We start from the raw sequence: 46,312 nt of genomic DNA, 5'->3' as shown, positions 1-46,312 counted from the left end.
GGGGCATTAGCTCAGCTGGCTAGAGCGCTACGCTGGCAGCGTAGAGGTCATCGGTTCGACTCCGATATGCTCCACCAAAAAGCTTCACAGTGATGTGAGGCTTTTTTGTTTTTATGGTGGTGTCCTTTTAATAAATTTATAGGTCTTTACGAACTAAAGCTATAATATGGGTTCTTCTATTTGTAATAACCCTATGAGTTCCTTTTCAACACCTTCACATATGTCCACACTATTATGGGTGCAATTAGATATCCTCACGGGATCAAAGCTTTTTACTTTGATGTTGTGTAATTCGAATTCTTTATCTAAAATAGTAGTGAGCATATTTAAGGATGACTTTGCCGTGGAATAGGCGGTCATCTTATAATCCTTGTAGCAAAAGTTTTTATCACTCATTTTGTCAATATTACCCATTGCACTTGTGATATTTACAATGGTAGCACTTTCGCTTTTGTTGAGTAAGCCAAATAAAATTTTTATTGTGTTTATGACTGAAAAGAAATTATTGTCATAAAGAGTTTTCACATCATTAATATTCAATTCGGTAATTTTTTGACCAAAACCATTGGCAATCTCGGCATTGTTAATTAAAACATCTAGTTTGCCATATTGTGTCTTTAAGTATGAATAGAGTTTGATAAGCTCAGAACTATTAGTTAAATCAACATTTAAGAGTTTAATATCCCCTAGGTTGGTTCTATTTAACTTGTTATAAGATTCACCTTTTGCCGCAATGATGACGGAGTAATTCTGATAGCTTAAAATTTCCGCGAATTTTTGGGATAAGCCATTTCCTGCTTCAGTAATTAATGCAATTTTATCTGTTTTCATAATCCATATCTTTTTAATTACGCTACAAAGTTCGGGTGACTTTGGTTAAAAAAATAACCAGTATTTAATGGAAAATGGCAAAAAACTAATCTATAAGGTTTGGCGAAATTTATTGGGTGTAGTCCCACTATATTTTTTGAAGAAACGTGTAAAATGTGTGGGTTCTTGGAAATTGAGTTGATAAGCGATTTCAGCAATATCTAATGTGGTAAAGGATAACATGGTCTTACTTTCTAAAAACAAGCGTTGTTGAATAACATCTTTTGCTGTTTTTCCTGTTACTTCTTTAATAACTGTAGTGAGATAATTAGGTGTAACATTGAGTTGTGAGGCATAGTCGCTGACATTTTTAGAGTCAATGTACAGTTTATCCACTAGTTGCTGAAACTGTTGCGATAATGCTTGCTTACGCGAAAGGTGACTCTCTTTAGTTTTAAAACGCTCGTAAACGGATTTGCAGTTGTAAAGCAAAGACACTAACATGCCTTCCAACATTTTTTCTTGATAAGGGTGTGGGTTTTGAAACACTGAAAGCATACGGTTCATATCGGTTTCTAAGGATTTTTGTTCCTCTTGTGTCATCAAAAACACACTATTTTCGGTAATCTTTAAAAAGGGAAATGTTTCTGTTAAATTCGGTATCGATTGAGAAATAAATTCTTTTCGAAACTGAATATGAATGCCTTTAGTTTCTGGGTCACGAACCCAAGAAAACACTTGACCAGGCACCACAAACCACAAAGGAAATTGCCCTAAATCAACTTCGTTGGTGTTTAAGTTGATTTTTGCACCAGCAGATTCACTTAAAATCCCTATTTGATAGTACCCTTGACGGTATGGTGGCATGCATCGTCTTGCCGAAGGCTCAAGAGATTGCATCGTAAAAATGTCAAACCCAGGTATGTGACTGCGATGGTCAAAGCCAGTAGCTTCGTGAATATCGTTACTAGTCTCAAAAACAGGGATTTCTTTTTTGGTCATAGCCTAAAGTTAAACAAAATATTTGGAGACTGACCAAAATGTAATGATTTTATTGCTTCTAGTTATCAATAAATCATCACCAACTTATAGGCTATTAATAATATTAAAGTAGATGCAGCCATGAAGCCACTAAGCATTAAAGAAGCTTCTACCCAAACGTTTTTTAATAAGTTTACATACGCTGTTTTTATTCTGCTGTAAAAACGCTGAAGTCGATTTGCTAAATAATCTGTTAACCTTAGCGCCTCATGCAAAAAGACCATTTCCGATATGATGATATACAGCAATGAATGGTTTTTGAATTGGTTATAGTCACGTTTCATGATTTCTATGGTTTTAAGTTCACTACAAAGCTACTTTCATAACCGACCATTGAGTTAACCAGAATGCTTATGAAAATGACCATTTTCTAATATGCCAGCTCAGTAATTGATTATAATGACATCTTTTAAATCACGATTTCATATACCAACCTGTTTCTTTGCTTCATTTCATTAGTCATCATTCAAGGAAATAAATCTTCTACCAATTATTATATTCTCATCTCTATCTTGGTTAAATCATTTGTGAGAAACAACTTTTTGTTTAATTTTTGTTAAAATTTAATAAACAAAACAAAAAATTGAACTACCTTTGTTTAAAATGACCAATAGTCAATTTATGTCATCTCAAGAAAAGAATACAAAAACCTTATTTCGAAAAGAGCAAATCATAAATGCTTCTGACGCTGTATTGCAAGATGTTGGTGTTAATGATTTTACCATTGATAAGGTTGTTGAGTACTTAGACATAGCCAAAGGAACGGTTTATAAATATTTTGAAAGTAAAGATGACGTTCTAGCCGAAGTTGCCACCAAAGCACTAAATATGCTACTCAACTATTTTAAAATGAGTGAACGCAATAGTCCTAAGGGTCCTGAGCAAACCAAAGCCATTATAATGTCAAGCTACCACTACAGCATTGACTATTCAAAATATTTTGAATTAATTGTTTATCTAGAACGTCCAGAGTTTAAAACTAATTCGGAGTCTCATAAAAAGGCTAGTAAAGCTGTTTCAGAATTTTTTATTGAACATATTGAGCGCCAGAAATCTGAAGGCTTTTTTAAAAAAGATTTGAACGCCTTATTGATGAATTACATATGTTGGGGAACATGTATGGGAGTAATGCAGTTCTTAGAGTCCAAAAGGGCATTTCTGGCATATGAACACAACCTGTCAAGAGAAGAGTTAATGCATTCTTATGTTGATGTTTTTGTAGACGGAATGGCTATATAATTTTTTTAACAATAAATGACTATTAGTCATTTTTAAAGAATTAATAATGAATAGAAAAATATACATTCTAAATTTTTTAGAAAATCTTACTAAGAATAACTCAAAGGAATGGATGGATGCCAACAAGTCATCTTACAACAAAGCTAAAAACTATTGGTTGGAAGAAGTGTCTCTTATCTTAGAGCGTTTATCCAAGCATGACAAGCATTTTGAGCAATTCGAACCCAAAAATGTCATAATGCGTATTAACAACAATCGTATGTTCCATCCAGATTTACCCATTTACAAAGACCATTTTGCGTTTTCACCAATGACCAAAAATGACGGCTATGCAAGAATATTCTTTTCTTTCGGCCCTTTTGAATCATTTTTGGGCGGTGGATTATGGCATCCTCAAAAAGATGTACTAGATGAGGTCAGAGCTACTATTCACTATGAAGGATCTGAATTACATGATGCCATTAATTCAAAAGATTTCATAGACTTTTTTGGTGGCCTTTCTGAAGACAATCAAAAATTAAAGAACGTACCACGAGGCTATGATAAATCGCACAAGTATGCGGAATTATTGAAATATAAGAATATCACAGCCAGCACTATACCAAATAAGGAAACACTTATAAATAATGACTTGGCCGATATCATTGAAGAAGCATACTTAAAACTTCAACCAATGAATGCTTTTTTTCATAAAGCATTGTTTGAATAACAGATGAAGGCTATCCGTAACCATATTATTTTGTCCATAATAGCCATTGTTGCTACCAACATCTATTATATCTTGTGGTTACTGATTGATGCATCCGTGACTACCCGTCAAATAATTAATGGACTTAGTTTTTATGAATTTGTGGTAATTACGAATGGTGCACTTCTTATTATATGTATCCTAAGTATAACCTATAAAAGACTTGGCGACCGTTTATTAAAATGGGGCTACTCTAATATATTAAGATTCATTATGATAACCATGGTATCCTTACTTTTCTTTATAAGTGGTAGCATAATATTATTTAGTCTACATTTCAAGCTAAAAAATGCAGAAGACATCTATGCATCGACAGTGGCGAGCATTGATAATTCATATTTTATTCCTCTTGTTTTCTTTTTCGGATTAACAAGTATTTTAATGTTTTTTATATCAAACCTAGAGCGTCGTTCAGGAAATGTCTTTCGATTAATAGCACAATCAATGGGCAATTCTTTACAACCGAAACTTATTGAGCGCGGTTTTATGTTCATTGACCTGAATGACGCTACTAGTCTAGCAGAAGACTTGGGTGAGCGGAAGTATGCCAATTTGTTACGTGATTGCTTTCGTATGCTTAACGAATTGGTTGAGCGCTCATCCTTTGAGATATATCAATATGTTGGCGATGAGGTGGTCATTACCTGGCAATCCAACTATAAAAATGCCGATTTAAAAGCTTTGCAACTTTTTGCAGACTATAAGGCGTATTTAATTGAAAACAAAAATGCTTTTTTAAAAGCATATGGCATTCAGCCCAAGTTTAAATGTGCTATCCACTATGGGGAAGTTGTAGTGAGTGAAATTGGTAAAGAAGTAAAACATTTGGTGTATCATGGTGATGTTTTAAATACCACGTCCAGATTACTTTCCAAGTGCCATTTCTACCATACGGACTGTATCATAAGCACAACAGCTATTAATAACGCAAAAAAAATAAAAGAACACTTCGCACTAGAGCTATTGGCCATTAATAAACTAAAAGGTAAGGAATATCCAGTAGAAGCATATAAGGTAAAATCCGTGAAGGATATAGAAAGCCGTAGTTCAAATGACACACCCTTTTTTTTAAACCCAAAAGTGACTATTAGTCATTATTAATATAAACTATTAAAAAAATGAAAGACGAACACAAAACATCAAAAATCGACCGGTTCAATATCCGCTACGCCAGTTGGGTTGTAAAACGGAAATGGCTCGTACTAGCCTTGTCCATTGTAATAATGGTCCTATGTGGTTATGGTTTTAGTACGCTAGGTTTTAATGCAGATTCCAAAGTATTTTTTAGTAAGGAAAATCCACAGCTTCAAGCGTTTGAAGCACTAGAGAATGTATATTCTAAAGATGATAATATTCTCATAGCGGTTGAAGCCAGAGATGGTAACATTTTCACAAAAGAACATCTTACTGCACTTAAGACCTTAGTAGATAGTGCTTGGTTGACACCTTATTCCTTTCGTGTAGACGCTATAACCAATTATCAATATACCAGAGCCGATGGTGATGACTTGTATGTTTCGGATTTGGTAGGCAACGTCAATGATTTAAATCCGTCTACAATTGAGAATATTAAAAAGGTCACACTTGCTGAACCCTTGCTTTACAATAGACTCATTAATGACAAAGGTAGTATTACAGGTATCAATATTTCCACAAAACTACCTGCCGATTCAGAAGCGCTTAATGAAGCTGTGACTTATATACGCGGTGTGGTGAGTAGTTGGTCTGAAGCGCATCCGAATCTAAATACGTACATGTCTGGAAACATGATGTTAAGTAACGCCTTTAGCGAGTCTGCACAGAGCGACGGCCAAACTTTAATACCGCTCGTATTTCTCATTTTTTTAATAATGATATATGTGACCACACGTTCTATTTCTGGTACCATAAGTGCCATATTGGTTGTGTTTTTCTCTATTTCATGTGCCTTGGGAATTGCCGGAATTCTCGGCATCGATTTAACATCGGTTTCCGCCAATACGCCAATTGTAATCAGCACACTTGCCATAGCAGATTGTATCCATATACTCATTACTACAATTCAACAAATGCGAAAAGGCAAAGCTAAAAACCAAGCTATTATTGAGAGTCTTCGTCTAAATACGGTTCCTGTTTTTATTACTAGTATTACAACTATTATAGGCTTTTTGTCATTAAACACGGGCGATGTTCCGCCATTTGCAGACTTTGGAAATATCTCAGCTATGGGTATGTTCTTTGCACTTGTCTTTGCTTTAACCATGCTGCCAGCCCTGCTTGCTATACTACCAATGAAAGTAAAAGCTGTTTCGGAAACCGATTTAAAAAAGTCTAGTTTCTATACCAAATTTGGTGATTTTGTTGTTGCACAACGTACACCTATATTAATCAGTTCGATAGTTTTAATAGCACTAGGTTCGGTTTTTATGATAAAAAACGAATTGAATGACGAATATCTAGAATATTTTGATGAATCCATTTCCTTTAGAACAGACTCAGAATTTATAAACAATAATCTCACAGGAATTTACTCATTAGAGTTTTCCATTGGTGCTGGTGAAGCCGAAAAAATCAATGACCCAGTATATCTTCAGAAACTAGAGGATTTTGCCACTTTCGCGAAGGCACAACCTGAAGTGATACACGTAAGTTCATTTTCTGAAGTATCCAAGAAAATCAATAAAGCAATGCATGGCGATGATGTATCCTTTTATGGAATTCCGAAGTCACAACAAGAAGCGGCACAATATCTTCTTCTATACGAACTATCCTTGCCATATGGCTTGGACCTCAACAATCAAGTAAATGTTGATAAGTCTGAAACACGATTTACACTTACCCTTAAGGATTTATCAAGTAGCGAAATGATTGGTTTTACCAAAAAAATGGAAAACTGGCTCAAAGATAATACGCCAGATTATATGCATGCTACAGGCACAAGCCAACCATTGATATTCGCCTATTTATCAGCAAGACAACTCAAGAGTTTAGTTTCAGGCTCGTTGATATCAGCCGTATTAATAACGCTCATACTCATATTGAGTTTCCGTAGCTTAAAATATGGCTTGGTAAGTATGATACCAAACATTGCACCAGCCATAATCGGCTTTGGCATCTGGTACTTCTATCTAGGCTATGTCAACTTAGGGATGACAGCAGTATTTGGTATGACCTTGGGTATCATCGTTGATGATACCGTTCATTTTATATCTAAATACCTAAGGGCAAAACGCGAAATGGGCTTAGAGACTAGACAGGCCATAGAGTATAGTTTTTCAACAGTTGGTAAAGCTATTGTGTCTACCACATTGGTATTATGCGTCGGATTTATAGTGCTTGCACAATCTTCATTTTTATTGAACGCCGCCTTGGCATCCATTACCACCATCGTAATAATGGCAGCACTGGTTATTGTTCTTGTAACACTACCAGCTGTACTTCTAGTCAATCAGAAAAAGAGAGTAACACAACATATTTTAACAAGTAAAACTACATAACTATGAAAACATTTTTTTTAGCAATCGCATTTACATTAGCGATAAACCCAACATCGACTATTGATGACAAAGGACGTGCATTGGCACAAAAAAGTAAAGATAACGATAAAGGTTATGAAAGTGAGGAGGTTGAACTAGAGATGATTTTAACCAACAAACAAGGCCAAGTGAGTAAGCGTTATATGAAGAGTCAAACACTCGAAGTAGCAACAGATGGTGATAAATCCATGATTGAATTTAATAGTCCAAAGGATGTGAAAGGCACAAAAACCTTAACATTTACACATCGTAAAGGTGATGACGACCAATGGTTGTTTTTACCATCGATTAATCGTGTAAAGCGTATTTCGTCTTCTAACAAATCAGGGCCTTTTGTCGGTAGTGAATTTTCTTTTGAGGACTTAACGTCGTTTGAAGTGGAAAAATACACCCACAAATTTGTGGAAGAAACGACGCTTGACGGCATTAATGTAGCCGTAGTAGAACAAGTCCCACTATATTCTGGAAGTGGTTATTCCAAACGATTGGTATATATGAATGTCGATAAAGATTATCGTTTTGAAAAAATAGAGTACTTCGACCGTAAAGGGGCGAAGCTTAAAACGCTTGTGTATAAAGACCAAAAGCAACATTTGGAAAAATATTGGAGGCCAAACGAGTTGGAGATGATCAACCACCAAAACGGAAAGAAGACCAGTCTGAAGTTCACGAATCACAAATTCAAAACTGGTTTAACTGAGAGCGACTTCACTCAGTCTAGTTTAAGAAACTAAAGTTATTTTAGAAATGAGGTATAAAGCATCAGAAGTTATTCTGCTCATATTAGTTATCTGTTTTCAAAAGTTTGTATTGGCTCAGGAAAACAAAAAGTGGGAATCTGATTTTAGTATGGAAATAGAGCTAGAACAGCGACTGTTTTTTAATGAAGGATTGTACGTAGGACAAGAGCAGTTTTTCACATCTGGTGCTTTAATACCAAAATTCTCAGTAGAAAGTAATGATGGAAAACATCAGTTTGGTGCTAAGCTATTCGGCCGCCTTGCACAATACGACGACCAACGCTCTCATCTAGACATAAGAGAATTATTCTATAGGTACAAAGGCAAAGGCTGGAGTATTCTCATTGGTTCTAATATTGTGTTTTGGGGCGTTACAGAGTCCAATCATTTGGTAGATATTATCAATCAGACAGACCAAGTAGAAGGAGTTGATGGTGAAGATAAATTAGGGCAACCTATGATTCAGTTCACTAAAAACACCAATATTGGAACTTTCGAAGCTTATTATTTACCTTATGCAAGGCGAAGACAATTCCCAGATACTGAAGGTCGATTTCGATTCCCAGAAGTTTTAGAACGCGATGATATTCCTTTTGAAAATAATGCCGAGGAATGGTCGCCGTCCTTTGCATTGCGCTGGTCGCATTACTTGGGCAATTTTGATGTTGGGCTTTCAAATTTTTATGGTATTGCAAGAGAACCTCAATTTTTAGGATTTAATCTACAAACGGGTTTACAATTGAGTTATCCTGTTATTAATCAGACTGGGCTTGATGCTCAATTTACTAAAGATGCTTGGCTTCTTAAACTAGAAAGTATTTATAGGACTTCTGATGACCTTGATTTTTTTGCGTTCACTGTAGGATTTGAATATACGTTAAGTGATATCAAATCTTCAGGAATCGATGTAGGCATTGTTTCAGAATACCTTTTCGATGAACGTAAGGAACTCACGTTTTCTGGGTTTGATAATGATATTTTTATCGGTTCGCGCGTAGCGTTTAACGATGTTCAAAATACAGAGTTTATCACGGGTGGCATCTTTGATGTTTCAAGAAGCACGTATTTGTACAGTTTTGAAGGTAGCCGAAGGTTAGGTGAAAGTTGGAAACTTGCTATTGAAGCTAGGGTGTTTGGTAGTGTTTCAGAAGAAGAATTGCTTTTTGCCTTTAGAGAAGATGATGTGTTTCAGATAAAGATTTCGAAGTTTTTTTGAGTATTGGTCCATTTTTATAACCTTAATTGTGTGCATAAAAACATCTTTATCCCAAGAGAGGATTACAGGTCAATAAACTTAGGATAAATACTTGGCATAGAGCTATCACATACAGTATTTAACTTGACACGTAGTAATCAATAGACCATGTGTGAAAACCACTTTTAGGTTAACCATCAAACTCTTGATAAGGGTCAAAAATTTTAAGTTAATCTTTTTTTGACCTTCTTAAACCTTTTGTAGCGGTTCTGTGAAGTACTCTAAGTGTATTGCTGTAACTTGGTTTTGCAAGATGGGCAACCGCATAATTATCGGCAATAACAAGGTCACCAATAGCCCACTTATGTTCATAATAGCTATCTTCTTTCCACATATGGTTGTTTAGAAATTTTTGAATGGTTTTACTTTCAGCAATTGATAGTGGTTCACCGCTAGTTATATCTGTAAACCTAGCTTTAAATCCTTCGCTTATATGTAGTAAGGGTATGTCAGTAATGGGATGTTGCCAAACAACGGGATGCGGTCTGTACATTTTTCCAAAATCCCCTTGAAGATTTGACAGTCTTTGCTTCATGTTGTCCGGCAATCTTTTGAAAGCATCGTTTAAACTCGAAAAATAAGTTGATGCACCATCAACAGGTATTTTATCTATTGAAAATAGACTTAAATGCATACGTTTATTATAGACTGAGCCATCTGAATGCCAAGCCTGACCAGCGTTTACAAACCCATTTCCTTTTTGGTTGGTCACCTTAAATATTTCTGGATAATCCTTGTATTGGCCAGGAATAGAGTCGTATAACCATGGCTCTCCTAATTGCTTGGTGAGTGTTACCTGTGCTTCTTTTTCTATAGGTTTTTTGCTCTTTAGAAACACGATATGATATCTGTCAATAAGCCCATTAAGTTCTGTTATTTCAGAGCTGCTTAAGGTTTTATTTGGATCAAGATTCAAAATCTCAACGCCCAAGTTTGCTTGTATGGGCTTAAACCCTAATCCGTTTTTAACTATTGTTTCCATAATCTGTTTTTTAGTGCGAAAGACTAGTTGCAAAATGCGATCAGCCTTCATTGTTCTGAAGTTTTTTCTTTATGCCAATTGCAACAAAGCCTCTTCTTTAGTCATAATTTTATTAGAAAACTTTCCATAGAGTTCAATGTCCTTGCTTCTGTTGAGGCGACCATAATAGACAGGCGCAAAACCGATATCAGCAATTACTGTTTCAGCAAGTTCTTTCAAGTCTTCTTCATCTGTTGTGTAAAAAACGGCTATAGGATAGTCTCTATGCCCTTTTTGCAAAGAAGCTGAGTAATGTGATGAAAATGCTTTAATGATTTTTGAATTTGGCAACTTGCTTTGCAAATGTTCGCCCGCAGATTTTCCACTGAGATTAACTTTGGCTAAAGTCTTATTTTCTGCCCAGTAAAACGGGTTAGTAAGGTCTATAATAACTTTATTTTTATCTTTCAGTTGGTCTGTAACTTCACTTAACGTTGCATAGTTTATAGCAAGAAGAACTATATCAGCAAATTCAATGGTTTGTTCTACATTACCAACGTTTGCATTCGGTAAATCGCTGATAAGTGATTTCAATTTCTCAGGATGTCTTGAACTGAACATGACGTTATATCCAGCTTTACTGAATAGTCTACCCAATTGTCCGCCCATATTGCCTGAGCCTATAATTCCGATGTTTTGATATGGTGTTTTCATTTTCTTGTTTGTTTTGATTTTTAACGTATACAAAGTTCTGAATACCAAGCACTAAAACTTTAACCAAAACAACTTAGAAAATGACCAAAACTTTAAGTAGTACTATATGTTGAAGTACTCAACGTTGTATTGATAAGATTATTTATTGAGAAACTCAATAGTTGAATTAATGACAGATACTGTTCTTAATATCCTAAAATGGCCCGTACCCGTTATTTCTTTAAATTCAGATTGAGACCAATTATTATGGACATTCAATGAGCGGTTTATTGGTATCACTTTATCATTTTTATCATGGATTATTAATGCCTGTTTTACATTAATCGATTTTACAAAATCGCTCACATTTAAATCTGGCACGCTTTGACCAGTTTCATTTTCGAGTCGCTCTATGAGACGTTGTTTAATGTTGTCATTGATACCTACCATATTGCAAACATCATCTATACGTTCGATGAATTTATCTGGCGTTGTTAACAATACATATTTATCTATTGTTAGATTAGGATTTTGATATAAGGCATAGGTTGTTGCTACGCCACCAAATGAATGACTTATTAAATTGGTAACTTCATATTTTTTGATAAGTATACCAACGAGTTCGGTAAACTCAAACAAGCTGGTCTTTCCTTTACTACTGAATCCATGGGAAGGACCATCAAAGGCATGCACGGTATAACCGTTCTCCAGTAATATTCCAATTAAATCTGAAAAATTTCCCGCTTGGCCTTCCCAGCCATGAATGAGTAATACTGATTTGGCGCCACCTATCCAAGTGTAAAGCTGAATATCAAAACTTTTAAACTTAATGTTTGATTGATCTGCTTGATTAAGGGTAGCTAATTCATTGTCTCGTAGTTTACGAACCTGAGGATTAGTTAATTGATTGTAGGCAAAAGAAGTAACGCTTTTAGGAAAAAGTAGGGATGCCATCCTAATTAATGACTTTTTCATGTCTGCATTAATTGACTTAAGTAATCGTTTTAAGACTTATTTTCTGTCTTCTTAAACTTATAAATCATTCTCTAAAATACCCTCAATAAAGGCTCTTATATTATTGAGCTTTTTATTACTTCGACAATCATTATTGACAATAATTGTTTTCTTGGATTTATCAAAATAATACAGTGTTGCGTTTGTTTTGTTTACCATTTTTTCCGCACAGGTATATCTGTCTTTGAGAACAAGCGGTTTTGCTTTGGCAATGAGCTTTTCCAAAGATTTTAACTCAGATTCCGATAGCGTTAAAGATTTGGAGTAGGTTTCTACACCATTTTTAAGTTTTTGCAGACTGTAAGAACCATTTGCAAAAAACAAGACGTTAACGGATTCTTCATTCGATACAATCTTGGCCGACATGAGTATTTTAATATCCTTGTCAAGATTAGTTTGTGGTGAAAAACTTGATAAAATAAATAGAATTGAAAGGAAGAGAATTGGATGGGACTTCATTTTATATGGTGTTTTAAGTATTGAATAATTATTAGAGACTTGCCTATATCAATTTGTTCTTTTCAAATCGATTTATAAACAACTATCTACAAAAGATGGTTAAATATACTTAAAAAAATCTAAAATGAATAATTATTCATTATTGTTTTCACGAATAGCGTTCCAGCACATAGAATAGCATAGATGCTTCACATCTTCACTTGTATCCAATGAATCCTTGGTAGCTTGAGCGGCTAAGTGTTTCATAAAACCAAGGATTAAAGACATAATGATATGATTATCTATTGGCTTAACTATGCCTCTTTTTTTTGCTTCTTCTAATGTTTTATGCAAATACGACATGCTATCTTCTTCCATGACCTTGTTTTCTGATGAAATCATGGGTGAGAGTTCAAACTGTTCTATGAAAACTGACTTGTTGATATTAGCGACATGATATTCAAATGCAACTTCCCATAGCCTAAAAAGTTGAACTTGAATAGGAAGATGCTCAATTTTTCCAATTACGGAAAATATACCTTCGGATTTCAAATTTGTATAAACAGCATTTAAGAGATCCTTCTTGTTTTTGTAATAAAGATATATGGTGCCAGCTGCTATTTCTGCTTCTTTTGCTATTAAAGACATTTTCAATCCAGCAATTCCAACTTTTGCAGTCAGACTGACCGTAGCGTCAAATATAGCCATTAGTTTATTTTCATCTTTCGTTCTCATTACTATAAATGAATTTTTATTCAGCAGTAAATATTCTAGTCGTCTTATCAACTACTTTAATGTACTAAAAGTATGATTAAAAACTGAAAGTTTAAGTGGGTGATGAAAATCTATTCATAACCATACCATCATTTAGAATACATTTGTCTAAAATGGGAGAAAAACCCTCACAAAAAGATTGATGTCGTAACTAGTGCTGTTAGGACGGCTGTAATGTCTTTATTGGGACTGCTTTGTTGTATTGACTTAAGAACATCAACAATACAATCAGAATAAAAATGAACGCTCCAAACACAAAAACTAGCGTTTCAATTTTTTCGAAAAGAAAGCCACCTATAATCAGTCCGAACATACTAGCAAAACTACCCATCGAAGTCCCATAACCTTGTATAGCTCCCTGCGTTTTTTTGGTGCCCAACCCTGATAGCATCGCCAAAAAACTAGGCCACATTAAGCCATTTCCTAAAGACAAAAGTGTATTGGCACCATACAGAACCATTAGATTTTTATTGGAAAGTAAAAAAAAGCTAAAAGCCAATAATAAAGCGCCGATAATTACCAAAGATTGGCTAGAGACTCTTTTTGAAAGCATACTTAAAATTGGACCTTGAACAACAATCATTATTAGACTCGAATAAGCCAAGAAAATCCCCAAATCAATTGCTGACCAGTCAAGTATGCGGCTTGCATAAATAGGCAAGCCAGCATAAAACAAACTAAAAGCAAAAAACGTAAAGAAGTAAATGGCATATAAAACCGGGACACCTTTAATCTTTACAACTTGCTTAAAACCTCGACTTGATTCTAGCTGGGTTTCTTCACTCCCTTCCGTAAAACAATCCTTATGTTCTACCTGAAAAAACCGTCTCATATTTTTAAGAGATACTTTTTTTGTGTCAACAATGCAAGGGACGCTTTCAACCAATCTAAATTGAATAACAAAAATGGCTATTAACGAAATCAAAGCGGCTAATAGTAATGGTAGTACTTCGTCCATAATGGTGCCTGCTAGCAAACCAGAAAAGGCAGGCCCAATAACAAAGCCCAAACTTGTAGACGCTCCCATCTTTCCAAAATTTCGATTGCGATCTTCATCTGTGGAAATATCGGACATATAAGCATTAGCTACCGATATATTGCCGCCTGTGAAGCCGTCAAAAATGCGCGCTAAAAAAATGATAATCAGGGGTAAGGTCATAATATATTGTCCTGTAACGGCATTGTTTTGTTCCCACAATTGGGTTTCTGGTAACATAAAAGCCAAAAGAAATAGAGACCAAGCCAAAAAGGTGCCTATTTGTGAAATAATCAATACTTTTTTTCTTCCAATGCGATCCGATAATCGACCCAAAATGGGCGCACCAATAAACTGAAAAAGTGGGTATGTTGCCCCGAGAATCCCATAAATGAAACCATTTCCTCCAAAATCGGTAACGATAAAAATAAGAATAGGAATGACCAAACTATAACCAAGTATGCCAATAAAATTGACAAGTAGTATGGGAAATATATTTGATCTAAAGAATGATATCAAGAAGCAGTATTTTTCTGTCTCTTTAAAGATACTTAAAAGAAATGATCTCTTGGTTTAGAAGTTGTTTTAAGAAACAGTATCTTGTTTATCTGTAAATGGCTGAATAAAACCTGTTAGGGTAATTTTTAGAAAAATAAGCTGAGAAATGACGACGAAAAGTATATGGATATCAAAAGGTTACGAACTTTGTTCTATCGAAGGTTTTAATACGCTGAAAATCGAACAACTCGCAAAGATTGTTAGGATTAGCAAATCCTCTTTTTATCACTATTTTGCTGACCTTGACTGTTTTATTGATGAACTTTTGGAGTACCATTTTGAGCAGTGTAAAATAGTGGCGAACAAGGAGAAGAGCTGCCTCAATATATATCCAGATTTGATAAATATACTTGTAGAGCATAAGACCGATTTACTGTTCCATCGTCAGTTAAGAATTAATCGCAAAAATAGCCAAATCGAAAAGGCACTCGAAAAATCTATCCAGATACTTGGAAATTATGCCGTCATGCTTTGGGCAAGGGATATTAATCACAACCTGTCTGAAAGCCAATTGGAGGGACTGTTTGCCATCGCCACGGACGATTTTTATATGCGGATTAACGAAAACAACCTCAACCACGACCACCTCAGTACTTACTTCAAAAGTTTAGAGAAAACAACCCAACAACTTATAGGATAGTTGTACGCTACCGACTAAAATTTTCAATTTATCATTGATAGCTTTGTACTCAACAAAACATCAAGAGTATGACAACACAGACTCATAAAAATTGGCTAAAGTTTTCAGCTATTGCCGTAACGGTTTATGCATTGCTCTTCTGCCTCGGCTCAATTCCATCGTTGAGAAAACCTGTCGAAATGGTTTTAGACCTTTCCGAATGGCCACTTGATGGGCTTCAAAACTTCGACGCCCCAACTACAGTTTTTCTTTCGGCAATTTTAGGTGGCGTCCTGTTTGGATGGGCCATATTGATTTGGCTTTTGGCAGACCTCTACGACAAAGCACCCGAACGCATTAGAAAAGCTGTACTAGCTAGTTTAATCGCTTGGTTTATTGTTGATAGTTTAGGCTGTATACTTTCGGGCAACATAAGTAACTCAATAAGTAATATTGGCTTATTAATCATCTTGGTTGGGCCATTGTGGAAAAAGGCCCTTAGGTAACAAAACCAAAATTTCGCTTTGAGTAATTTAAGACAGTCAACATATAAATGTTAGGCATCATAAAATTGAAATTGTAATTTTGATTTGTTGTCGCTAATATTATAATACAGCTAGACTAAGTAATTCCAAATAGTTTATAAATTTTAAACCGAAAAATGGACTTAGACCCAAAGAAAAATCTCGTTAAATTAGGATTAGAACTACCCAATGTATCCTCACCTGGTGGAAATTATGTTTCTGTCAACGTTCGTGCTAATATAGCTTATGTTGCTATCCAATTTCCAATACTCAATGAGAACTATTTGTACCAAGGACGATTGGGAAATGAAATCTCAACTGAGCAAGGCTTCAAGGCCATGGAATTATGTGCATTAAATGTGCTTGCGCAAATTGATAAAAAAGTAGGTTTTAACAAAGTAATTGGATTAAATCATATTGATGCTTACTTCCAAGCAGGTAAAAATTGGGACGAATCTCCAAAAGTAGTTAATGGCGCATCAGATCTATTTGTAAATGTGCTTAGAGAAAAAGGAAGACATTCCCGTTCTATTTTTGGAGTGGACAAATTACCCTTAAACTTTTGTGTTGGATTAACAACATCCTTTACAATTAATAATTAAAAACGACCTCAAAGTTTCGAAGTCGTTTTTAAACTATTGCTATTTGAATACTTTGGTCCAGAAAGGAATCAATACATACACCATCAAAGGCACTAAAATAACGGTTAAAATTAATGTCCTTAATGCTACCGGCGTATGTGCTATAAAAGCTATGTTTTCGTTATTGGTTTTTTGAACCACACTTTCATAGCGTCTGTCCTTAAAACTAAAGGCATTTTGAACGGCATCGATTTTTGCTACTGATTGTGCACGCTCTAAAAGCTCAAGGGTTACGTTAGAAACACCAATATGTTTGATTTTACCTTCTTTTTGAAACTGAGCCAAAGCACCAACGGATTCTTCAATCGGAATATTAGGATCTACGCGATGTAAGAAGTACATATCGATGGTGTCACGTTCTAATCGCTTTAAACTGCCTTCAAGAGCAGTGCGTAAGTAATATGGATGACCATTAGACAAGACAGCACCTGGTCTATATTTAACGGCTCCTCCTTTTGTGGCAAGCATCACCGTATCACCAAAAGGTCTGATTGCTTCTTGGACCAATAATTCCGAAGTATATGGTCCGTAAGCATCTGCTGTATCAATAAAATTGACACCATTTTCAATGGCAGTGCGAATCACCTTAATTGCATTCGTCTTATCCAAAGTATCACCCCAAATGCCAGCGCCAGTTGTAGCGCGCATGGTACCGAAGCCAATTCTATTGATTTCAAAATTTCCAAGTTTAAATGTGTTATTCGTTTTCATGATATACTGTGTTTTAATTACAGTACAAATGTCTGACGAATGACCTTCTTTTTTATGGTGAAGAATTCAGAACAACTGGTAAAAATTCCAGTTTTTTATAAAAATTAGAATTTATTTGCGGTATTCTGATGGCGAAAACCCAGTTTTAAGCTTAAAGAACTTGGTGAAGTTAGAAGCGTCTTGAAACAGCAAAAAATAAGCAATTTCATTAATTGCCATATCTGTGTTAGTTAATAGTGAGCGCGCCTCAAGAATGATTCTATCTGAAAGGATTTCTTTTGGTGATTTACCTGTTACTTTTTTAAGGACTTCACCCAAATAAGTGGCATTAATATTAATCTTTTCCGCAATTTCAGAAACAGCAAGTTGCTTCTCTACCTGCTCTTGCGTGATGTTGTATAAGTGCTCTTCAACAATCTCTTCAAATTGTTTTACTATGCGATGTTGTTTGGATTCCTTTTGATTATCATAAAGCTGGTTATAATGCTCAACACTTTGAAGCATAATCAGTTCTAAAAGGGATTTTGCTTTTTCGAAACGGTCTTTACTGTTGGAATAACTAATGGAATACAAATGTTCAAACATCAAAGTTGTTTCTGATAGCGCATCTTTTTCCATTGGAACAACCACTTTTGAACTTATTTTAAAACCTTCAAATTGCGTGACGAGCGATTTTAAAGTTGGATGGTTCTCGAAGAAGCTATCCATAAAAACAATGACATAGCCTTCCCAATCTGATAGACGATAATAATACCTCAAATGCTGCGGTGCTTGAAAATACAGGCTTCCATCTGTAATATGATATTCAGATAAGCCGATTTTATATTTGGCTTCACCTTTGGTCAACAGAATAATGGAATAAGTATTACTTCTAAAAATACTGGTTTCCTTGACCCAAGTACTTGGCGTATCCGAAAACTTATGAATGTGAAAATCATCACTTAAAGGTTGAACCGTTTTTAAACCTTCGAGTAAGGCATGAATGTCTTTGTAATAATGAGTCGCGTCTTTCACTTTAGAAAGGTACTAATAAAAAAATGAGCTTCATTTTTTGATTGTCATCTTAAAATAAGGTTTCACCAATTTAATTTGCAGGTTTGAGAATGTAGAATAAAACACTATAAATTGAAAGGTTCCATATTCATTTGTAAGCTTAAAAGAAATTATTCACTTTTAATGTTATGAATTTTTACGAGTTTCGTGAGACAAGAAATCTAATGTCTTTTTCACCTGCTTATCAATATCCTTTATTTTCAATATTGAATAAATCAAACTTCTTTTTTTGCCATTGGTTAAAGCATTAAATATCGATTTTGCTTCTTCATCCTGGTCTAAAAGAACTTGCAGTACCTCAGGCATATCAACACCTAATTGATTTGGGTCTACTTTTAAGATATAATCTACGCCGTCACCTAACTCTTTGTCGAGTGCCTTCAAGTATTTACCTGCGAGAATAATAAAAAAATTACCATCGCCAAGGTGATTAAGTCCACATCTATAAGACACTTCATTATTAATCTCACAAATCAATCTGGTTTTTCTTTTGTGGGGAAACTGCTCAACTATTGAGGCTTCTATTTTTAAATAATAATAGCCACCTTTTCGTTTTTCAAGTTGTTTTATGGTTTGTTGTCCTTGGTAAGTTGTCATTCTCTATTTTCCACATATTTTTTAAGTCCGGCCAAATCCTTTAAATGCATACCATGGGTCCATTTTATAATTCCAAATATATGTGGAAAGATATGACTTGGTTTTTTTAAAGTATTATCAAAGTAAAGCATAACATAGGTATTATTATCTGCTATTTCTTTGAGATAAAAATGCAATCTGGTGTCTTGTTCAAATGGTGCTTTACTTGTTAAGTAGAAACTCACTTTTTCGTTTTCTTCTAAATCGGTAACTTCCTGGTAACCAAATTGTTTTCCATTTTTTAAATATACGGTTTGTGCACCTAACTTACCATCTGCATTTTTTACTGCACATTGTGATTTGGTTTCTTTTGGCCAAGCGGACCATTGCATCAATTGCTCTTGATATCTAATAGCATCGTACACCGCATTGACAGGCGCATTTAGATTAATTTCTTCTACATATTGTACTTTAACAGGAAGTGTAATATTCAAGATGATGAGACTAATCAATAGGCTCATCCCGATCGTTAAAAGAATAGTTGTAATCATTTTAAGTATAGTTTTGAAAAGCAAAATTATACTTTACATAATTCCTATTTTTTGCCATAGGACAAAAAATCAATCTCTTTTGGCTCTTAGTCTGCTCAAAGAACTCTGGGTAATACCAATGAAACTGGAAATATATTTTAAAGGGTATTTGTTGAGCCAATTTTTTTCGTTTTCAACTCTAAGATAACGTTCAGTCGCATCTTCGCTCTGAAAAGAAATTATATTTCGACTCATGTTGGCAAAAGCCTCTTCAACTGTACGTCGAAGAAGTGTATTATACGCTAAAGACTTCTTTGCCAATGCATTACTTTTTTCTTTAGAAATTCTATATACCAAAGATTTTTCCATACTTTCAATGGAAACCAAAGATGGTGTTTGGTGTAAATAACTGTCCAGTTCTGTAAATATTTGCCCTTCAGTTCCAAGCCAAACTGTATAATCCTTTTCGTTTTTCCAGTAGTAGAGTCTGACTGACCCACTTTCAATAAAGAAATATTGATTGCAAATATGATTTTGTTTCAGAAGAAATTCGCCTTTTTCAAATACCTCAAGGGTCAGATTATTGTAAATTTCCGCAATTTCTTCATCAGTTCCTTGAGATAATTTTTTTATTTCAGATTTCAGTTTACTCAATTTCTCAGCATTTAATCTTAAAGGTAAACTTTTAATTAGTAACAGCGATATTCAAAAATCAAATATCGCTGTCTAAAATATGAGTAGAACAATACTAAGCGGTTTGATAATCTGTATATCCTTTTTCTCCAGGCGTATAAAAGAAATCGGGATTAGCCTCTGAAAGCGGACTTTCATTTTCCCATCTATCAATCAAATCTGGATTCGCAATAAAAGGTCTTCCATAGGCTATTAAATCGCCTTCGTTATTTTTTAAAGCTTCTTCACCTGTATTTTGGCTATAACCACCAGATAATATTAAAGTACCTTGAAATTTCTCTCGAACCATATTCCGAATATTTTGAGGAACAGCTGTTTGTCCAAAACTCTCTAAATCCAAAAGGTGGATATATGCAATTTCAAGTTCATTCAATTTTTCAAGAAAGTGACTAAAGGTTTCAAATTGTTCATCAAAAGGCTCCATATCTCCTAAAGTACCATTGGGTGAAATGCGAATGCCTACTTTGTCTTTTCCAATAGCCTCACTAACTTTTTTGACTACAGCGAGTGGGAAACGTAATCTATTTTCAATGGAACCGCCATAAAAATCATGTCGCTTGTTGGTATGTGGACTTAAAAAGGAATCCAATAAATACCCATTGGCACCATGCAATTCTACACCATCAAAACCTACTTCTATAGCGCGTTTTGATGCAGATACATAATTGCTAATTTCAAGGTTGATATCTTCCATAGTCATTTCCTCAGGCACTGGGATTTCAAGCATTCCCTTATCATCAACGTACATTTTTGTATGTGTTGGTGCAATTGAAGATGGCGCTAGTATTCTTGACCCTTTTGGCATATTTTCGGGATGTGCTAATCTTCCAGAGTGCATGAGTTGCATAAAGATTTTTCCACCATTTTTATGAACTTCATCTGCAACCACTTTCCATGCTTTAGCTTGTTCATCCGTATAAATACCAGGAATTCTTGCATAACCAACACCATTAGGTGATGGTGAAGTCCCTTCCGTAATGATGAGGCCAGCACTGGCACGTTGTGCATAATAGGTCGCCATAATATCTGTTGGGATGTGATTTTTAGTAGCTCGACTTCTTGTCATGGGTGCCATAACGACCCTGTTTTTTAAATCAAGTCTCTTATAGGTGTCTAATAGTGTTTTCATTTTTTTTATTTAGTGTTTGTGAGATGCTCGTGAATTATTTTCCACTCACCATCTATTTTCTTCCATACATGGGTACCATGCTGACCTAATGTGATTGAAGCTCCATTTTTTAATATGGCCTTAGTGGTCGTCCATTGAAACGTAGTCACTGCCAAATGACCATCAAGTTCAATCTTGATTTCTCCAACAGGTTCGATAGCGTAATATGAAAAGGTATCATCAACCAGTGGCTTCCATTTTTCTTTAAAAGAAGTAGCATTTTTTAAAATAACGACACCACCTTCAAATCCGTCAACAACAAGCAAACCTTCTGCTTCAGTCGCAAATAGTTCTGATAAGCCATCAAAGTTTATGGGTTTTTCTTTTGGACTCCAAATGCCAAACCATTGTTCGGTTTTCTTTTGAATTTCAGAGACATCTTGTCTTTCTTGTGTTGTTAAAGATTCTATTTGACCTGTATTAGGAACAACAACAATACTTTCATTTTGCGAAATTGTAATTTGTGTACTTGATATAAATAAAATTACCACCATACTTTTAAGAGTTTTCATTGTATTGAATTTAATAGCGTTTAATAATCTTGTCCAAAAGGGTATTAAAATATAAGTCATTGCAGGCACAAGAATTACCGTAAGTACTAATGTTCGAACTATCAAAGGAAGTGTGTTCAAAAGGTCTCCAAATAAGAGTAATATTCCTGTTATTGCTGGATAAATTGCTATCCAGACAATAAATGTGGTTTTTAATTTTTTCATTTTATGATGTTTGTAAATTTAATTTTGAGCGTTTATTGAAATTCTTAGGAATATTCATCTGCAAATGGTAGGTATCCGTATAGGCCATTACCTTGTAAATTTGATTATTTTTGATATACCAAATGTGAAGAAAAGGTGATGTAAAATCGTTTTCTGTGCCTTTGGTTCTTCCTTTATAATAACCTTTTCCAATTACGGCACCTTCAATTTCAAAGAGCTCTTCGGGTTCTAAAGTCCAAGAATCAAAGTTTGACATCAAAGCTGGTAAATAGTCTTCCATAACGCTTTGTCGTCCGTTGTAAATTCCTCCTGATGGATAATTTGGTAGCATTTCAAAATGGACATCTTCTGTAAGGATTTCTGGGTTCCACGTCGTGTACCAATCGTATGCTATTTTAATGTTTGACGATACATCAGTTCTGTTTTTTATTTCTGAAAATTTCATGACTTTTTAATTTATAATTATTCTTTTTTTAGGATTCCAATTGTTTCATTAAGCTTAGGTCATCTGTTAAGCCCCATCGTTCTATTAGCTTACCGTCTTTAATTCGATACAAGTGAAATACTTCAAACTTTACCTTTTTCCCCGTAGCAGGGTTTCCATTGATTTCTCCATCATTGGTTCCTGTTATGAAATCTCTAGCCATAACATAATCGCCTTCTGAAATAATATGAGTATAATCTGCTTTCACGTCCGAAAAAATATGGAAGAATGCTGAATATAATTCTCTAAATACTTCAGGTCCTTTTTTAGCCTTTAAGGGAAACACCTCTTGATGATTTGTAAACTCAGGATGAAGAACCTCTTCTAGAATATCTAAATTTCGATTATTAAACGCTTCATCAATTAGTCTCTTTAATATCTCTTTGTTTTTATTACTTTGTTCCTTTTGAAACAATTCTTTAGTCTTCATAGTTTTAAATATTTATAATGTTATACTTCTAATGAACATTACAAATGTACCTCGGCTATAAACCTAAGGTTAAACCAGAAACGAATAAGGAATGACCATTTTTAAGTATTGCGCAGTTGCAAGGGTGTCTTGCCTGTTTTTTTCTTTACAAAACGCACAAAATGGGTAGGATTATCAAAGTGTAAATCGTAAGCAATCTCACTCACGGTTTTGGAAGTTTGTAGCAGTAGCGACTTTGCTTCTTGAAGTTTTCTATTATGAATGAATTGCAATGCTGTGTTCCCAGTTAAGTTTTTCACCACATAATTCAAATGCGTAGGATGAATGGCCAACTGGTTGGCAAATTCCTTAACGGATTTAAGTACCATCTCATTTTCTGTTCCGTATTGTTGTTCAATAAGCGATTGAAAATCCCTAAGAATTCGTTTATCCGAATCTTGAGATACTTCTTGGGTACCTAACTTCTCCTCATAGAGATTTTTAGATTCCAATAGTAGAATATTGAGATAAGACCTGAAAATATCTTCTTTATTAGGCAAATCTTGTTCTGAAATTAATACGATATTCTCACAAGTGCGTTGCAAGTGCTCACTTTCTTGTTGCGTAATGCTAATACTCATTGAGGCATTTTGGGTGAAAAAAGGAAAGTCAGAATGCAACTTATTCTTCTTATGTACCACAGAATAGAAATCAGAAGTAAAGTAAATAATAAAACCACTCATTGGCGCAATACTTTCCCAGGATTGAATATGCCCTTCTCCCGAAAAAAACAGCGTATTATTTTGAAGCTGTGCGGTATTTTGATTGTTGTACATATCAATTTCACCACTCAGAATAAGCATGATTTTGTAAAATCGCTTTCGATAAGGTGGCATTTTCTGTGGAATTACTTTGGCTGAATCCTCCAACCTACCAATAGCAAAACCATTAAAAACAGGACATTTAAAATTGATAAAGTCAAAATACTCCTGAATGGTTGATAAGGTATGTATGCCATCTATTTTCACTTCTAAAAGATAATAATTTTATAGTATAAAAACAGCGACCTCTATTTTTGAATGTCGCTGTTGTTTTCTTTTGATTATAATACTTTTAAAACATACCGCCATTAACACGAATGGATTGTGCCGTTACCCAACCAGATTCTGGACTGGTTAAAAACTGAATGACAGGTAAAACGTCAGACACTTCGCCTAATCTGTTTTGAACAGACATGTGTTTTAAGTAATCAATGGAATGTTCATTTTCCACAGGGTAGAAAAAAGATGTATTCAAAGGTCCAGGTGCTACAGAGTTTACCGTGATTCCTCTCGACCCCACTTCTTTTGCAATCATTTTTACAAATTGTTCTGAAGCGGCCTTTGCTCCAGCATACACTGAGTAAAAGCCAGTAGTAACCGAAGTAAGCGTGGTAGAGATGTTCACAATTCGTCCACCGTCATTTACTCTTTTGGCAGCTTCGCTAAGCAAAAAGAAGGCTGTTTTGGTATGAATGTTAAACATTTGGTCATACTCCTTTTCCTGTACTTCTGCTGCTGGTTTTTTAAGCATAGTTCCAGCAGTGTTGACAAGAATATCTACTTTGCCAAATGTATTTTCTGCTTCGTCAAATAAACGCTTAATTTCTGTTACGTTTCTTAAATCCGCCTGTACTAATTTGGCATTACTTCCAAAGGCATTGATTTTTTCAACAATGTTCGCTGCTTCTGTTTTGCTGTTATCACTAAAGTGATGTACGATAACGTTTGCACCAGCATTTCCTAAATACGTAGCGGTTTCGGCACCTAAATTTTTTGATGCTCCTGTTACGATTGCTACTTTTCCTTTTAATGTTTGATTTAAAGTTTCCATTTTACTAAAATTTTTAAGTGAATTATTGTTTTGTTTTTAATTACACTACAAATGTCCAGCAAAAGTGAAAGGGATATTTGGTCTGTTTTTAAGGCCTTATGGTCAATTTCTAAGCATTACGGTATTTTGCAGGTGTGAAGCCTGTTTTTTTCTTAAAAAATCTTGAGAAATTTGAGGTATCGTCATACGTTAAACGATAGGCAATTTGAGCCACTGACATATCTGTATTATTCAATAAGGATTTGGCTTCTGATATAATGCGTTCGTCAATCCATTGTTTTACGGTCTTACCCGTTTGGGATTTAATGACGTTACTAAAGTAATTGGGATGGATAGTCAATTGGTTGGCATAGTCTTGTACATTCCAAATAAATTCTGCATCGCCTTTTACAATTTTCAACATGTTAGTGTTTAAAGACACTTGAAAGGACTTTACAATTTCAGCAGGTCTATTTTCGAGAGAAATCGTGGCTTGGTGTGATAGCAATAATTCCTTGGTTTGAAATAAAAAGGTGACCAGTTGATTGGCAACAATACGTTTTTTATATACTGAATTTCCATTATATTCCTGAATGAACACTTCGCATTGTCTTTTGATACGCTCATAATAGTTGTCTTCTAAATACATTACAGGAACGGTTTCTTTAAATAAAAATGGAAAATCTTGTTCAATGCTTCCAGGATAATTTGCTTTTAGAAATTCAAACGAAAATGTGAGCATATACCCTTTCCAGTTTTCTTCAATAGTAAACGATTTTAAATGTCCTGGTAAGGTGAAATAAAATGATTTGGGTTTGAGTTCAAACCAATGCTCATCGATGGTGTAATGTCCTTTTCCAGATTCAATAAGCAAGAAAGCGACATAATTGGTTCTAAAAAAAGGTGAGGCCATAGCCTCATCGCCATGAAGTCTATCGAGGCTGTGTATGGTAAAGTCGAAGTCCTGTTCAATCTCAAGATTGATTGACTTGAAAAATTCTGATATTGAATGATATATCTTTTGTGCTTTCAAAAATTAAAAGAATTACTTAAAAATAAATGAATTCACTGAGATTAAAAAAACAGCGACACTCATTAGCAGAATGTCGCTATTACATCAAATACTTTTACCTTTAATTTAGACGCACATGCTTAACTTCTGTTTAACTCATATTCACCTTTGATAGTTGTTCTATGCAAGGTTCTTGTGCTATCATTTAGCGTAGGCGTAGCTTGATGAAATACCGCATAATTGTCTGCAATAACAATATCACCTTCTTCCCATTTATGTCTGTATTTTACATCTGGTAATTCTAGGTATTGCGTAATTTTATCAATTACAGCTTTTATTTCTAACTGAGTAACGTGTTCGTCTGTAGAAAATATGCTTTGGGTCAATCCATAGTTGAGGTAAATCCCTTTTTTCTTTGTCATAGGATGCTCAATGACCAAATCGTGTATCGCAGAATTGCTCACATTTGTTTTTAAGTTTTCAGCAATATTTTTTAATTCGTCAGGAAGCATGGTATATACTTTTTGGGCATCGGCAAGAAGCGTTTCGCCTCCATTTTTTGGAATTTCCGTAAGATGAAATATGGATATTGGTGTTGGTATTTGATTAAACGACCCGTCTTGGTGCCAGTAAAACCCAACATTTTGATAGCCTTTACTCTTATCTGTAGATAACCTGAAAATTTCGGGATGCTTTTCAAACTGATTGGCGTTGTATGGAAAGGTTTCCAACGCGCCAAAAATGCTAGAAAACTCAACTTGCTCTTTCGGACTTAACGTATGCGCCTTAAGGATAAGCAGTTGGTGTTCATTTAAACTGTTTCTTAAATAAGTAATGTCTTCTTTGCTCAGATTATTCACGTCTATACCTTCTATAGTTGCTCCAAAATGTGGATAAATAGGTGTTTTTTTAATAGGACTTAAAGTTTCCATGTTTATAGATTTTAAAGTTGAACTTTGTTTTACAGTTCAAAATTCTTTAAAATCGATATCAATAAAAATGACCTAGATTCAGAAAAAGTATTGATGTACATCAATAACTATTTGCTAAGTCGGTTTTTTCGCATTCTGGAAAGGAATTCCGTCGTCACACCAATATAGGAAGCTATGGCGTACTGTGGAAATCGATGTGCCATTAGTGGATATTTATCCAAAAAATGCTCATAGCGTTCTTCAGCATTAAGCGTAAGGCGTTCAATAACCCGTCGTTGCATATAAGCCGTTGAGCGCTCAGCCATGATTCTAAAAAAGGTTTCGAATTTTGGGCTTATAGCTTTTAATTCTATCTCCTTTTTATGAATAATCTGTAAAAGCAAGGTATCTTCTTGAGCCATCACAAACATGGTCGCTGGTTTTTGATAGATATAAGCATTATAATCGGTTATCCACCAATTGTCAATGGCAAACTGTATGGTATGCTCATTTCCTGAGTCGTCTATGATATAAGCCCTCATGGCACCTTGCACTACAAAATTTCTATGATTAGGCACAAAATCAGGTTGAATTATAAATTGACGTTTCTTAACGGTTTTGAGTGAAAAGAAGCTTAAAAAATGTTCAAATTCGTCGTCGTTTAAATCAATTCGATTTGCAATATGCCTCTTAAATATCTTTGACGCTTCTGACACAAATAGTTGTTTTAATTGAATCAGTAATTTAAGCATAATAAATAAAAAACAGCGACCTCCATTTCTGGAATGTCGCTGACTTGATTTTAATGATTTTGTTGTTTTACCAATACCTACCATTTACACCAATAGCACCGATTATCCAACCACTACCTTCACTACTCATAGCTTTTTATTTTTTGCGTTTCCCAATTGGTTAAATCACCGATGTATTATTTTTATTACACTATTTTACCTTCATTAACTTTTTTCACAATGTTTTAATTTATGCTACTTAAATACTTATTAAGTCATTAACCTCCTTACAGATTTTATTTTAAATAATTGATTACTTCCTTCATGGCGGTGTTGACAGCCTCTTTTTCAAAATAAAGTTGCTGTTGGTTGAATTGATTTAACCATACAATGTCTTTTTTACCTTCAAGAAGTTCATAAAACGCCTTTGCTCCCTGAGGGACTGCACCACTTTCGCTGTGTACTATAAAAACAGGCTGTTTTATTTCATTCCCTGCAGAAATGCCATCAAAATTTAACCAAGGTTCCCAGCTACTGACTGCAAAACGGTTATCATAGTGATTCCCTGCTGCTTTTGCAGGGTTTAGATAATAGTCAAATGCTCCTTCCGGTACATACATTGCACTTAATGGGTCTAGTTCGCTAGCGGCAAGAACATAATCCATTACTCCTGTCTCAGCATATTTAACTTTTGCGTCTTTAGCAGCTTTTAAAAGGCCCTCTGTACCACCTGGACGCAAATCATAGATTGCTTTGGCTATTTGAGGGTTATGTAACCAAGGTGCTACCAAGACTAACTTTTTTATACGTGGGTCTTGAGCTGTAGCATGAGCCATATACCCTGAACTTGCACAGACTCCGAGAGCTGACAATTTACCTATATCTACATTTGGATGATTCTCTAAGAAATCAACCGCAGCTTTTATATCTTCAATCTTAATATTGTAGTCCTCTACTTGTCTTGGTTGGCCCTCACTTTCACCAAATCCTGTAAAATCGAATGTTAATGTAATAAATCCGTCTTTTGCCATTACACTTGCATATTCGTCAGGCATTTGTTCTTTTACGCTCGTCCAACTTCCGGTTACAATAGATGCTGGATATGTTTTATTACTATTAAAGTTTGGTGGTAAAAATAAATGCCCTACCAGATTTACACCATTGCTATTGAAGGTAACCTCTTGCAATGTGACACCGCTGTCTGTTCTCGCACCAGCACGATGAACCGAATAGTTTAGAGGCTTTAAGCCAGGCCAGCTATTTAAAAGTACATTCGGGTTGAAATATTCAATAAATTTCGTGATTTTCTCGTTCTCAATCGTGAACAAACCAATGTAACTGTTGTTGTAAGGTTTTCCTTCATTTGTAGTTATAGTACCATTGTACTTTGCTAAATAGTCATTTGGATTTTGGGTACTAAAATATTCAACCTCATAAGTTTGCTCATAGCTCATTACACCTTTATATTGATTTTTGATTTCTGTAATTCCTTTCAATTCTTTTGGGAAGTTTTCTGGTGACAAAGGCATAATCTGTAAGGCATCAGTAGTGAATGATGCTAAAATATTTTCTAATTTTCGTGATTCTAAAGCTTTAAAGAAATTTGCTATTACAGCAATTTTATTAGTGTCTGCTTTGACAAATTTGGAAATTTTACCTTCCTCCACTTTTTGTATTGCTAAAGCAGGTAATGAAGTCTCGCCAAATTGCTTATAAAGCGTCGCATCAATTCTTGCCAATTTCCATTGATCATCTTCTTTTATGTATTCTGTATCATAGCCAACAAAAACAGACCATTCTTTGCCGTCTAGGTAGTGTGTAGCATGGCCGTCAAAAGTAGCGGTTGCTCTATTACCAACTGACCAAATTGCAAAATTGTGTGGATGATGTACTGTCCTTTCAAATCCAGGGAGTATTTTTTGCCATCCACTCACAATTTCATTAGATGTCTTAAACCCTGAATCACCACCAAGAGAGGTGTAATCCACATAAACTGAATCGGCCATAGTACTAATTACCTTTTCCCAGTTTCTATTGTCAGTTGCTGTAAAAAGGGTAGATGTTAGTAACAAAATATTTTCTTTATCAATTTCTTCTTGATTAATTACTGTTGTTTTCATTGTGGTCTTGTTTTCATTGCTGTTTACTTGATTATCACTTTTACAAGCCATTACCAATAGTAGCAAGGCCATTAAAATATGTGTTGTTTTCATAGTTTTTAAAAATTTAATGTTCTGTATTTCCTTTTTTGAAGATTCTGAAATCCCATTGATTGCGAGATGGTTTAATATGGCAGACGTATTCGTTGTGTTTTGAATTAAAAATGTATTGAAGTCCATAGTATCTTTTCTTTATAGTATATTATTCTGATACCACAAAGCTATGGGCATAGTGAAACTATCTAACTACGAAATTCAAAGTAAGACGTACGAAATTCAAATATGTGTGAAAAATTGAGCTACGTATAAAGAATTTTATAGTGACTCTCTAAACTGCGTAGGCGTCATTTTCATTCTGCTCTTAAAGAAATTTGAAAAGTGATTGGGATAATTGTAATAGAGATCAAAAGCGATTTCTTTTACACTCTTATTTGTATTAGACAATTTCGATTTTGCCAAGTTGAGAATGTAGTTGTAAATAATATCAGAAGCTGATTGATCGGTAATGCGTTTCACAACAGCATTGAAGTGATTAGGGTGCAAGTTTAATTTGTCGGCATAATATTGCACTTGGCTAGGGAGGGTGTTTGAATAGCGATGTCCAGGTTGAAAGGAAACTTCAATTAATGTCTTAAAACGGCTTACTAAATTTAAATCATTAGAACGTTGTGAGGTGGTAATCGTTACCTTTTCTTTAGAATAGTCGTAAATGCGGGCTACTTTATGCAAAGCAATATGTATATAATGCCGTATTATTTGCTTAGCGTTTGCATTATTAGACTTATGTTCTTTATACATATCATTGAATAACTTTACAAAAAGATGAGCTTCTTCATTAGTGATTTCCATCGGAATGGTATTGTCAATCAGCAGGAATGGAAAAGTCTCAGTAATTCTTTTTCTCGATAGTGTTCCTCTAAAAAAATCCTCTGAAAAAATTATATAATAACCATTCCAATTAGGAGCAATATCCCATTGTAATATCTGATAAGGTGAATTAAAAAAGATAGTGGTTTCTTTATTTTCTGTGCTATAATTACCTGTTTTTGCAAACCCTCCGCCACCTAATTTAATGGCAATGGCATAAAATTCGTGCTTAAAAGGGGGCATTTTGTGGTGTACAGTTGCCATATTTTCTTCAAAACTACGAATATCAAAATCAGTCCATTTAGGATAAGAGATGTTTATACCTTTGCAATAACTTTCTAAGGTAGGGAAGTGTTCCATATTTTAATTTTCACTCAAATACTTGTGCACCAAATTAATAGAGATTGCTCCTTCACCAACAGCCGAAGCAACTCTGTTCATAGCTCCGCTACGAACATCACCAGCAGCAAAAACGCCAGGTACGCTAGTTTCTAACAAATATGGTGGTTGTTCCCTTTTCCAAACAGTCCTGGCATCTGGGTGATCCGTTATTGCTCTACCAGTAATTAAAAAACCTTTTGAATCTTTTATAAAACTATCGCCTGTCCATTCTGTGTAAGGTTTTGCTCCGATAAAAATAAAGATTGCCCTTGCCTCCTCTTCATTCACTTCTTTGTTCTCATTATTCTTTAAAACTACACTTAGCAATCTTTTATCGCCTTTGGCTTCAACTATTTCCGATGAAGTTATGAGTTCTATATTTTCAGTGTTTGATATTTGGTCTATTAAGTAAGAACTCATAGTCGCATCAAGTGATTTTCTGCGAATAACAATATTCACTTTTTTGGCAAACTTAGAAAGATACATAGCACCTTGTCCGGCACTATTCCCACCTCCTACAATGTAAACAGTACCGTCTTTACAGGTATGAGCTTCGGTGGTTGCAGCGCCATAATATACACCAGCTCCAGAGAGTTTGTCCATACCCTTATTATTTAATCTGCGGTAATCTACACCTGTTGCTATAACCACCGATTTACCTTTTACTTCAACACCATTTGAAAGTTGAATAATCTTGTAAGAATCTTTTATCTGAATACCAGAAACAGTCATTGGGGATAAAAATTCGATGCCAAAGCGTGTTGCTTGTGTTATGGCCCTTCTTGCTAAATCAGAACCACTTAATCCATTGGGAAAACCAAGATAATTTTCAATTCGTGAACTAGTTCCAGCTTGTCCGCCCGGTGCTTTTCTATCAATTAATAGGGTTTTCAGCCCTTCGCTACCACCATAAACCGCAGCAGCTAATCCTGCTGGCCCAGCACCTACAATAATAACATCGTAAAGATCTTCTTTGGCCTTAACATTTAAGCCGAGTTGCTCTGCAACACCAATAATATCAGGATTTTTTAAAACATCACCATTTTCTAAGAATACCGTAGGTAAATCTCTATCGTTAAGTTTGTTACTCTCAAACAATTCTTTGGCTGTAGATTCATTCTCGATATTTAAAAACTGATAGGGAAACATATTCCCAGCTAAAAAGTCCTTTATGTGATGGGTTTTAGGAGAAAAAGGATAGCCTACTATGCGCAAGCCCGAAAAAGACGGAACATAGTTTGCCGACCAATCTTGTAAAACATCGTCGATAACAGGATATAGCTTTTCTTCTGGTGGATTCCATGGCTTAAGCAAGTAATAATCCAATTGTACATCGTTAATCGCCTTTATGGCTGCATCAATATCAGAATAAGCCGTTAGTAATACCCGCTTTGCTTTTGGAAAGGTTTTCATAGCTTGCTCAAGAAACGTAACTCCCAGCATATCTGGCATCCGCTGATCCGATAAAAACAATGCAATAATTTCTTCCTTGTTTTTCAAAGAAACAACAGCTTCTAATGCTTCATTGGCAGAGGCCGTAGCCATAATTCTATAGTCTTTGCGATAACGAACTTTTAAATCATTACGAACTGCTGCGAGTACTTGTGGGTCGTCATCTACTATTAAAATGATTGGTTTTTTCATTAATGGATCACCTATTTTTTTCATTAATTGGGAGGCACACTTCAAAAACAGTTTCACCAGGTTTTGAAGTGACTTTTAAGCTTCCGTTGTGTTGTTTGATAATTTTCATCGCAATATCTAACCCCAGGCCTGTACCCTTACCGATTTCTTTTGTAGTAAAGAAGGGTTCAAAAATACGATTAATGATTTCTTGGGGAATACCATGGCCATTATCTTGAATGTATGTGTAAATAAAACTACCTCTCGCATCTGTTGTGATTTTTAATGCACCTTCTTTTTGAGGCAACGCATCAATTGCATTTTCAATAAGATTCGTCCAAACTTGATTAAGTTCACCTGGCATACCATATATTTTTGGCATGTTTTCTGAAAAATGGGTTGTTAATGTATGACCTCGTTTACTGATTTTATGATTTAAAATATTCAAGGTGCTTTGTAGACCTTGATGGATATCCAATAATTGAAAATCAGCACTTTGGTCCATATAAGAATACGTTTTTACCGACTGCACCAAAGCTTCTATTCTACTTGAGGATTCTTTGATGTCCAAAACCGTTTTTTCTGTAGTCATATTTTGTACAATCCACTTTAAGACGGGATTGAAGTCTTCTTCGCGCAATAATGATTTCACGGTATTCAAATCACTTTCATTAAATTGATATTCTACTAAGAGAGGAATCAAATCATATTTATCACTGAGATTACAATCCTCAAACCAGTCCAATAACTCATCTTCCAAGTCTGTTTGCTCCATAAGACTAAGTTGCTTGGGTTTTTCATTTAATTTCTTGTACATGAAATTATTTATGCTATCTATAGTTTCATCATCAGATTTAATTTTAATGACTTTTTTAAAGTGTTCTGGTAAACCCATCAAATGCTTTTGCAATAAATCCGCACTTCTTACCATAGCACTTGCTGGGTTATTAAGCTCATGTGCGAGTCCTGCTGATAGTTTTCCTAATGCGATGAGCTTTTCATTTTGCACTTCTGTTTGAGTTATGGTTCTGATACGATTATTCATTTCATGAACCAACACTTCTGTCAATTCATAGTGATTTTGGATCATGAACTTCATATTTTCTCTAGATAAATTACCAATAACCGACGGTTTTAGTGCTACCGCATAACCTAATGCGTTTTTTGCTCGAGAAAATGGTAAAAGTCCAGAAAATTCTTTATCAAGTATACGGCTGAATGCTTTTTTCGTTTTATTTTGTACAGTATATACTTCGAATTCCCCACTGAAAATTACAAATAGATTGTTTATAGGATCCCCTTTTTTAAATAAATACTCACCCTCATTTATTTCTACTATTTCTAATTCTTCTGCCAACCATTCTAATTGAATCTTCGGAACATTTTTAAACTGAGGAAATTCATATAATGCTTCTATCATAGCTTAAAATTAATTGTTACTAAAATACGCATATTGTTTGTGCTATAAGTTATGTTTTCATAACAAAAATAGCGACACCCATTACTGAAATGCCGGCATTTTATCCAACACTAAAATTCAATGAAACACTAAACCGAATAAAACTTTAGTTCTATTCAGTTTAGATTTTTAATTGCCCCAACCTAAACTTGGGGCCTTTTTCGATGTTGTATTGTTATTTGGATTCGGCCAACTCCATATTTCCAAATTGTTTGTCTAATTCCCCTTCGGAAATGATTTCCCAACCGCCACCTAAAGCTTTGTAAATAGCAATTAAAGATGTGGCGGAAGCGATTTCACTTGAGGCTAATCTATTTTCAGCAAGTAATAACGTATTATCAGCGCTGAGGTAATCGATAAAGCTATCCAAACCTGCATTAAAGCGTTTTCTTGCTATATCTGTAGCTTCAGCACTTGCTAATGAGGATTTTCTCAGCGTTTCACGTCGTTCCAATTCATTGGTGTAATTGGTCATTGCCGTACTGATTTCTTCCAAAGCTTCTAAAACTGTTTTTTCATATTGCTGTAGTAATGCTAAAGTCAGAGCATCTTCTTTTTTTATCTGTTGTTTTACACGTCCAAGATTGAAAGCTGCCCAACTAATACTTGGAAAAATGCTCCAAGTAAAGGACTGATTGCTTCCAAAGTTTGAAAAGTCAACCGCAGAAAACCCTATAGAACCGCCAAAACGAATGTTAGGATACAATTCAGCAACCGTAATATTATACTTTGCAATCTGGACTTGCAGTTCTGCTTCAGCACGTTTAACGTCAGGACGTCTTCGTAATAAATCTGTGATATTTCCAACTGCAACACTTTCAGGTAGACTTGGCAATGGTTTTTTATTAATCACTTCGTTATCCAAGTTCCCTGGAACTTCACCAATTAAAACACTGATACTATTTTTTAAAGCTTCAATGCGTGCCTTTAATGGCGGAATGGTTGCTCTTGTATTTTCTAATTGTGCTAAGGCTCTGGAAACATCGAGCTGATTACTCGTTCCTGCTTCAGACAAACGCACTGTTAAATCATAAGTGTCTTGTTGACCCTTTAAATTTCTATTGGCAATATCTAATTGGTATTGTGCGCCACGCAATTCGATATAATTTCTGGCTACTTCAGCAAAAATACTGACGTAAACGCCTTGTAAGTCATTCATTGCCAATTGCTGATTGGCCAAAGTGCCTTTAATTCTATTGGATACACGGCCAAAAACATCGGTTTCCCAAAAGGCATCAAAACTTGAATTATAGGTGGTAAAAGTCGGATTGGCACCTGGGACAAAGATATTTTCGCCCAATCGTGTTCTGGTGACGTTGCCATTGGCAGTAACCGTTGGCAACCTGTCCAATTTGGTTTCTTTAACCAATGCTCTCGATGCATAAAAGTTAGCAATTGCAGTATTAATATCTAAATTGTGTTGCTTTGCTTTTTGAATCAGCGTATCCAGAACAGGATCGTTGAATTCTGACCACCATGTGGTAATAACTTCATTTTGTGCATTAGAAAATACTGAATCTTCAGTTATATTTTCTAAGTAGTTCTCTTCAATTTCAACAGTAGCGTTGATTTCAAAATCTCTCTTGGTAACCCCACAGGAAACCAATATTAGGGATAAAATTGTTATTAGTGTTATATGTTTCATGATTTCTATGTTTTATTTGTTGATACAAATTTCGGTCTTAAAGGGTGCTTGTAGTTAACCAATAACACCCCTTGAATGACCAAAATCTAATATCTATATGGTTTGAATATGTTGTGAGATAACTTCTATGGGTTCAGGTTTTTCAGTATTAGACTTTTTTTTAGTCGTTAGTCTTCTACCCAGATAATAGAATACTGGTGTTAAAAAGATACCGAACAAGGTTACACCAAGCATTCCACTGAATACTGCAATACCAAGTGATACTCTAAGTTCTGCACCTGCACCAGTGGCTATAGCTAATGGCACAACACCTAAAATGAATGCCATAGCAGTCATTAATATAGGTCGTAGTCTTAATTTTGAAGCCTCAATGACAGCTGTTTTTAAATCTTTGCCTTGGTCTTCCAACTGCTTGGCGAACTCTACAATAAGGATGGCATTTTTACTGGCAAGACCCACAAGTACAACCAATCCAATTTGTACCATGATATTATTGTCTAATCCTGCTAAATCAATACCTATCATTGCTGAAAGTAATACCATAGGTACAATGAAAATCACGGCTAGCGGTAGTACTAAACTTTCAAACTGAGCTGCCAATAATAGGAATACAAATACGACTGCTAATAAGAATGCGATAGCCGCAGTATTGCCTGTTTGTTTTTGTTGATAGGCCATCTCTGTCCATTCAAAAGAAATACCTTGTGGTAAAACCTCAGCAGCTAACTCTTCCATACGGTCTAAAGCCTGGCCAGTACTAAATCCTGGTGCAATATCGCCAACCAATGAGGCTGATGGATACAAATTAAATCTTGGGATTCTGTTTGGCCCAGCAATATCTTTTTGTGTGCTAATGGTTCCTAATGGTACCATTTCACCTTGATTGTTTCTTACTTTAATTCTTGAAATATCATCTGGTGTCAAACGGTTTGGTGCATCTGCCTGAGCTGTAACTTGATAGGTTCTTCCTAAGTAATTGAATTCATTTACAAAAGCTGAACCTAAATACACTTCTAATGATTGGAATACATCAGCAACATCAATACCTAATTGCTCGGCTTTCACGCGGTCAATATCCAAATAGAGTTGTGGTGTTTGGTTATTGAAAAACGTAAATACACTATTTAGTGCTGGGTCTTGATTGGCAGCCGCAGCCAAGGCATAGGTGGCGTTAATCAACTCGTCTGTTCCTAAATTGGCTCTATCTTGTACCATCATTCTAAAACCACCTGCATTACCGATGCCTCTTACAGATGGTGGTGGAATAACGACTACAAAAGCATCATCAACCTGCGCCATTTTTCCACGTAGCGTGGCTAATAAATCATTATAACCAATTCCTTTTTCTGTTCTAACATCAAAATCTTCAAGAGTAACGAATATAGCAGCAGCGTTTGAAGCATTGGTAAAGGATGCGCCATCAAAACCTGTAAAAGATACTGCTGTTTCTACACCATCAACTTCTAACAATACATCTAAAGCTTCATTGACTACTTTATCGGTTCTGGATAAGGATGACCCTGGTGGCAATTGAATGGCAGTAATAAAATATTGTTGGTCCATAGCTGGAACAAAACCTGATGCCACACGATTGAACTCAAAACCTGTAAAGGCGATAAGTCCACCATAAACTATCATGACCATAGCACTTGTTCTGACCAATTTACGAACGCTATTACCATAACGGTTAGATAAATTTTCCATAAAACGGTTGAATGCATCTCCGATAAACTTAAAAGGTCTTGCCAATAATGGCGTTTTTTTGTTTTCGTCATGAGCTTCGTGCTTCATTAATAATGCTGCCATTGCTGGACTTAGTGTTAATGAGACAAATACTGAAATGGCTGTTGCTACCGCAATGGTTAACCCGAATTGCTTATAGAACTGACCTGAAATACCTTCTAAAAAAGCCGTTGGGATAAATACCGCGATTAATACTAATCCAATAGCGACCAAAGCGCCACCAACTTCATCCATAGTTTTGCGTGCGGCATCTTTAGGCGATAAGCCTTGTGCGAGGTAACGCTCCATATTTTCAACCACAACGATGGCATCATCTACCACAATACCGATGGCCAACACCAATCCGAATAAAGTCAAGTTATTTAATGAAAACCCTAAAGCTTGCATAACAGTGAATGTTCCGATAAGTGATACGGGAATAGCTAAAATTGGAATAATAGCAGCTCTCCAAGATTGTAAGAATAGAAGAATAACAAATACTACAAGAATAATGGCTTCAAATATGGTTTTGTAAACTTCATCAACTGATTTTTGAACAAACTCGGTTGGGTTGTAAGCAATTTTATATTCTAAATCTTCAGGGAAATTTTTGGACAGCTCAACCATTTTTGCTTGAATTTCGGCTGCTGTTTCTAAAGCATTTCCACCAGGTTGTTGGAATATTGGCATGGCAATCGCTGGGTCTTTCCCCAAATAACCTTTTGTAGCGTAGTTCTGCGCGCCTAATTCAACACGGCCAACGTCTTTCAATTGAACAATACGACCGTTTTCACCTGATTTAATGATGATATTTTCAAACTCTTCCGTTGTGATTAATTTTCCCTGTGTTTGGATATTGATTTCAAAAGCTGATTGACTTCCAGAAGGTAAGGTGTTCAACGTACCGCTAGCAATTTGAACATTTTGTCCTCGTAAAGCCGTTAATACTTCCCCTGCTGTCATGTCTAAATTGGCAATTCTATCTGGGTCTAGCCAAATACGCATCGCATATTCAGCAGCACCGAATAATTGAATATCACCAATACCTTTAATACGCGCTAATTCATCTTTTAATTGTAAGGTGGCATAGTTGCCAATATAGGTTTGGTCATAGGTTTTATTAGGGGAGTACATGTTAACGACCAATAAAATATCTGGTGAAATTTTCTTTGTCGTAATGCCCAATCGTCTAACAGATTCTGGCAATCTTGGTTCGGCTATGGCTACTCTGTTTTGCACCTGAACTTGCGCTTTATCTAAATCTGTTCCTAATTCGAAAGCGACCTGCAAGGTTACTCTACCGTCAGCAGCGGATTGAGAGGTCATGTAAATCATATCTTCAACTCCGTTGATTTCTTTTTCTAAAGGTGTTGCAACCGTTTCAGAAAGTGTTTGTGCATTTGCACCAGGATAAGTCGCTACGACTTCAATGGTTGGTGGTGCAACATCTGGAAACTGTGATACTGGCAATGATACGTATGCCAATGTGCCCACGATGATAATCAGGATACTAAGTACCGCTGCAAAAATGGGTCTTTTGATAAATGTGTGACTAAATTTCATGATTTCTAATTTTTTGATGTTGGATAAGAGTATCCCAGCCTCTCTCTTTTTGCTATTAATCAAAGAGTAATAGAGAGAGGAAAAAAGGATACAGTATGTTGGTGTTTGTTACTCTACTGCATTAAGTGCAAGAGCATCGTTATTTGTAAGTGAAGTTTCAACAGGACTAACTACTACACCAGGTCTTATCTTTTGAATATTGTTGGTGATGAGTTTATCCTCTGGGTTTAGTCCTTTTCGGATGATTCGTAATCCGTTGGTATGTAATGGACCAAGCTCCACATTTTTAGTAGTGACTGTATTATCATCGCGAAGCACATACACAAATCTAACAGATTGGTTTGTTCCAATAATTTCTTCAGGAATCATAATGGCTTCATGTTCGGCGCTTCCTAATAATCTTGCTTTGCCGAACATTCCGGGTTCTATAAGCCCATCTTTATTATCTAAGGTGGCTCTACCTTCAATGGTGCCGGTGCTTCTGTCGATTTCATTATCTACAAAATCCATGACGGCTTTATGTGTGTAGTCATCTTCATCTTGAAGTTTTAGCATTACTGGATTAGCCGTTGAACGTGAGGATGCGCGTTCTCCACTTTGCGCCAATCGCGAATACTTTAAGTAATCTGATTCACTACCTTTAAAATAAAAGTGGATTGGGCTTGTTGCTACTATTGTTGTCAATAAGGTTGAACTTGAAGAACCGCCATCAATAAGGTTGCCTTCATTAACCATATCTCTACTCACACGACCAGAGATAGGTGCTTTTACTTTGGTAAATTCAAGATTTAGTTTTGCATTATCAACGGATGCTTGTGCCAATTGTAATGACGCTTTTGCTCCTGCTAATGCTTGTTTTCTACTGTCATATTCTTCAACAGAAACCGCACCAGATTCACGTAAGGATTTTACACGGTCAAAGTTATCTTGTGCAATTGTAAGTTGGGCCAAGGCTTGCCCGTAGCCTGCTCTCGCTTGGCTTAATGCAATTTTGAAGGGTCTTTGGTCTATGGTGAATAGTACATCCCCTTTATTTACGGATTGACCATCTTTGAAGCTTACGCTTTCAATGTAACCGCTTACGCGCGCTTTTACTTCAACACGATTGCTCGCTTCAAATCTTCCCGTATACTCATCCCATTCAGTGATTTTTTCAAATACTGGAAATGCTACCTCTACTGGCATTGCTTGTACAATAGTTTCTGTAGCTTCAGTTTTTTCTTCGTTTTTTGTCATTGCAATCACTAAGATGGCTACTAAGATTAGTCCAACAAATAGTCCTATTTGTTTTACTATTTTACTTGTGTTTAAGTTTAGTGTTTTCATTTTTATTATAATTTTTTCTTGTTATTACTATTTGATGGTACAAATGTATTTCTGATTTCCTGTTGCTGGTTAACCAAAATCAAATCGTAAATGACCAAAATTTAAGATTATGTGTTTTACATATGAATTTGGTCATTTTTTAAGGTAAATTCAATCCGTTCCTAGTGCCAATCGTACTTCGTCTAGATACCCATTAAAGGTTGAAGCTCTAAAACTTGCATAGATTTGTTCTAACTGATGGTCGGTAACGGCAGATTTTAACGATGGTATTTTCTCAAATAAAATAGATTTAAAGGCATCCATACCGTCAGATTTGTTAGTAGCTTTTTTAAATACCTTAAGAAGTGCTGTACTACTCATTGTAAATGAAGTATCTATCAAAATCGTTTTGGGATTTTGCCTAGATTCTTTTAGTAGTTTTCTGTAGATGAACTTTTCATTCACAATTAAAGAATTCATAAACAGATAGGTTGTAAAGTCTTCTAGTGTTTCTTCAGACCTAACATCTTTAGTTTGTAATGCTTTATGTTGATAGGGTTCTTGATGATTTTGTGAATGACTATTAAGGCTTATCAATAGCAAAATCAGAATTAGATTTTTGAATGTATAATATTTGGTTTCCATAATACTCTGTTTTTATCTGACACAAAGTTACTTTGGAGATAAGCCATTAGAGCGACCAAATTAATATGGAAAATGACCAGAATTTAATACAAGTGTTTCGCAAAATACGTTATACATAAAAACATACGATGTCAATAACCAATTGCAATCGTTTATGGGAGTGGCTTTGAACTACTTTTTTAAAAAATCAATTATTGTATCCGTTACTTTTTGAAGTTCTGGAGATAGCTTCTCTTTTTTCCAAGGATGCTTTACGTTGAACACATGATCTGCATCTCTAATGATTTTTAATTCTGAATTTGGATTCCATTGATGTAATGCATAGGCTTCATCAATTGTTACAGAAGTATCGCTATCTCCATGAATAATTAAATGCGGGATCTTAATTCGTTTTTCTGCGGTTTCAATATTGAGCCGTTCTTCATTGGCCTTAAAATCCTTGTAGAATTGATAGTAATGTGGCATTTGTTGTTTCGTTCTACCATTAAGGATATATTTTACCCCATCTTTTTTCCATGTTTCTATATCTCCAATGGTTGCTGTGCGTTTTCCGAAGTCGCACACACTAGCAAGTGTAGTAAGGTTGCTTATTCTAGAATCTTCGGCGGCTTTTAGTATCGCTATGCCACCTCCACGACTATGGCCTATTAATGAGATGTGGTTTGTATCTACATTTGGGTGATTCTTAAATGTCTCTTCAGTCCAATCTATAATGTCTCCTAAATCATTGAGCTCTTTAGTGTAGTTGTTATTGCCAAAAGCCTCTAAATCTGGAAAATCTATTGGGTTTTCCATTGTACCTCCATTATGTGAGAAATTGAATTTAACAAAACAGATACCAGAATCAGCAATGCTTTTGGACATAAGGTTCCAAGCTCCCCAATCTTTAAAACCCTTATAACCATGACAGAAAATAATAATGGGTTGTTTTGGTGTATTCTCGGTATAAAATGTATCAATAAGTATAGGCTTTTTATCAGCTCTATTTAGAATGAAATTTTTATCTATTTGCATTAGCCAAGTTCTTTTTCAATAAAATCGATGTTCGGATTACATATTTCTAGGATAAGCTTATGAAGCTCAATTTCAAAATTATTCAAGGTCTCTCTATCAATTTGTTGGTTTTTATTTCTGCCATAAGTGGATTCTTTTTTCCCAAATTTAAGGAAGCCTTCCTTCATGTTTTTAAATGAAATGATTCCGGCTTCAACAGGCAATTGAATTTTCTTTTTTTTATGCATCATATAGGCATAAGATAAGACTTGAAAGGACTTGCTATATTTGTCATAATCGGTAGTGATATCTTCCCAGTTTACAATTTCAACCTTATTTTGCTCTACCTTACCCGATTTATAATCAATAACTCGAGTCATACCGTTAAATAGGTCGATTCGGTCTACTTTACCTGTGAGTTTAACAGGAAAGTCTATACCTTTAATGTTAAGCTCTATAGTTTCATCAGCTTCGATTGCCAAAATTTTAATGGTATTACCCGCTTTTAAGTCTTCGATTTCAGAATCTATAAAATTCATGATATAGCGTTTAGCAATCTCAAAAATAATGAGGTTTTTACCAGAAGTAAAGTCACCATCTTTATATAGTTTTTTAAAGTGTTTGGCAATAGTGATTTCAATTATGGTTTTAAAGTTTTTAAGGTGCTCTAGTGTTAAAAAATCATTCACTATAGGCTGGTAGAATTCTTCAAGCGTATTATGTATTACTGAGCCTAAGGTATTAGCAGCAATGTTTTCTTCTACGTCTTCAAATTCTTCAATCCCAAGTATTTTTTCATAATAAAAATCTAATGGATTTCTGATGTAATTTGTCAAAGAAGACGGTGAAAACCCTTTATCCGAAAGTTCTTTTAGTTTGTCTAATACGGAATCCGTTTTGGGAATGCGCTGTAATTTTTTTTCAATAACAGGAACATCAGTTGATACAATGGTATGCTTTATCTTATGAATTCCTTCAACATCTATTTGTGTAATAAACCTACTTTTTTCTCCACCTTTAAGCGCATCAATTTCGGTATTATAGAGAAGATATACATTTTTGGCCCGTTGTATGAGCCTGTAAAAGTGATAGGTATAAACTGCATCTTTTTCTTTAAAAGTAGGGAGGTTGTTTTCTAATTTTACATCAAAAGGGATAAGTGAATTATTTGTCTTACCAGATGGAAGTATACCTTCATTAACTGAGCTTATAATGACAGTTTCAAAATCTAAAACTCTAGATTCTAACATTCCCATTATTTGAAGACCCTCTAAAGGTTCGCCTTTAAAATCTAATGTTTCAGTCTTTAACAGGTCTTTATATACCTTATGCAGGCTTTCGATAGAATTAAGGTATTGGTAATTTTTATTAAGCTCTGAAAGTTGATTAAAAAGTGCATTGAAGCGATATAAATACTCTAATTCTAAGGCATTTAATTGCTTGTTAGCCACCAAGGTTCCTTTTATATTTAAAATAAGTTCAGCACAATTTACAAGTGCTGTTTTTGGGTCGTTATTCCATGAGCCAAATAACACCTCAATAATACTGTGTAGCTCCTGATGGGCTACTTTTTTTAATTGGCCAACTGTAATGTAGACCAGATTGTTTCTTTGTATATATCTTGTAATAGGACTCAAAATATTCCCAGCCTCAGTTTCAAATAAACTATAGATTGAAGGATGAGATATGATGGCAATGACCTCCTTAAAATAAAACTTTTCAGGATTTTTTTTATGGGAGACAAACAGTTGCTCAAATAATGATGATAGAGGAACGAACCTTAAAGGCAAACCCATGGTGACATTAATTTGAGTAATATGTTTTGGGATGGAGTTCAATAAAGGAATTAATAAGTTCTCCTCCCCCAATACCACAGCGACACTTTTTAAATCTTCTTTCCCCAAACTAATGTCGTTTAATAGCTGTCCTATATATTTTGCTTGGCCAACAAGCTTGGGAATACCTATAGCTTCAATGTTTTTCTTATCGCTATAATATGATGTTATCCAATTAAAAGGGGATTTTTTAAAATAGCTCCATTTTGTTTTATGCTCCCTGATGAATAACCCTGCATCGTGGATATCATCATTAACAAATACGTTATCAGCATCCCAATATATATATGCCAAATCACTCTGAAGTAAACCTTGTATGATCTGGGATTCACATGTATTTAAAGCATTAAAACCTAAAAAAACATGAGTCCTATGAGCATTGTTTTCGATATAAGCCTCTAGGTTTTCAGTTGCTTCACGGTAGATAAGTCCTTGGTAACCTCTTTTATTTTTAAGTAGGGTGTTTGTGAATGCTTTGTAGTAGTCTTTTAGACTTTTCCAGAACTTTAAATGGTTTTTAACTAAATCGGTTTGTACGGTTTCTAAAGACCAATGGTTAAGCTCTTTAATGGCATGAAGATAATCAAAAATAGCATCTTGATTTGCATGATAGCGGTCTATTTCGTTAAAGTCTTGCAATAAAATTTGAGCCAAGGGGGCAAATGATTCAAAAGATTCCTGGTCTTCTTTTTTCGTATTGTCTAAGTAGGAGCTGTAAAGCCAAAAGAGTAAATCGGTATTTGATAAACTTTGTAAACCAGACAGCTCCTCTACAAACATTTCAATACTTAAGGTATGAGGAGAAAAAATGGGTTTATCTATCATCTTGGAAAGATGGTGTTTTAAAAAAACACTTGCACGTTGACTAGGTAGAATAAAGTATAAATCCTCAAGATTTAAGCCTTTGTGCTTAAGATCTAGTAATACAGATTTTATAAAACTACTCATTTTATAAAAATAAAAAACGCTTCGAATTTCGAAGCGTTTTTCAATATATTTTGAAGTTATATTAGCCTTTAAGCTTAACTTCTACACGTCTATTTTCTTTTCTACCAGCTCTTGTTTTGTTATCAGCGATAGGATTGTCTTCGCCATAACCAGAAGCAGTTAATCTATCAGCATCGATACCGTTAGCAATTAAGTAATCCCTAACCGCATTGGCTCTTCTTTCAGATAATGCTTGGTTAGATTTCTTGGAACCAACAGAGTCTGTGTGACCTTCAATAGCGAAATCTGCTTTTGGATATTGCTTAAAGATTGCTACCATTGCCTGTAAAACTTGATCAGTTTCTTCCTTGAAAGATGCTCTACCAGTATCGAATAAGATTGTTCTAGCATAGCTATTTAACTCATCGATAACCTCTTGAGTTGGGTTAACGATTGGGCATCCATTGTTGGCAACTTCACCAGCTTCATTAGGACATTGGTCATCTTTATCTAAAACACCATCACCATCAGTATCAGGCCAAGGACATCCATTGTTAGCAGAAGGACCGGCTTCATTAGGACAATTATCATCACCATCTTTAATACCGTCACCGTCAGTATCAGGACAGCCTGCTAACGAAGCTAAACCAGCCACAGTAGGACAAGCATCATCAATATCTCTTATGCCATCACCATCACTATCAGGACAGCCATTAAATTCAGCTAAACCAGCAGTATTTGGACAATCGTCTTTTGAATCTTGAATACCATCGTTATCAGAATCTGGACAACCGTTAAAGATTTCTAAACCTGCTTCTTCAGGACAAGCGTCATCTTGATCGTAAATACCGTCACCGTCAGTATCAGTACCACCAAACTTGAATGTTACACCAACAAAATGTTGAAAATGTGTTGGTAAATAATCCTCAAAGGCATGTTTATACATAGTGTTTACATCAATACCAACCTTTTCAGATAACCAATATCTTAAACCAAGACTTCCATTTAAGGTTCCTGCACCTATATCATCTAACCAAGTGTAACCACCACCTACACCTAAATAAGGGTCAATCTTATTAGAATTTATTATATCCATAAAACTGTAAGAAATTCTACCATCAACACCAAAGTAAGTTAGGTTGTCAACTGTGTTTGTTCCTGCTTCAGTACCGTCAGGATTTAAATTAGTACCAAATTTATCTATTATGTTTAGAGAACCAGTGGCTGTGAAGGTAAACCCATCGCTTAAATATCTAGAAACAGAGATTGTTGATACTATAGGAAAGATATTCCAATGATCTGTTGCATTAAAGAATTCGTCAAAGTAGTCACCTTGAGGTGCGTCTTCACCTACAGGATATGGGTCAACCGCATTCAGACCTATCGATAAGGCCCAAGGATTGTTCTTGTCTTGACCATGTGTAGTGCTGAAACTTATAAGAAGCACTGCGACAAATAATAATCTGCTAAGATTTTTCATATTCTAATTAATTTAATTTTAAGTGTTAATTGTTGGCAAATGTAAGTTGTTAAATATTATTAACAAAGACAAATATATAAAAATATTGTTATAACGCCCTAAAATAAAGCGTTTGTAACGAATTTAAATAATTTCAAGTTTTTTCCCCACTTTAACAAATGCGTTGATAGCTTTATCTAGGTGTTCTTTGGTATGAGCAGCTGAGAGCTGAACACGAATACGTGCTTTTTCTTTAGGAACTACAGGATAAAAGAAACCTATAACATAAACCCCTTCATCTAGAAGCATATTTGCCATGGTTTGCGACAGTTTTGCAT

Annotated in this window: 44 protein-coding genes and 1 tRNA gene; 10 read left to right on the top strand and 35 right to left on the bottom strand. The window is 35.1% G+C overall.

Annotation, left to right across the window (positions count from 1 at the left end):
* A tRNA-Ala gene (locus tag Q0992_RS00820) sits at positions 1-77 on the top strand.
* 82 nt (positions 78-159) lie between these two features.
* Here the strand turns inward: Q0992_RS00820 and Q0992_RS00815 are convergent.
* The 3 genes from Q0992_RS00815 to Q0992_RS00805 form a co-directional block, all read right to left on the bottom strand.
* On the bottom strand, positions 160-831 hold the full coding sequence (locus tag Q0992_RS00815) for an SDR family NAD(P)-dependent oxidoreductase (protein ID WP_299519302.1): 672 nt from the start codon (positions 829-831) through the stop codon (positions 160-162).
* A gap of 90 nt (positions 832-921) precedes the next feature.
* Positions 922-1,812, bottom strand: coding sequence for an AraC family transcriptional regulator (locus tag Q0992_RS00810; RefSeq protein ID WP_299519299.1), 891 nt, complete (start codon positions 1,810-1,812; stop codon positions 922-924).
* Positions 1,813-1,877: 65 nt separating this feature from the next.
* A complete protein-coding gene (locus Q0992_RS00805; protein ID WP_299519297.1) occupies positions 1,878-2,135 on the bottom strand; it encodes a hypothetical protein in 258 nt (85 codons plus the stop codon).
* Between the two features lie 337 nt (positions 2,136-2,472).
* Here Q0992_RS00805 and Q0992_RS00800 point away from each other — a divergent pair, with 337 nt between their 5' ends.
* The 6 genes from Q0992_RS00800 to Q0992_RS00775 are packed head-to-tail and all read left to right on the top strand — an operon-like array spanning position 2,473 to position 9,309.
* Positions 2,473-3,090: a TetR/AcrR family transcriptional regulator gene (locus Q0992_RS00800; RefSeq protein ID WP_299519295.1), complete on the top strand. Its 618-nt coding sequence runs from the start codon at positions 2,473-2,475 to the stop codon at positions 3,088-3,090.
* 46 nt (positions 3,091-3,136) lie between these two features.
* On the top strand, positions 3,137-3,799 hold the full coding sequence (locus tag Q0992_RS00795) for a DUF2461 domain-containing protein (RefSeq protein WP_299519292.1): 663 nt from the start codon (positions 3,137-3,139) through the stop codon (positions 3,797-3,799).
* Between the two features lie 30 nt (positions 3,800-3,829).
* Positions 3,830-4,939, top strand: a complete 1,110-nt coding sequence (locus Q0992_RS00790; protein WP_299519290.1) for an adenylate/guanylate cyclase domain-containing protein — start codon at positions 3,830-3,832, stop codon at positions 4,937-4,939.
* A gap of 17 nt (positions 4,940-4,956) precedes the next feature.
* Positions 4,957-7,314, top strand: a complete 2,358-nt coding sequence (locus tag Q0992_RS00785; RefSeq protein WP_299519288.1) for an efflux RND transporter permease subunit — start codon at positions 4,957-4,959, stop codon at positions 7,312-7,314.
* Between the two features lie 2 nt (positions 7,315-7,316).
* On the top strand, positions 7,317-8,087 hold the full coding sequence (locus Q0992_RS00780; RefSeq protein WP_299519285.1) for an outer membrane lipoprotein-sorting protein: 771 nt from the start codon (positions 7,317-7,319) through the stop codon (positions 8,085-8,087).
* Positions 8,088-8,100: 13 nt separating this feature from the next.
* On the top strand, positions 8,101-9,309 hold the full coding sequence (locus Q0992_RS00775; protein WP_299519283.1) for a hypothetical protein: 1,209 nt from the start codon (positions 8,101-8,103) through the stop codon (positions 9,307-9,309).
* Positions 9,310-9,517: 208 nt separating this feature from the next.
* Here the strand turns inward: Q0992_RS00775 and Q0992_RS00770 are convergent, their stop codons facing one another.
* The 6 genes from Q0992_RS00770 to Q0992_RS00745 all read right to left on the bottom strand — a co-directional run bounded on the left by Q0992_RS00770 (position 9,518) and on the right by Q0992_RS00745 (position 14,723).
* Complete coding sequence (locus tag Q0992_RS00770; RefSeq protein WP_299519280.1) at positions 9,518-10,330, bottom strand: TauD/TfdA family dioxygenase; 813 nt, start codon at positions 10,328-10,330, stop codon at positions 9,518-9,520.
* Positions 10,331-10,399: 69 nt separating this feature from the next.
* The gene (locus tag Q0992_RS00765; RefSeq protein ID WP_299519278.1) at positions 10,400-11,023 is read right to left on the bottom strand and encodes an NAD(P)-binding domain-containing protein; all 624 of its coding nucleotides are present in this window, start codon (positions 11,021-11,023) and stop codon (positions 10,400-10,402) included.
* A 138-nt stretch (positions 11,024-11,161) separates the two neighbouring features.
* Positions 11,162-11,977, bottom strand: a complete 816-nt coding sequence (locus tag Q0992_RS00760; protein WP_299519275.1) for an alpha/beta hydrolase — start codon at positions 11,975-11,977, stop codon at positions 11,162-11,164.
* Between the two features lie 57 nt (positions 11,978-12,034).
* On the bottom strand, positions 12,035-12,475 hold the full coding sequence (locus Q0992_RS00755; protein ID WP_299519273.1) for a hypothetical protein: 441 nt from the start codon (positions 12,473-12,475) through the stop codon (positions 12,035-12,037).
* Positions 12,476-12,607: 132 nt separating this feature from the next.
* Positions 12,608-13,189: a TetR/AcrR family transcriptional regulator gene (locus Q0992_RS00750; protein WP_299519270.1), complete on the bottom strand. Its 582-nt coding sequence runs from the start codon at positions 13,187-13,189 to the stop codon at positions 12,608-12,610.
* 199 nt (positions 13,190-13,388) lie between these two features.
* Entirely contained in the window at positions 13,389-14,723 is a 1,335-nt protein-coding gene (locus tag Q0992_RS00745) for an MFS transporter (protein ID WP_299519268.1), read from the bottom strand.
* Positions 14,724-14,868: 145 nt separating this feature from the next.
* Between Q0992_RS00745 and Q0992_RS00740 the strand changes: the two genes are divergently transcribed.
* The 3 genes from Q0992_RS00740 (at position 14,869) to Q0992_RS00730 (ending at position 16,507) form a co-directional block, all read left to right on the top strand.
* Positions 14,869-15,402 carry a TetR/AcrR family transcriptional regulator gene (locus Q0992_RS00740; protein ID WP_299519266.1) on the top strand — a complete coding sequence of 178 codons (534 nt, stop codon included), beginning with the start codon at positions 14,869-14,871 and terminating at the stop codon, positions 15,400-15,402.
* 68 nt (positions 15,403-15,470) lie between these two features.
* Positions 15,471-15,887, top strand: coding sequence for a hypothetical protein (locus Q0992_RS00735; protein WP_299519264.1), 417 nt, complete (start codon positions 15,471-15,473; stop codon positions 15,885-15,887).
* Between the two features lie 155 nt (positions 15,888-16,042).
* Positions 16,043-16,507: a RidA family protein gene (locus tag Q0992_RS00730; RefSeq protein WP_299519261.1), complete on the top strand. Its 465-nt coding sequence runs from the start codon at positions 16,043-16,045 to the stop codon at positions 16,505-16,507.
* Between the two features lie 39 nt (positions 16,508-16,546).
* On the opposite strand, the gene Q0992_RS00725 is transcribed toward Q0992_RS00730, so the two are convergent.
* From Q0992_RS00725 to Q0992_RS00600, 26 genes are all read right to left on the bottom strand, one after another.
* The gene (locus tag Q0992_RS00725) at positions 16,547-17,257 is read right to left on the bottom strand and encodes an aldo/keto reductase (RefSeq protein ID WP_299519258.1); all 711 of its coding nucleotides are present in this window, start codon (positions 17,255-17,257) and stop codon (positions 16,547-16,549) included.
* Between the two features lie 111 nt (positions 17,258-17,368).
* Entirely contained in the window at positions 17,369-18,271 is a 903-nt protein-coding gene (locus Q0992_RS00720; protein ID WP_299519255.1) for an AraC family transcriptional regulator, read from the bottom strand.
* Positions 18,272-18,436: 165 nt separating this feature from the next.
* The gene (locus Q0992_RS00715) at positions 18,437-18,907 is read right to left on the bottom strand and encodes a YdeI/OmpD-associated family protein (RefSeq protein ID WP_299519252.1); all 471 of its coding nucleotides are present in this window, start codon (positions 18,905-18,907) and stop codon (positions 18,437-18,439) included.
* A complete protein-coding gene (locus tag Q0992_RS00710; protein ID WP_299519250.1) occupies positions 18,904-19,437 on the bottom strand; it encodes an SRPBCC domain-containing protein in 534 nt (177 codons plus the stop codon). Before Q0992_RS00710 ends, Q0992_RS00715 begins: the two co-directional genes overlap by 4 nt.
* Positions 19,438-19,506: 69 nt before the next feature.
* Positions 19,507-20,070 (bottom strand): Crp/Fnr family transcriptional regulator, encoded by a 564-nt coding sequence (locus Q0992_RS00705; RefSeq protein WP_299519248.1) that lies wholly within the window; start codon positions 20,068-20,070, stop codon positions 19,507-19,509.
* 94 nt (positions 20,071-20,164) lie between these two features.
* Positions 20,165-21,238 (bottom strand): alkene reductase, encoded by a 1,074-nt coding sequence (locus Q0992_RS00700; RefSeq protein ID WP_299519245.1) that lies wholly within the window; start codon positions 21,236-21,238, stop codon positions 20,165-20,167.
* Between the two features lie 5 nt (positions 21,239-21,243).
* On the bottom strand, positions 21,244-21,993 hold the full coding sequence (locus Q0992_RS00695; protein ID WP_299519243.1) for a DUF4440 domain-containing protein: 750 nt from the start codon (positions 21,991-21,993) through the stop codon (positions 21,244-21,246).
* 1 nt (position 21,994) lies between these two features.
* Complete coding sequence (locus tag Q0992_RS00690) at positions 21,995-22,438, bottom strand: hypothetical protein (protein WP_299519241.1); 444 nt, start codon at positions 22,436-22,438, stop codon at positions 21,995-21,997.
* Positions 22,439-22,466: 28 nt separating this feature from the next.
* Entirely contained in the window at positions 22,467-22,907 is a 441-nt protein-coding gene (locus Q0992_RS00685) for an ester cyclase (protein WP_299519239.1), read from the bottom strand.
* 101 nt (positions 22,908-23,008) lie between these two features.
* Positions 23,009-23,914: an AraC family transcriptional regulator gene (locus Q0992_RS00680; RefSeq protein WP_299519237.1), complete on the bottom strand. Its 906-nt coding sequence runs from the start codon at positions 23,912-23,914 to the stop codon at positions 23,009-23,011.
* 85 nt (positions 23,915-23,999) lie between these two features.
* Entirely contained in the window at positions 24,000-24,758 is a 759-nt protein-coding gene (locus Q0992_RS00675) for an SDR family oxidoreductase (RefSeq protein WP_299519235.1), read from the bottom strand.
* Between the two features lie 109 nt (positions 24,759-24,867).
* The gene (locus Q0992_RS00670) at positions 24,868-25,770 is read right to left on the bottom strand and encodes an AraC family transcriptional regulator (RefSeq protein ID WP_299519232.1); all 903 of its coding nucleotides are present in this window, start codon (positions 25,768-25,770) and stop codon (positions 24,868-24,870) included.
* Between the two features lie 119 nt (positions 25,771-25,889).
* Positions 25,890-26,681 (bottom strand): TauD/TfdA family dioxygenase, encoded by a 792-nt coding sequence (locus tag Q0992_RS00665; RefSeq protein WP_299519230.1) that lies wholly within the window; start codon positions 26,679-26,681, stop codon positions 25,890-25,892.
* Between the two features lie 107 nt (positions 26,682-26,788).
* On the bottom strand, positions 26,789-27,376 hold the full coding sequence (locus Q0992_RS00660) for a Crp/Fnr family transcriptional regulator (RefSeq protein WP_299519228.1): 588 nt from the start codon (positions 27,374-27,376) through the stop codon (positions 26,789-26,791).
* 311 nt (positions 27,377-27,687) lie between these two features.
* Positions 27,688-29,604: a nuclear transport factor 2 family protein gene (locus Q0992_RS00655; protein WP_299519225.1), complete on the bottom strand. Its 1,917-nt coding sequence runs from the start codon at positions 29,602-29,604 to the stop codon at positions 27,688-27,690.
* A 261-nt stretch (positions 29,605-29,865) separates the two neighbouring features.
* Complete coding sequence (locus Q0992_RS00650) at positions 29,866-30,777, bottom strand: AraC family transcriptional regulator (protein ID WP_299519224.1); 912 nt, start codon at positions 30,775-30,777, stop codon at positions 29,866-29,868.
* Between the two features lie 3 nt (positions 30,778-30,780).
* Positions 30,781-32,442: an FAD-dependent oxidoreductase gene (locus tag Q0992_RS00645; RefSeq protein ID WP_299519222.1), complete on the bottom strand. Its 1,662-nt coding sequence runs from the start codon at positions 32,440-32,442 to the stop codon at positions 30,781-30,783.
* Positions 32,443-32,449: 7 nt separating this feature from the next.
* Positions 32,450-33,841, bottom strand: a complete 1,392-nt coding sequence (locus Q0992_RS00640; RefSeq protein ID WP_299519220.1) for an ATP-binding protein — start codon at positions 33,839-33,841, stop codon at positions 32,450-32,452.
* A gap of 214 nt (positions 33,842-34,055) precedes the next feature.
* On the bottom strand, positions 34,056-35,525 hold the full coding sequence (locus Q0992_RS00635) for a TolC family protein (protein ID WP_299519218.1): 1,470 nt from the start codon (positions 35,523-35,525) through the stop codon (positions 34,056-34,058).
* 93 nt (positions 35,526-35,618) lie between these two features.
* Positions 35,619-38,810 (bottom strand): efflux RND transporter permease subunit, encoded by a 3,192-nt coding sequence (locus Q0992_RS00630; protein WP_299519215.1) that lies wholly within the window; start codon positions 38,808-38,810, stop codon positions 35,619-35,621.
* A 108-nt stretch (positions 38,811-38,918) separates the two neighbouring features.
* Positions 38,919-40,136: an efflux RND transporter periplasmic adaptor subunit gene (locus Q0992_RS00625; RefSeq protein WP_299519212.1), complete on the bottom strand. Its 1,218-nt coding sequence runs from the start codon at positions 40,134-40,136 to the stop codon at positions 38,919-38,921.
* Positions 40,137-40,286: 150 nt separating this feature from the next.
* Positions 40,287-40,760: a hypothetical protein gene (locus Q0992_RS00620; RefSeq protein ID WP_299519210.1), complete on the bottom strand. Its 474-nt coding sequence runs from the start codon at positions 40,758-40,760 to the stop codon at positions 40,287-40,289.
* Positions 40,761-40,931: 171 nt separating this feature from the next.
* Positions 40,932-41,774, bottom strand: a complete 843-nt coding sequence (locus Q0992_RS00615) for a prolyl oligopeptidase family serine peptidase (protein ID WP_299519207.1) — start codon at positions 41,772-41,774, stop codon at positions 40,932-40,934.
* Positions 41,774-44,536 carry a PD-(D/E)XK nuclease family protein gene (locus Q0992_RS00610; RefSeq protein WP_299519204.1) on the bottom strand — a complete coding sequence of 921 codons (2,763 nt, stop codon included), beginning with the start codon at positions 44,534-44,536 and terminating at the stop codon, positions 41,774-41,776. The genes Q0992_RS00615 and Q0992_RS00610 overlap by 1 nt, the downstream gene beginning before the upstream one ends.
* A 61-nt stretch (positions 44,537-44,597) precedes the next feature.
* Positions 44,598-45,995, bottom strand: a complete 1,398-nt coding sequence (locus Q0992_RS00605; RefSeq protein WP_299519202.1) for an OmpA family protein — start codon at positions 45,993-45,995, stop codon at positions 44,598-44,600.
* A 123-nt stretch (positions 45,996-46,118) separates the two neighbouring features.
* The coding region (locus tag Q0992_RS00600) for an aminotransferase class I/II-fold pyridoxal phosphate-dependent enzyme (RefSeq protein WP_299519200.1) at positions 46,119-46,312 on the bottom strand (194 nt) is incomplete at its 5' end.

The sequence above is a fragment of the Winogradskyella sp. genome, assembly GCF_028289625.1.
In the GTDB taxonomy this organism is placed as follows: Bacteria; Bacteroidota; Bacteroidia; order Flavobacteriales; family Flavobacteriaceae; genus Winogradskyella.
Note: the sequence above shows the minus strand (reverse complement) of the source record. Positions and strands in the feature narration are given on the sequence as shown.

What these genes read in the sequence shown, in the direction of transcription:
- Q0992_RS00715 (WP_299519252.1), bottom strand. Translation starts at nt 18,907, where the DNA reads ATGACAACTTACCAAGGACAACAAACCATAAAACAACTTGAAAAACGA.
- Q0992_RS00770 (WP_299519280.1), bottom strand. Translation starts at nt 10,330, where the DNA reads ATGGAAACAATAGTTAAAAACGGATTAGGGTTTAAGCCCATACAAGCA.
- Q0992_RS00765 (WP_299519278.1), bottom strand. Translation starts at nt 11,023, where the DNA reads ATGAAAACACCATATCAAAACATCGGAATTATAGGCTCAGGCAATATG.
- Q0992_RS00795 (WP_299519292.1), top strand. Translation starts at nt 3,137, where the DNA reads ATGAATAGAAAAATATACATTCTAAATTTTTTAGAAAATCTTACTAAG.
- Q0992_RS00630 (WP_299519215.1), bottom strand. Translation starts at nt 38,810, where the DNA reads ATGAAATTTAGTCACACATTTATCAAAAGACCCATTTTTGCAGCGGTA.
- Q0992_RS00785 (WP_299519288.1), top strand. Translation starts at nt 4,957, where the DNA reads ATGAAAGACGAACACAAAACATCAAAAATCGACCGGTTCAATATCCGC.
- Q0992_RS00690 (WP_299519241.1), bottom strand. Translation starts at nt 22,438, where the DNA reads ATGAAATTTTCAGAAATAAAAAACAGAACTGATGTATCGTCAAACATT.
- Q0992_RS00615 (WP_299519207.1), bottom strand. Translation starts at nt 41,774, where the DNA reads ATGCAAATAGATAAAAATTTCATTCTAAATAGAGCTGATAAAAAGCCT.
- Q0992_RS00730 (WP_299519261.1), top strand. Translation starts at nt 16,043, where the DNA reads ATGGACTTAGACCCAAAGAAAAATCTCGTTAAATTAGGATTAGAACTA.
- Q0992_RS00760 (WP_299519275.1), bottom strand. Translation starts at nt 11,977, where the DNA reads ATGAAAAAGTCATTAATTAGGATGGCATCCCTACTTTTTCCTAAAAGC.
- Q0992_RS00625 (WP_299519212.1), bottom strand. Translation starts at nt 40,136, where the DNA reads ATGAAAACACTAAACTTAAACACAAGTAAAATAGTAAAACAAATAGGA.
- Q0992_RS00750 (WP_299519270.1), bottom strand. Translation starts at nt 13,189, where the DNA reads ATGAGAACGAAAGATGAAAATAAACTAATGGCTATATTTGACGCTACG.
- Q0992_RS00805 (WP_299519297.1), bottom strand. Translation starts at nt 2,135, where the DNA reads ATGAAACGTGACTATAACCAATTCAAAAACCATTCATTGCTGTATATC.
- Q0992_RS00650 (WP_299519224.1), bottom strand. Translation starts at nt 30,777, where the DNA reads ATGGAACACTTCCCTACCTTAGAAAGTTATTGCAAAGGTATAAACATC.
- Q0992_RS00655 (WP_299519225.1), bottom strand. Translation starts at nt 29,604, where the DNA reads ATGAAAACAACACATATTTTAATGGCCTTGCTACTATTGGTAATGGCT.
- Q0992_RS00735 (WP_299519264.1), top strand. Translation starts at nt 15,471, where the DNA reads ATGACAACACAGACTCATAAAAATTGGCTAAAGTTTTCAGCTATTGCC.
- Q0992_RS00665 (WP_299519230.1), bottom strand. Translation starts at nt 26,681, where the DNA reads ATGGAAACTTTAAGTCCTATTAAAAAAACACCTATTTATCCACATTTT.
- Q0992_RS00640 (WP_299519220.1), bottom strand. Translation starts at nt 33,841, where the DNA reads ATGATAGAAGCATTATATGAATTTCCTCAGTTTAAAAATGTTCCGAAG.
- Q0992_RS00710 (WP_299519250.1), bottom strand. Translation starts at nt 19,437, where the DNA reads ATGATTACAACTATTCTTTTAACGATCGGGATGAGCCTATTGATTAGT.
- Q0992_RS00700 (WP_299519245.1), bottom strand. Translation starts at nt 21,238, where the DNA reads ATGAAAACACTATTAGACACCTATAAGAGACTTGATTTAAAAAACAGG.
- Q0992_RS00620 (WP_299519210.1), bottom strand. Translation starts at nt 40,760, where the DNA reads ATGGAAACCAAATATTATACATTCAAAAATCTAATTCTGATTTTGCTA.
- Q0992_RS00810 (WP_299519299.1), bottom strand. Translation starts at nt 1,812, where the DNA reads ATGACCAAAAAAGAAATCCCTGTTTTTGAGACTAGTAACGATATTCAC.
- Q0992_RS00645 (WP_299519222.1), bottom strand. Translation starts at nt 32,442, where the DNA reads ATGAAAAAACCAATCATTTTAATAGTAGATGACGACCCACAAGTACTC.
- Q0992_RS00675 (WP_299519235.1), bottom strand. Translation starts at nt 24,758, where the DNA reads ATGGAAACTTTAAATCAAACATTAAAAGGAAAAGTAGCAATCGTAACA.
- Q0992_RS00800 (WP_299519295.1), top strand. Translation starts at nt 2,473, where the DNA reads ATGTCATCTCAAGAAAAGAATACAAAAACCTTATTTCGAAAAGAGCAA.
- Q0992_RS00755 (WP_299519273.1), bottom strand. Translation starts at nt 12,475, where the DNA reads ATGAAGTCCCATCCAATTCTCTTCCTTTCAATTCTATTTATTTTATCA.
- Q0992_RS00725 (WP_299519258.1), bottom strand. Translation starts at nt 17,257, where the DNA reads ATGAAAACGAATAACACATTTAAACTTGGAAATTTTGAAATCAATAGA.
- Q0992_RS00605 (WP_299519202.1), bottom strand. Translation starts at nt 45,995, where the DNA reads ATGAAAAATCTTAGCAGATTATTATTTGTCGCAGTGCTTCTTATAAGT.
- Q0992_RS00695 (WP_299519243.1), bottom strand. Translation starts at nt 21,993, where the DNA reads ATGAAAAAATTAAAAACCACATTTATTGTCTGGATAGCAATTTATCCA.
- Q0992_RS00685 (WP_299519239.1), bottom strand. Translation starts at nt 22,907, where the DNA reads ATGAAGACTAAAGAATTGTTTCAAAAGGAACAAAGTAATAAAAACAAA.
- Q0992_RS00635 (WP_299519218.1), bottom strand. Translation starts at nt 35,525, where the DNA reads ATGAAACATATAACACTAATAACAATTTTATCCCTAATATTGGTTTCC.
- Q0992_RS00780 (WP_299519285.1), top strand. Translation starts at nt 7,317, where the DNA reads ATGAAAACATTTTTTTTAGCAATCGCATTTACATTAGCGATAAACCCA.
- Q0992_RS00740 (WP_299519266.1), top strand. Translation starts at nt 14,869, where the DNA reads ATGACGACGAAAAGTATATGGATATCAAAAGGTTACGAACTTTGTTCT.
- Q0992_RS00610 (WP_299519204.1), bottom strand. Translation starts at nt 44,536, where the DNA reads ATGAGTAGTTTTATAAAATCTGTATTACTAGATCTTAAGCACAAAGGC.
- Q0992_RS00775 (WP_299519283.1), top strand. Translation starts at nt 8,101, where the DNA reads ATGAGGTATAAAGCATCAGAAGTTATTCTGCTCATATTAGTTATCTGT.
- Q0992_RS00815 (WP_299519302.1), bottom strand. Translation starts at nt 831, where the DNA reads ATGAAAACAGATAAAATTGCATTAATTACTGAAGCAGGAAATGGCTTA.